The 55061-nt window shown below is 63.4% G+C and carries 39 protein-coding genes, 1 tRNA gene, 1 other RNA gene and 6 pseudogenes; 36 read left to right on the top strand and 11 right to left on the bottom strand.

The features are described 5' to 3' along the window. The first annotated feature begins 286 nt into the window (after positions 1–286). From BMIN_RS07155 to BMIN_RS07125, 7 genes are all read left to right on the top strand, one after another. Entirely contained in the window at positions 287–2989 is a 2703-nt protein-coding gene (locus tag BMIN_RS07155; RefSeq protein ID WP_420796720.1) for a DNA translocase FtsK, read from the top strand. Positions 2990–3229: 240 nt separating this feature from the next. Next, the gene (pgsA, locus tag BMIN_RS07150; RefSeq protein ID WP_022861022.1) at positions 3230–3880 is read left to right on the top strand and encodes a CDP-diacylglycerol--glycerol-3-phosphate 3-phosphatidyltransferase; all 651 of its coding nucleotides are present in this window, start codon (positions 3230–3232) and stop codon (positions 3878–3880) included. Positions 3881–3979: 99 nt separating this feature from the next. Continuing rightward, positions 3980–4519, top strand: a complete 540-nt coding sequence (locus tag BMIN_RS07145) for a CinA family protein (RefSeq protein ID WP_026647419.1) — start codon at positions 3980–3982, stop codon at positions 4517–4519. Between the two features lie 65 nt (positions 4520–4584). Next, on the top strand, positions 4585–5103 hold the full coding sequence (locus tag BMIN_RS07140) for a helix-turn-helix domain-containing protein (protein ID WP_022861020.1): 519 nt from the start codon (positions 4585–4587) through the stop codon (positions 5101–5103). A gap of 77 nt (positions 5104–5180) precedes the next feature. Then, positions 5181–5420, top strand: coding sequence for a DUF3046 domain-containing protein (locus BMIN_RS07135; RefSeq protein WP_022861019.1), 240 nt, complete (start codon positions 5181–5183; stop codon positions 5418–5420). Positions 5421–5627: 207 nt separating this feature from the next. After that, entirely contained in the window at positions 5628–6773 is a 1146-nt protein-coding gene (recA, locus tag BMIN_RS07130; protein WP_022861018.1) for a recombinase RecA, read from the top strand. Between the two features lie 86 nt (positions 6774–6859). Then, entirely contained in the window at positions 6860–7360 is a 501-nt protein-coding gene (locus BMIN_RS07125) for a regulatory protein RecX (protein WP_051126305.1), read from the top strand. Between the two features lie 43 nt (positions 7361–7403). On the opposite strand, the gene rnpB is transcribed toward BMIN_RS07125, so the two are convergent. Then, positions 7404–7758: RNase P RNA component class A (gene rnpB / locus BMIN_RS08115), an RNA gene on the bottom strand. Positions 7759–7945: 187 nt separating this feature from the next. Between rnpB and hpf the strand changes: the two are divergent. From hpf to trpD, 5 genes and pseudogenes are all read left to right on the top strand, one after another. Continuing rightward, positions 7946–8264: pseudogene (hpf, locus tag BMIN_RS09210) on the top strand (ribosome hibernation-promoting factor, HPF/YfiA family); the annotation flags it as partial. Between the two features lie 65 nt (positions 8265–8329). Then, positions 8330–8626, top strand: a pseudogene (locus tag BMIN_RS09205) (sigma 54 modulation/S30EA ribosomal C-terminal domain-containing protein); the annotation flags it as partial. A gap of 191 nt (positions 8627–8817) precedes the next feature. Further along, positions 8818–11382 (top strand): annotated as a pseudogene (gene secA / locus BMIN_RS07115) (preprotein translocase subunit SecA); the annotation flags it as partial. Positions 11383–11499: 117 nt separating this feature from the next. Next, positions 11500–11679, top strand: a pseudogene (locus tag BMIN_RS09275) (SEC-C metal-binding domain-containing protein); the annotation flags it as partial. Between the two features lie 373 nt (positions 11680–12052). Further along, positions 12053–13099, top strand: a complete 1047-nt coding sequence (gene trpD, locus BMIN_RS07110) for an anthranilate phosphoribosyltransferase (protein WP_022861014.1) — start codon at positions 12053–12055, stop codon at positions 13097–13099. 14 nt (positions 13100–13113) lie between these two features. Here trpD and BMIN_RS07105 read toward each other — a convergent pair whose 3' ends face one another. Further along, complete coding sequence (locus BMIN_RS07105; RefSeq protein ID WP_022861013.1) at positions 13114–13644, bottom strand: hypothetical protein; 531 nt, start codon at positions 13642–13644, stop codon at positions 13114–13116. Positions 13645–13701: 57 nt separating this feature from the next. On the opposite strand from BMIN_RS07105, the gene BMIN_RS07100 reads away from it, so the two are divergent. After that, entirely contained in the window at positions 13702–14403 is a 702-nt protein-coding gene (locus tag BMIN_RS07100) for a lysophospholipid acyltransferase family protein (RefSeq protein ID WP_022861012.1), read from the top strand. A gap of 26 nt (positions 14404–14429) precedes the next feature. On the opposite strand, the gene BMIN_RS07095 is transcribed toward BMIN_RS07100, so the two are convergent. Continuing rightward, complete coding sequence (locus BMIN_RS07095) at positions 14430–16634, bottom strand: Stk1 family PASTA domain-containing Ser/Thr kinase (RefSeq protein ID WP_022861011.1); 2205 nt, start codon at positions 16632–16634, stop codon at positions 14430–14432. Positions 16635–16677: 43 nt separating this feature from the next. Next, positions 16678–17778, bottom strand: a complete 1101-nt coding sequence (locus BMIN_RS07090; protein ID WP_022861010.1) for a polyprenyl synthetase family protein — start codon at positions 17776–17778, stop codon at positions 16678–16680. 246 nt (positions 17779–18024) lie between these two features. Between BMIN_RS07090 and BMIN_RS07085 the strand changes: the two genes are divergently transcribed. The 3 genes from BMIN_RS07085 (at position 18025) to BMIN_RS07075 (ending at position 22742) form a co-directional block, all read left to right on the top strand. Further along, positions 18025–18693 carry a DUF4192 family protein gene (locus BMIN_RS07085; protein ID WP_162138752.1) on the top strand — a complete coding sequence of 223 codons (669 nt, stop codon included), beginning with the start codon at positions 18025–18027 and terminating at the stop codon, positions 18691–18693. Between the two features lie 129 nt (positions 18694–18822). After that, on the top strand, positions 18823–20331 hold the full coding sequence (locus BMIN_RS07080; protein ID WP_420796719.1) for an RNA polymerase sigma factor: 1509 nt from the start codon (positions 18823–18825) through the stop codon (positions 20329–20331). Positions 20332–20438: 107 nt separating this feature from the next. Next, positions 20439–22742, top strand: a complete 2304-nt coding sequence (locus BMIN_RS07075; RefSeq protein ID WP_022861006.1) for a DNA gyrase/topoisomerase IV subunit B — start codon at positions 20439–20441, stop codon at positions 22740–22742. A 182-nt stretch (positions 22743–22924) separates the two neighbouring features. On the opposite strand, the gene BMIN_RS07070 is transcribed toward BMIN_RS07075, so the two are convergent. Both BMIN_RS07070 and BMIN_RS07065 read right to left on the bottom strand, forming a co-directional pair. Next, positions 22925–24355 carry an aspartate ammonia-lyase gene (locus tag BMIN_RS07070; RefSeq protein ID WP_026647415.1) on the bottom strand — a complete coding sequence of 477 codons (1431 nt, stop codon included), beginning with the start codon at positions 24353–24355 and terminating at the stop codon, positions 22925–22927. 239 nt (positions 24356–24594) lie between these two features. Then, entirely contained in the window at positions 24595–27249 is a 2655-nt protein-coding gene (locus BMIN_RS07065) for a DNA gyrase/topoisomerase IV subunit A (protein ID WP_022861004.1), read from the bottom strand. A 97-nt stretch (positions 27250–27346) separates the two neighbouring features. Between BMIN_RS07065 and BMIN_RS07060 the strand changes: the two genes are divergently transcribed. Next, entirely contained in the window at positions 27347–28624 is a 1278-nt protein-coding gene (locus tag BMIN_RS07060) for an alkaline phosphatase family protein (RefSeq protein ID WP_022861003.1), read from the top strand. An 81-nt stretch (positions 28625–28705) separates the two neighbouring features. Here the strand turns inward: BMIN_RS07060 and sepH are convergent, their stop codons facing one another. Continuing rightward, entirely contained in the window at positions 28706–29893 is a 1188-nt protein-coding gene (gene sepH, locus BMIN_RS07055; protein ID WP_022861002.1) for a septation protein SepH, read from the bottom strand. 184 nt (positions 29894–30077) lie between these two features. Between sepH and BMIN_RS07050 the strand changes: the two genes are divergently transcribed. The 3 genes from BMIN_RS07050 (at position 30078) to BMIN_RS07040 (ending at position 33269) form a co-directional block, all read left to right on the top strand. Then, positions 30078–30398, top strand: a complete 321-nt coding sequence (locus BMIN_RS07050) for a DUF4193 family protein (RefSeq protein ID WP_022861001.1) — start codon at positions 30078–30080, stop codon at positions 30396–30398. After that, positions 30376–30849 (top strand): dUTP diphosphatase, encoded by a 474-nt coding sequence (gene dut, locus BMIN_RS07045; RefSeq protein ID WP_022861000.1) that lies wholly within the window; start codon positions 30376–30378, stop codon positions 30847–30849. The genes BMIN_RS07050 and dut overlap by 23 nt, the downstream gene beginning before the upstream one ends. A gap of 119 nt (positions 30850–30968) precedes the next feature. Continuing rightward, complete coding sequence (locus BMIN_RS07040; protein WP_152595184.1) at positions 30969–33269, top strand: RelA/SpoT family protein; 2301 nt, start codon at positions 30969–30971, stop codon at positions 33267–33269. 255 nt (positions 33270–33524) lie between these two features. Here the strand turns inward: BMIN_RS07040 and BMIN_RS07035 are convergent, their stop codons facing one another. Together BMIN_RS07035 and BMIN_RS07030 are read right to left on the bottom strand one after the other, a co-directional pair. Continuing rightward, entirely contained in the window at positions 33525–34061 is a 537-nt protein-coding gene (locus BMIN_RS07035) for a peptidylprolyl isomerase (RefSeq protein WP_022860998.1), read from the bottom strand. 51 nt (positions 34062–34112) lie between these two features. Continuing rightward, entirely contained in the window at positions 34113–34979 is an 867-nt protein-coding gene (locus tag BMIN_RS07030; protein WP_022860997.1) for a Cof-type HAD-IIB family hydrolase, read from the bottom strand. 340 nt (positions 34980–35319) lie between these two features. Here BMIN_RS07030 and BMIN_RS07025 point away from each other — a divergent pair, with 340 nt between their 5' ends. The 15 genes and pseudogenes from BMIN_RS07025 to BMIN_RS09200 form a co-directional block, all read left to right on the top strand. After that, on the top strand, positions 35320–36270 hold the full coding sequence (locus BMIN_RS07025; protein ID WP_022860996.1) for a MetQ/NlpA family ABC transporter substrate-binding protein: 951 nt from the start codon (positions 35320–35322) through the stop codon (positions 36268–36270). 212 nt (positions 36271–36482) lie between these two features. Next, entirely contained in the window at positions 36483–37613 is a 1131-nt protein-coding gene (locus BMIN_RS07020; RefSeq protein ID WP_022860995.1) for a methionine ABC transporter ATP-binding protein, read from the top strand. Beyond that, positions 37610–38329, top strand: coding sequence for a methionine ABC transporter permease (locus BMIN_RS07015; RefSeq protein WP_022860994.1), 720 nt, complete (start codon positions 37610–37612; stop codon positions 38327–38329). Before BMIN_RS07020 ends, BMIN_RS07015 begins: the two co-directional genes overlap by 4 nt. Positions 38330–38478: 149 nt before the next feature. Next, the gene (locus BMIN_RS07010; RefSeq protein WP_022860993.1) at positions 38479–40176 is read left to right on the top strand and encodes an NAD+ synthase; all 1698 of its coding nucleotides are present in this window, start codon (positions 38479–38481) and stop codon (positions 40174–40176) included. Between the two features lie 145 nt (positions 40177–40321). Beyond that, complete coding sequence (locus BMIN_RS07005) at positions 40322–40525, top strand: hypothetical protein (RefSeq protein WP_022860991.1); 204 nt, start codon at positions 40322–40324, stop codon at positions 40523–40525. A 105-nt stretch (positions 40526–40630) separates the two neighbouring features. Then, entirely contained in the window at positions 40631–43006 is a 2376-nt protein-coding gene (gene pflB / locus BMIN_RS07000; RefSeq protein WP_022860990.1) for a formate C-acetyltransferase, read from the top strand. Positions 43007–43137: 131 nt separating this feature from the next. Continuing rightward, entirely contained in the window at positions 43138–44013 is an 876-nt protein-coding gene (gene pflA, locus BMIN_RS06995; RefSeq protein ID WP_026647412.1) for a pyruvate formate-lyase-activating protein, read from the top strand. 69 nt (positions 44014–44082) lie between these two features. Continuing rightward, positions 44083–45372, top strand: coding sequence for an HRDC domain-containing protein (locus BMIN_RS06990; protein ID WP_022860988.1), 1290 nt, complete (start codon positions 44083–44085; stop codon positions 45370–45372). Between the two features lie 52 nt (positions 45373–45424). Then, on the top strand, positions 45425–46828 hold the full coding sequence (gene tig, locus BMIN_RS06985) for a trigger factor (RefSeq protein ID WP_022860987.1): 1404 nt from the start codon (positions 45425–45427) through the stop codon (positions 46826–46828). A 441-nt stretch (positions 46829–47269) separates the two neighbouring features. Continuing rightward, positions 47270–48595: a chloride channel protein gene (locus BMIN_RS06980; RefSeq protein ID WP_022860985.1), complete on the top strand. Its 1326-nt coding sequence runs from the start codon at positions 47270–47272 to the stop codon at positions 48593–48595. Between the two features lie 83 nt (positions 48596–48678). Further along, positions 48679–49269 carry an ATP-dependent Clp protease proteolytic subunit gene (locus BMIN_RS06975; protein WP_026647411.1) on the top strand — a complete coding sequence of 197 codons (591 nt, stop codon included), beginning with the start codon at positions 48679–48681 and terminating at the stop codon, positions 49267–49269. Positions 49270–49271: 2 nt separating this feature from the next. Then, complete coding sequence (locus tag BMIN_RS06970; RefSeq protein WP_026647410.1) at positions 49272–49943, top strand: ATP-dependent Clp protease proteolytic subunit; 672 nt, start codon at positions 49272–49274, stop codon at positions 49941–49943. Between the two features lie 138 nt (positions 49944–50081). Further along, positions 50082–51422 carry an ATP-dependent Clp protease ATP-binding subunit ClpX gene (gene clpX / locus BMIN_RS06965; RefSeq protein ID WP_022860982.1) on the top strand — a complete coding sequence of 447 codons (1341 nt, stop codon included), beginning with the start codon at positions 50082–50084 and terminating at the stop codon, positions 51420–51422. 110 nt (positions 51423–51532) lie between these two features. Then, positions 51533–51606: transfer RNA gene (locus BMIN_RS06960), tRNA-Arg, on the top strand. Positions 51607–52605: 999 nt separating this feature from the next. Continuing rightward, positions 52606–52827, top strand: a pseudogene (locus BMIN_RS09200) (hypothetical protein); the annotation flags it as partial. Between the two features lie 18 nt (positions 52828–52845). On the opposite strand, the gene BMIN_RS06950 reads toward BMIN_RS09200, so the two are convergent. Together BMIN_RS06950 and BMIN_RS06940 are read right to left on the bottom strand one after the other, a co-directional pair. Beyond that, positions 52846–53208, bottom strand: coding sequence for a TIGR02328 family protein (locus BMIN_RS06950; RefSeq protein WP_026647408.1), 363 nt, complete (start codon positions 53206–53208; stop codon positions 52846–52848). A gap of 291 nt (positions 53209–53499) precedes the next feature. Then, positions 53500–54688 (bottom strand): annotated as a pseudogene (locus BMIN_RS06940) (IS256 family transposase). A gap of 165 nt (positions 54689–54853) precedes the next feature. Here BMIN_RS06940 and BMIN_RS06935 point away from each other — a divergent pair. Next, positions 54854–55061, top strand: a 208-nt coding sequence (locus tag BMIN_RS06935) for a hypothetical protein (RefSeq protein ID WP_034886331.1), incomplete at its 3' end; no start/stop codon positions are given.

The raw sequence follows: 55061 nt of genomic DNA, 5'->3' as shown, positions 1-55061 counted from the left end.
CGTACCGGGCGACCCGCGTGCCGGGACCCGCGTACCGGGCGACCCGCGTACCGGGACCCGCGTACCGGGCGACCCGCGTGCCGGGACCTGCGCACTGATGGAAGGGCCTGACCGTGGTCCACGACGGGCGTCCGGTCGGGGCTCGGTAGTCCCCCTGCGTAGAATCGATTCCGTTATGGCACGACAGACATCTTCCTCGAAAAAAGGGTCATCCTCGACGCGGTCCGATTCGCGTCATGGCGGTGACCGGTCCTCCGACGCCCGGACCGGTGCCGGGCAGGAGCCAATGTGGCGGCGTGCGCTTCTGGCGCTTCCTCGTGCGATCGGGACGCTGGTGAGGTCGGTCAGCGGCGTCGGCGACGAGTTCGACCCCGCCTACCGCCGCGATGGGCTGTGCCTTCTGCTTCTGGTCCTTGCCGTTCTGTTCGTCGCATCCGAATGGTTCCGTGTCAGCGGGGTGCTCGGCCGCCTTCTCCATTCGCTCGCGTCCGGGGCCCTGGGGCTGATGAGCGTGGTGCTGCCGGTTCTTCTCGTCATACTGGCCATCCGGTTGATGCGCCATGCGGGGAAGGGCTCCGAGAATCCACGCGTGATCAGCGGATGGTTCCTGCTTCTGTGGTCCGTGTGCTCCATCATCGACATAGTGGTCCTGTCCGATGCCAAGGGGTTCTCGTTCTCGCAGGTGCAGCGGGCCGGCGGCCTTCTGGGATTCGTTCTGGGATCGCCGCTGTCATGGGGTCTGTCCGGCGTCTTCGCCGTCATCGTATTCGTTCTGGTGGGGCTGTTCTCGCTGCTGATGATCGCCGGCCGGACGATGACGGATGTGGCGGAGGCGATTCGTGGCGTATTCGCGCATGGGGATCGGGCCGCGTCCACGGAGGGGGACGACGGGCAGTTTCCCGACGAGGTGCGGGTGGGCGGGGACGTCATTCCCGTCGCCGCGGGCGTGCCCTCGCATGATGGGAACGGCGGGGATGGGGGAGAGACGTCCGCCCCTGCGCGCCATTCCCGCCTGAAGGCGTGGTGGGGTGCATTTACGCATCGTGACGGGCGCGGCGACGATGACCGCCTTGACCGGTACGCCGGTGACGATGCCTTCGTCTCGCCGACGGGTCCGCGTTCGACGGATCCGCGGGCGGACTCCGACGGTGACACCACGACCATGGAGACCATGCCGTCCCATCCGACACGTCAGGTCGTTTCGTCCGCGGGAACCGGAGGCTGGCAGCCCCCCGTGCGGAGTGTCGGCGAACCCGATGCGGGCGACGATGGCGTGTCGGCGTCTCGGAGCGGACGGGCATCGGCCGGGGACGATCCCTGGGCCATGACGGTACCGGTCGGCACGATGTCCTCCGGCGTCGGGGACGGCTCGGCGGCGGATGCCGGTCGGATGCAGCCCGCCGGCCAGCAGGGCGATGCGGCGCGGTCCGAGGGTGCGCCGGCGGCGCCTCCGATCGGCGGGGATTCCCCGTACCATCTGCCGGATCTCGAGCTTCTCACCCGTGGCAAACCCCATGCGGCACGCACCGCGGCCAATGATGCCGTCATCGCGTCGCTGGTCTCCACCTTCCAGCAGTTCAACGTCGACGCCAGGGTAGTCGGATTCCTTCGGGGCCCTTCGGTCACGCAGTACGAGGTCGAGCTCGGCCCCGGCGTGAAGGTCGAGAAGGTCACCAACCTGCAGCGCAACATCGCCTATGCGGTCGCAAGCTCCGATGTGAGGATCCTGTCGCCCATCCCCGGCAAATCCGCCATCGGCATCGAGATCCCGAACGTGGACAGGGAGATCGTCCATCTGGGTGATGTGCTGAGGTCCGACAAGGCCCTGTCCGACCCCAATCCCATGCTCGCCGGTGTGGGCAAGGACGTCGAGGGGCATTTCGTCACCGCCGATCTGACCAAGATGCCCCATCTTCTCGTCGCCGGCGCGACGGGATCGGGCAAGTCCAGCTTCATCAATTCGATGCTGACGTCGATAATCATGCGTGCCCATCCCGAGCAGGTCCGGCTCATCCTGGTCGATCCCAAGCGGGTCGAGTTGTCCGCGTATGCGGGCATACCGCATCTTCTCACGCCCATCATCACCGATCCCAAGAAGGCCTCCCAGGCTCTTGAGTGGGTCGTCAAGGAGATGGACGCCCGCTACGACGACCTGCAGTTCTTCGGATTCCGCCACGTCAAGGACTTCAATGCCGCCGTCCGTGCGGGGAAGGTCCACGCCCCGGCGGGATCGAACCGCAAGGTTGCTCCCTATCCCTATCTTCTCGTCGTCGTCGATGAGATGGCGGATCTTATGATGGTCGCCAAGAACGACGTCGAGAGCTCCATCCAGCGCATCACCCAGCTTGCCCGGGCGGCGGGGGTCCATCTGGTCCTCGCGACGCAGAGGCCCTCCGTCGATGTGGTCACGGGACTGATCAAGGCGAACATCCCCTCGCGGCTTGCGTTCGCCACCTCATCGGCCACCGATTCGCGGGTCATCCTCGACACGGTCGGCGCCGAGGCCCTGATCGGGCAAGGCGATGCCCTGTTCCTTCCGATGGGTTCGGCCAAGCCCATCCGCGTGCAGGGATCCTGGGTCAGCGAGTCGGAGATACGCAAGGCCGTCGACTTCGTGCGCACTCAGCGCAAGCCCCGCTATCGGGAGGACATCGAGCAGATGGCGAAGGACGAGGATCGCAAGGCCATCGAGCCCGATGAGGACATCGGCGACGATATGGATGTCCTTCTGCAGGCGGCGGAACTCGTGGTGACCACGCAGTTCGGATCCACGTCGATGCTCCAGCGGAAGCTGCGGGTGGGATTCGCGAAGGCGGGGCGTCTGATGGATCTGTTGGAGTCACGCGGCGTGGTCGGGCCATCGGAAGGATCGAAGGCCCGCGAGGTCCTCGTCCAGCCGCAGGATCTGACCCAGGTTCTGGCGTTCATCCGGGGGGAGACGGACGGTCTCACGCCGTCGCCGTCTCCCGCCGAGGCCGAGGAGGATTAGCGCCTTACGTGGTGGGCGTGCGGTTGGTGGGCCTGTGGTTGCTGGGCGTGACGGTGGGCCGCGTGGTAAGGGCCATGTGACGGGCTTAATAGGCCTGCGATGGACCCGTGATCGGCTCCGTGTCGGACGTGGACGGGCTGCGGCGGGGGCACCTGCCCGACTGCGGCGGGGACTCGCGCGGGGGGTCCGCACCGCGGTTCGCGCAACGGCGTTCGGCGCACGCGCGCTATGGTAGATGTCATGCGGAAACGTCAGAACACGGTATCCAGCCTTCTTGATGGGTGGAACAGCCCGCCGAATCTGGTCACCTACACGAGGATCGCTCTGGTCATCGCCTTCGTCGTCATCGATGTCATGGCGGGCCCTTGGGGAGCGAACAGCGTGACGATGAGATGGGTGGCCGCCGTCCTTTTCATCGTGGCCGCGTCGACGGACAAGCTGGACGGGTGGATGGCCCGCACGTACGACCAGGTGACGGAACTGGGCAAGCTGATGGATCCCATCGCCGACAAGCTTCTCATCGGAGCGACCCTGGTGGTGGCCTCGGCGTTCGGCGAGGTGTACTGGTGGGTCACCATCCTCATGCTCGTGCGTGAGATAGGCATCACCGTGATGAGGTTCTTCGTCATCGACACGGGCGGGCGGGTCATCGCGGCGTCCAGGGCCGGGAAGTACAAGACGCTGGCTCAGTGCGTCGGACTGGGGCTGCTTCTGTTCCCGGTATGGTCGCTGAGTCCCTCGTCCGCGGGAACGCCCATGTGGATCAACGTCTATTATGTCGTGACGTTCACGGTCATCTATCTGTCGCTGATCCTGTGCCTCTATTCCGGCGGCCTGTATCTGTATCGCGTGTGGAGGCCCGCGTCGTCGGATGCCGCCACGAAGGCGTGAACGGTTATGGAGACGGGTGGCTTCGCCTCGGATTCCCCGAGTGGTGCCGTCGATCGGAGGGACGACGGGCGCGGATGTGATGGTCTTTCCGTCGAGGACATGGACGCGGCCGGCGTGAGGCTCGCGTCGGAGGTGATGGATCGCTGCCGTGTCGGTGGCGTGCGCGTCGCGGTTGCCGAGTCCCTCACTGGTGGATTGCTGGCGGATGCGTTCGTGAGCGTGCCGGGGGCCTCGAGCGTTTTCCTTGGATCCGCCGTCACATATGACGTCAAGGCCAAGGCATCGCTGCTGCGTGTGGACGCGCGTCTGCTTCGGGATCAGGGAGCGGTCCATCCCGCGGTGGCCGCCCAGATGGCCGAGGGCGTCGCGCGTCTGTTCGATCAGCCGCAGTATGCGGGAAGGGTTCTGGGGCTGTCCACCACGGGTGTGGCGGGTCCGGGCCCTGACGAGAGAGGCAGGGCGGAGGGGCTCGCCTATGTTGGCGTCAGCATTCCCTGCGAAGTGGCCGGTTCCGCGGGGAACCGACGGGGAATGGTGATGGAGATTCGCGCCAGCGGGGGCAGGGAGCGGATTCGCCGCTATGTCGTTGTTGGCCTTCTGCGATATGTGATGCAGCTCACAGGGGGCGGATGGGAATAATCCCACGATTCGACGTGTTGTATATGGCGTACGTAATAACGTGACCAGCAGGAACGGAGTGCGCAATGGAAGCCATGACACGAGAGTCCGAGCGTCGTGATCAGGATGTCGTGAGGGTCGGCGCGGTCGCCGCCACGGCAGCGAGGAAAAGGGATCTCACCCCGGCGCAGCGCAGAGCGGTCATGTTCGCCCAGCAGCAGGTCATCATGGCGCGTGCGGCCAAAAAGGCGAAGGATGATCGTCAGGCGGCGCTCAGCCGTATGTGGCTTGAGGAGGATGCCGAGCATGAGAAGACCGCCCGTGCGTCGGCCCGCCGTCGCGGAGAGGGGGATAGGGCTCTCCACGACGTGTCCCTGAGGGAGGCCATCGGCCATGTCCTGCGGGATCTGAGGACCCGCGACCGCAAAACCCTTCGCGAGGTGAGCGAGAAGGCTGGCGTCTCCCTGGGATATCTGTCCGAGGTCGAGCGTGGGCAGAAGGAGGCGAGCTCCGAGCTGCTCAGTTCCATTTCGGAGGCCTTGGGGGTCAGCACGGCGCAGATGCTGCGCATGGTGGCCCACTATCTGGATTCCCTTGAGGTCTGACCGTTGTCGCCGTACCGCCTCGGTTCATCTCTCCGCGCCTGCGCCGCATATGCGCGCGGCTTGCCTATGATGTTTTTGTGAGAGAACGTGAGTTTTGGCAGCTGATGGATGAGGTTTTCGGTCGTGCGTACGGCCGCAGCCTCGCGCGCGATCTGTGTCTGACTGCGTTGGACGGCGGAACGGTTGTCGAGGCGCTGGCCGACGGCGTCGAGCCGCGCGTCGTCTGGAACGTTCTGTGCGATCAGATGGGCGTCCCCGATTCGCGACGGTGGGGGAAGGATCATAACGCGCCACCCCTTCCCGGTGCTCGCAGATGAGCTTCTGAAGCGTCTCGCGGACCCTGTGTCCGGTCGTTTGGGCGTGGCGGCCTGACTCGCCATTCGAACAGATGTTCGCATGATGGTATATTCTGGGGACGTTGATGGAGCCGTGGCGTTTGACCACCGTGTCGTTGGTCGGTCTCACCCCGAGGGTGCGGGCGTCTAGTGTGATCGTCATCTGGAAGCCGCGAAAAAGGAGAATCGATGGCGCAGCAAACAAAGTCCTCCGGCAAGGCCTCGGCGGGCAGGTCGGATGCCCGTGCATCCGACGCACATGGAATCGATCCAAGGCGCCAGGCGGCGTTGAACACCGCGCTTGAGCAGGTCGAACGCAATTTCGGCAAGGGATCGGCCATGCGTCTGGGGGACAAGCCGGAACAGGACGTCGAGGTCATACCGACGGGATCGCTGGCCTTGGATATGGCCTTGGGAATCGGCGGTCTGCCACGTGGACGGATCGTGGAGATCTATGGACCGGAATCCTCCGGGAAGACGACCCTGGCCCTTCATGTGGTGGCCAACGCCCAGAAGAAGGGCGGTGTGGCCGCCTTCATCGATGCGGAGCACGCGTTGGATCCCGTCTATGCCCGGCATCTTGGGGTGGATACCGACTCCCTTGTGGTCTCGCAGCCGGATAACGGCGAGCAGGCTCTGGAGATCGCGGATATGCTGATCCGCTCCGGGGCGTTGGACGTGATCGTCATTGACTCGGTGGCGGCCCTTGTGCCCAAGGCGGAGATCGAGGGAGAGATGGGCGACAGCCATGTGGGTCTGCAGGCGAGGCTGATGAGTCAGGCCCTGAGGAAGATGACGGGAGCTCTGTCGCAGGCGGGCACGACCGCGATTTTCATCAATCAGCTTCGCGAGAAGATCGGGGTCTTCTTCGGGAACCCCGAGACGACGACCGGCGGCAAGGCGCTGAAGTTCTATTCGTCGGTTCGTCTCGACATCCGAAGGATCCAGACCCTGAAGAACGGCGATGAGGCCGTCGGCAGCCGTACTCGTGTCAAGGTCGTCAAGAACAAGATGGCTCCGCCCTTCAAATCCGCGGAGTTCGACGTTCTCTACGGCGAGGGGATATCGAGGGAGGGGTCAGTCCTCGATATGGCGCTTCAAAGCAATGTCGTCAAGAAGTCCGGATCGTGGTTCACCTATGGAGGGGACCAATTGGGGCAGGGGCGGGAGAACGTCCGTAAATTCCTCAAGGACAACCCCTCCCTCACGGAGGAGATCGAGAAGAAGGTCAAAATCGAGTTTGGACTTCTCCCGTCCCCCGATGGGGAGAATCCCGATTCGTCCGACGGGTCCGCATCCGGCGACGGGTCCGCGGCGGCCTCGTCTGCGGCATGATCGACGCGGAGAGATTCCTGGACGCGTCTTTCGCCGCGTCGTGTTCCGCCATCCATCGCGATGACGGAACACGCCAGGGCGGATGCATGGGGCGCTCCGATGGTCGTGCCGCTTCCAGCCGTCGCGACGGTGATCTCGACGATTGCCGGGAAGCGGCATTGAGGCTTCTGGATGCCGCTCCACGGTCGTCGGGGGCGTTGCGCGATCGTCTCAGGGACAAGGGATACGAGGCGGATGTCATTGATGATGTGGTGACGCGACTGGTCCGAGTCGGGCTTGTTGATGACGTGGAGTACGCCCGCATGCTACTGCGGCACTGCGCCGCCCGCGGCCTTGGCGCGCGTGGGGTGGCCGCGGAGTTCTCGCGTCGCAGGGTCGATCGCGCTCTGGGGGAGAGCCTCATCGACGACGCGCGTGAGAACGGGGTGTTCAGGGAATCGGCGTTGCGAATGGCCAGCGCGGTCGAGTCGCGGACCCGCGGGCTGGATCAGCGTACTCGTCTTCGAAGGCTTTGGGCCGCGGCGGGGCGTAAGGGGCATGATTCCGACGACGTCAGAAGCGCCGTGCTGACGCTTTTCGGGGAATGAGCGGGCGAGCCGAAATGGAACGAGCCGAGCATGGAATGAGTATGGTGCGAGACTTCCATACCCCGGGTTCTGTCACATGTCTCCATGCGGATGGCCATCCATCTCGACCTGACGTTGCCGTCAGGCTCTAGCAGCCTACCCGAAGGCTCGGGCGAGCAGCCCTTGACGCCTTCTGCTTGGCCTTGCTCCCGATGAGGCTTGCCATGCGGCCGTTGTCACCAACGACCCGGTGGTCTCTTACACCGCCGTTTCACCCTTACCATGCCGGAGCATGGCGGTCTGTTCTCTGCTGCGCTGTCTCTCAGGTCACCCTGGGCGGACGTTATCCGCCATCGTGCTCTTTGGAGCCCGGAAGTTCCTCAGCCCCGAAACGGGGCCGCGGCCATCGGAAAGTCTCGCGAAGTTCATCATAACAGCGTTCGGCCCATGTGACTTGATATTCCCCGACCAAGTCCATAATTCGCTGGTGTGGCGCGATAAGGGGAGTGTCGCAATGAGGTCGGCTACAATGGACGTACCAGCGGCAAGGCAGCCGTTGGAGCCCAGATGGCGGCCAATCACCGCCTGATTGTCAAGGAGGTCCACATGGAGATCGTCGTAACCGGACGCCACACGCAGATCAAGCAGAAGTTCCGTGACGTCGTCGAAAGCAAGATGAATCGTGTGACCGCCATAGCGCCTGATGCCCAGCGCGCGCAGGTCGTGCTGACCCACGAGGGGAACCCGCGTCAGGCCGATACCGCGCGGCGGGTGGAGATCACGGTGGTTGCGGGAAGGACCGTCGTCAGAGCGGAGGCGTCCAGCGCCGATGAGCTCAGTGCGCTCGATATGGCGCTTGATAAGCTCACGTTGCGTCTGCGCCGTGCCCGCGACCGGCGTAAGGATCATCGTCGTGGGTATGTTCCGATGCATCAGCTTGAGGGCATGGTCGAGTCGCCCGAAACGGACTCCGATGATGGCGTGGATGGCGAGCCCGTCACTAGTCCGGAGGCCGCGGTCGCGTCGGATCTGGGACCTGGTGAATCCGTCGAGGTTCAGGTGGGGGACACCCCCATCGTCATCAGGCGCAAGCTTCACATCGCCGAGCCCATGAGCATCGATGAGGCGCTTTACGAGATGGAGCTGATCGGCCATGATTTCTTCCTGTTCGTGAACAAGGCCACCGGGCGGCCATCGGTTGTGTACCACCGCCACGGATGGAGCTACGGCGTGTTCGAAATCGACACGCCCGAGAATATGGCGCAGATCAAGGAATCCGGCAAGTAGCGGACATCGCGAGGGGCCCATGCGGAGGTTCGTGTGGGCCCCTCACCGTGCTCGGCCCGTGCCCCGAGTCGCGGTATCGCATAACGCGGGGTGTTATCGGCGTATTCGCGTACACTTAGTCGAGGTTTGTGCCCGGGTGCATGGTTTTCGGGATATGCTCGTTGATGACATAAGAACGAGGGAGCAGGAACGTGGTGGATATCGTCGACAAAGCCCTACGCATGGGCGAAGGTCACCAGATCAAGAAGCTTGAGGCCGTGGCCAAGGCCGTGAACGCGTTGGAGGACGAGATCTCCTCGCTCAGCGACGATGAGCTCAAGTCCCAGACGGACAAGTTCCGTCAGCGTCTTGAGAATGGCGAGGAGCTGGACAAGATCATGCCGGAGGCCTTCGCCACCGTGCGTGAGGTGTCCAAAAGAACCCTCGGCCAGCGTCATTTCGATGTTCAGCTGATGGGCGGCGCGGCCCTTCACTGGGGGAACATCGCCGAGATGAAAACCGGCGAAGGCAAAACCCTCGTCGCCACTCTCCCCAGCTACCTGAACGCGCTTGAGGGCAAGGGCGTCCATGTCGTCACGGTGAACGACTACCTCGCCAGCTACCAGAGCGAGCTCATGGGACGCATCTTCCGCTTTCTGGGGATGAGCGTCGGCTGCATCATCACCAACCAGAAGCCGGCCGAGCGGCGCAAGCAGTATGAGGCCGACATCACCTACGGCACCAACAACGAGTTCGGATTCGATTATCTGCGTGACAACATGGCCTGGGACAAAAGCGATCTCGTCCAGCGCGGCCATCATTTCGCGATCGTCGACGAGGTTGATTCGATTCTCATCGATGAGGCCCGTACCCCGTTGATCATCTCCGGACCGGCCGAGGGGGACGTCACCCGCTGGTACCGTCAGTTCGCCCGATTGGTTACCAAGCTTTCGCGCGACGAGGACTACGAGGTCGACGAGAAGAAGAAGACCGTGGGCATCCTTGACCCCGGAATCACCAAGGTCGAGGATTTTCTGGGCATCGACAATCTCTATGAGCCCAATAACACCGCGTTGATCGGATACCTCAACAACGCCATCAAGGCCAAGGAGCTGTTCCTCAGGGACCGCGATTATGTGGTGACCAAGGGCGAGGTGCTTATCGTCGACGAGCACACGGGCCGCATCCTTCCGGGCAGGCGCTACAACGAGGGTCTTCATCAGGCTATCGAGGCCAAGGAGGGTGTTGAGGTCAAGGCCGAGAACCAGACCTTCGCCACCATCACCCTGCAGAACTACTTCCGCATGTATGACAAGTTGGCGGGCATGACGGGAACCGCCGAGACCGAGGCGGCGGAGTTCATGGGGACGTACAAGCTCGGCGTCCTGCCCATCCCCACGAACAAGCCGATGATCCGTGAGGATAAGGACGATCTGATATTCCGCACGAAGAAGGAGAAACTGACGGCCATCATCAAGGACGTCGCCAAGCGCCATTCGGCGGGGCAGCCGGTTCTTCTCGGAACCGCCAGCGTCGAAAGCTCGGAGGTCGTCTCCTCGCTGCTGGATGTGGCCAACATTCCCCATCAGGTCCTCAACGCGAAGCACCATGCCCAGGAAGCCGCCGTGGTGGCGGTCGCCGGACGCAAGGGCGCGGTGACCGTCGCCACCAATATGGCCGGGCGAGGAACCGATATCATGCTCGGAGGGAACGTCGAGTTCCTGGCCGATCAGAAGCTCAAGGCCGAAGGGTATTCGCCCGAGGACACCCCGGAGGAATACGAGAAGCGCTGGCCGGGCACGTTGGCCGAGGCGAAGCTGCAGGCCAAGGATGAGCATGAGGAGGTCGTCGATCTGGGCGGTCTGTACGTTCTGGGAACAGAGCGTCATGAGTCGCGGCGTATCGACAATCAGCTGCGCGGACGTTCGGGGCGTCAGGGCGATCCAGGCGAGTCGCGCTTCTACCTGAGCCTTGAGGACGACCTCATGCGCCTGTTCAACACGCAGCTCGTCGCACGAGTCATGTCCAAGGGCCTTCCCGAGGGTGAGCCGATCGAGTCGAAAAGCGTGTCAAGGGGAGTGCGCAACGCGCAGAAGGCCGTGGAGTCGCGGAACTTCGAGATCCGTAAGAACGTTCTCAAGTACGACGACGTCATGAACAAGCAGCGCAAGGTCGTCTATGCCGAACGACAGGCCGTCCTCAAGGGGGCGGACATCCATGACGATGTGCTGAGGTTCATCGACGATACCGTCTCCAGCTATATCCGTGGCGCCATGAAGGGTAAGGACAAGCCGAAGGACTGGGATTGGAAGGGTCTGTTCACGGCGCTCGAATCGGTGTTCCCCATCAGCGTCGATCCCGATGAGACCCGAGAGGCCGTCGTGGGGCTCAAGCGCTCCAATGCCGAGGAGGAACTAAGGCGCATCATCGTCGAGGACGCCAGGAACCAGTACTCGCAGATGGAGGACGAGGTTCCCGAGGAGGCCATACGGCAGCTTGAGAGGCGCGTTGTTCTGGCGGTGCTGGATCGTAAGTGGCGTGAGCATCTTTACGAGATGGATTATCTCAAGGATGGGATCGGCCTGCGCGGCATGGGTCAGCGCGATCCTCTCGTCGAATACCAGCGTGAGGGATATCAGATGTACAACTCCATGATCGAGGCGATCAAGGAGGAGACCGTCCAGCTTCTGTTCCACGTCGACATCCAGCAGGTGGCGGCCAATGAAGATGAAAGCTCCGAGCAGGACGAGGACGTGGCCGTCGAGCAGGCCGAAACCGATATGGGGATTCCTTCCGCGCATGACGTGGACTCCGATCGGAAGATTGAGGCGTCGGCGGACGACGCCGATTCCGAGAATTCGGACGATGGGTCCGAACGCCCTGAAGGGCTGACAGGTCCGCAGCCGCTCAGCCATGCGGATGCCGAGGTTCCCGTCTCCAAAAGGCCGAAGAGCGAGGAGACACACTCGCCGTGGGCCGATGGCCGGACGTTCCCCGGGACGTCCAAGAACGCGCCCTGCCCTTGCGGGTCGGGCAGGAAGTACAAGATGTGCCATGGACAGAACGAACACTGATCCTTTCACCGTCCGGACGTGAATCCGGGCCGTTTCGGATCGTCGGCGTCGGGGACTGGGCGTGACGGGTACGGATGCTCCGGCGTCCGTACCCGCTTTCGTATCACCGTCTTTCCGTCTTTTCCATGTTCTCTCTGCGTGGGGATCGACGGCCGCATGAGGCCGCATCGCAGGACGGCGCCTTGTCCGGTTTCCGGTCTTCGGTTTCCGGCTCGTGGCTTCGGCCCCCGTGGTTTCCGAGCACAGGACGACAAGGCCGACAAGAATGTGGACACGCGCGTCCACAAGGCGATTGCGGTCACTAGAATGCGGCATGAGCATCATCATGCTTCGCATCGAAACACGTTGCCCAAGCGCGCCCTAGGGAGGGAACATGGCCGAGATCACATGGAAGTCGATCCTCAGCAGACTCATCACCGGAAACCATCTCAGCGCCGAGGAGTCCGAGTGGTTCGTGAACGATCTGATGGACGGCAACGCTGATCCGGCCGCTGTGGGTGCCGTCCTCGCGACGCAGCAGCAGCTGGGACTGACCAGCGAGGAGGTTTTCGGAGCGGCCAAGGCCATGGTCGCCCACGCCGTCCCGCTCCACGTATCGGGTGAGACGACCGATATCGTCGGAACCGGTGGGGATGGCGCCTCGACGGTGAATCTGTCGACCATGGCCTCGGTTGTCGCGGCATCGACGGGAGTGATCGTCGTCAAGCATGGGAACCGCGCGGCATCCAGCAAATGCGGTGCGGCCGATTGTCTGGAGGCCCTGGGCCTTCCCCTCGACCTTGATCCGGATCGCGTCGGGCGCATCGCCGATGAGGTCGGAATCACGTTCGCCTTCGCGAAGACGTTCCATCCGGCCATGCGCTTTGTCGGCCCCGTGCGGTCGGCGTTGGGGATACCGTGCGTGTTCAACGTTCTTGGGCCGTTGACCAATCCCGCGAACCCCGATCATGTCGCCATCGGCTGCGCCGACAGGCGTCTGAGCCCCATTATGGCCGAGGTGTACGCGCGGCGCGGACAGACCGGAATGGTCTATACGTCCTCCGAGGGACTTGACGAGATGGCGCCCACGGGTCCCGTCTCGATATGGGAGATCCGGGATGGCAGGGTCACCGAAACGGAGTTCGATCCGGCTTCCGAGCTGGGACTGGATAGGGTCAGCGTCGAGGATCTTCGTGGTGGGGAGCCGGCGTACAACGCGCAGCGAATGAGGGATTTCCTCGCGGGGGAGGACGTTCCCTTCAGAACGACGGCATTGCTGAACGCGGCGTCGGCGATCGTCGCCGACGGACACGGTCTGTCCGACCCATCGGCGTCACTTTCCGAAAGATTCGCCCAGGCCTATCGCCGCGCCGAAGAGGCGGTTGATTCCTCACGCGCGGCCAAGCTGCTCGATCATTGGATCGCCGTCGCGAATTCCTGAATTCCGGCGGTTCCTCACACTCGCGCGCCGTCATCCCCATGCCGGCGTCCGGGAGCGTGGGGGCGGTGCGCCCCGATAAGTCCCGCGGCTCCGATGACGGCCGCGACCCCGCCGATGGTCGCGAGCGATCCGGTCAAAGCGGGGAGAAACACCGAGGCGACCACGGCCGTCACTCCGACGACGAACAGAAGCGCGAAAACGGCGACGCTTGCCGTGGGATGCCCATGATGCGGGTCAGGCGGGATGAAATCATCATCCGGAGCGTCCAGAATGCTGGAATGGGTGAAATCCCGCGGTCCATGTGATGGAATGTCATCGGTGAAGGCGCCGTTGTCGAGGTCATCGACGGATATGAGGGCCTTCTTCCGCTGTCTTTCGATGTGGCGCTCGAATCTTTTGGCGCTACGCGACGCGGCCACGTCACGAAGCTCGTCGGCATGCTCGCGTTCAAACTCGCTCCAATCCGCATCAGAGGACGATCCGCTCCCGTTGGCGTCTGAATGCGGGTCCGGGGCGGAGCCGTTGGTATCCTTGAAGTCGGTCATACCCCTCACTCTAATGGTGCGGGATGTCAAGTGTGGAACAGACAGGGAGGGCACCGAGTGCTCTATTGGTTTTTCGTTCATGTGTTGGGGCCGTTGGCGCGGCATCGGATGCATCCGACGGCGCAGGGCGTGGACAACATTCCGGCCACGGGGGGCGGGATCATCGCGGCGAACCATCTTGCCGTCATCGATGACGCTCTTCTTCCGCTGACGTGCCCGCGGATGATCCATTTCATGGGCAAGGCCGAATACTTCGAGGGCAGGGGCATCAAAGGGCGGTTCATCGCCTGGTGGTTCTCGTCCGTCGGGGTCTTCCCCGTCGACCGCTCCGGAGGATCGAAATCATTGGGGGCTCTTCGGCACGCACGGACGATCATCGAGGAGGGGCACCTTTTCGGAATCCACATCGAGGGAACCCGAAGCCCCGACGGACGTTTGTACCGGGGACATACGGGTGTGGCGCGTCTGGCGTACGAGACAGGTTGCCCCGTCATTCCGGCGGCCATCATCGGCAGCCGGGACATACAGAAGCCGGGCCAGACCATTCCCTCGAAGGGGCGGACGACGGTGGTCTATGGCAGGCCCATCAGAGTCGCCAGACTTTCCGCCGATGAGGTGAGCCATGAGGAACTGCGTGAGCTGACCGATCGCATCGTGGCGGAAATCGGCAGGATGAGCGGTCAGGAGTATGTCGACGAGTATGCCCAGACGGTCAAGAAGAGGCTGGCGGCCTCGAAGGCGGCGACGACCCGGGCGTAGATCACAGCACGGCGGTCACAGCACGGTCACACCACGGTCAAGGTGACCACGGTCGCCTTGCCGTCGGTGTCGCGTAGTCTCGTGGCGCCCTTCGCGCTCTGCTGCTGGACCAGGCCGAGGATGTTCAGTCCCTGGGTCTTGACGCTGAAGCCGAGGCCTTCGAGGGTGTTCGTCGCATCGGAGGCGGATTTGCCCACAAGCGAGGGGATGACGGCCGTCTCCGGGCCCTTCGAGACGACGGCCTCAACCGAGTCGCCCCAGTGGAGTTCAACCCCGGCCGCCTGGGACGTCGAGATGATGACGCCCTTTTTGACGCTGTCGCTGTACTCCTTGGTGTAGGTGACGGTGAGTTTGGCATCGTCGAACTCGGACTGCGCCTGATCCTGCGTCTTTCCCACAACGTCGGGCATGTTCACGGGCATCGGGCCCTTCGAGAGAATCACCGTGACGGGATCCGAGTGCTTGACGGTCTCGCCCGGATCAAGACTGATGCTCACGACCGCTCCCTTGGGGACGGTCGTGGACCAGGAGTCCCCGTCATCATGGTGCGTGATGTTCGTGAATCCCGCCTTCTTCAGCGCGGCGAGGGGATCCTTTCCGTTGGCCGTCGTCGTGTCGAGGATGTCCTTCGGAACGGTGGAGAGCCTGACGCCCTTGGACACCACGACCGATAGCGTGTCTCCGCCGCGCCGGTTCAGATGAGCGCCGACGGTGGCGGGGGACGTTGAGATGATGCGTCCCTCGGAAACGTCGTCGCTGAACTTCCGCGTGACGGAATAGGGGATTCCCGCGACCTTGATCGATTTCTCATAGGACGCCCATGAGACGTCCCTAATGGTGCATTCACGGTTCTGCACGCAGGAAAGGCCTGCTGGCTGGGGGATGGTCCAGTAGCTTCCGGGACCCTGCAGATACCACCATGCGGCGGTTCCCCCCGCGATGGCGAGAAGCGCCGAGGCGATGACGACCGTGATGATGATGGGATGGCGGAGAACGGCGCGTACGCGTGCGCCCATGGGGGATGCGGTCCGGGGCTCCTCCCGTGGCGGGTCGTCATCCGTTATGGACGCCAGGGACATGGGATCGTCCGGTGATTCCACAACGATCGTCGCCTGCTGGCCCGACGCGTCCGGCGACTGTTCCGGTGCCGGTGCGACGGGTACGGTCGGATTGCTCCCCGTGGGATGGATCGTGGACTGGACCGCGGACGTCACCGATGGGACATCGTTGGAATGAACGTCCGGCGGCGTGGGAGGGCCTCCCTGTGCGGTCTCCTCCGTCATGTCCGCCATGTCGACCGGCCGTGGTTTGAGGATGGCGCCATCGGCGTCGCCGTCGGACGACTGGTCGGGGGCAAGGCGGTAGTTCCACGCGTCGGAGGGTAGTCGCGGAATCAGCTCGCGTATGAGGGAGAACGCCTCGACCGCGTCACGGGCGCGTTTCTGCGGATCACGTGCGGTCAGATGGCCGATGAACTCCGCGATGGCGGGGTGAATGCCGTCGCACGCGGTGGTGATGGACGGCACATCCTCATGGACATGGCGGAACACGAGCGTGACGGGGTTGTCGGAGATGAAGGGAAGACGTCCGGCGAGCATCTCCCAGGTCATCATCCCCACGGAATAGAGATCCCCCTGCGTGGTGGAGATGTTGCTTTCGATGAGTTCCGGCGCCAGATACGAAGCCGTGCCCAGAAGCATGCCCGTGGACGAGAGCGTGGATTGCGATGCGGCCTTCGCCAGACCGAAATCCGTGATCTGCACACGCCCGCGGTCGTTGATGAGGATGTTCTCCGGTTTGATGTCCCGGTGGACGACCCCCGCCTGATGCGCGGACGCGAGGCCATCCAGCGTTTCGACGAGGATGCGTATCGCCGACCGGACGTCGAAGGTCACGCGCCGTGACATCTCCTCCCGGAGATTCACGCCGTGGACGTATTCCATGACGAGGTATTCGCGGTCGTCGTACTCGCCGGTGTCATAGACCTGGACGATGTGCGGATTGGCTATCGACGCGGCGGATTTGGCCTCGCGATGGAATCTTTCGACGAACTGATCGCGATGAGGACCATTCGCCAGTTGGGCATGCATCACCTTGATGGCCACATTCCGGTCGAGGCGTTGGTCGAGCGCGAGGAACACGGTGGCCATGCCCCCCGACGCGATGCGCCGGACGATCCGGTACCGCCCCTCGATGACGGTCCCCTCCGCCTGTGTGATGGAATCGCCCATGGTGCCCTGTCGACCCCCCGTGACGTGAATGGAATAATGCCTTTTAGTCTAATGGCTGTTGCGGGTCGTTTTTGGCGTCCATCATCATCGGCATGAAGTCCATGCACGACTTCCTCATAAGATCGCGCTTCGATCCTTCCAGACCAAGCGCATCCAGTTCTCTGACGGCGTGCGACCACAGAGCGGATATGCGCCGACGCGAACGATCCAGCGCCCCCGTGTCGTGGAACAGCCGGATGGTCGTCTCCACATCGTCGTCGGTTCGCGCGTCCTTGTCGAACATGCCGATGAGGGTGGCCCTGTCGGACGGCGTCGCGGCATCGATGGCATCCGCCAGAAGAACCGTCCTCTTCCCCTCGCGGATGTCCCCGCCAACCGGTTTCCCGGTGGCCGAGCTTGTTCCGACGACGTCCAGAAGATCGTCCTCGAGTTGGAACGCCACGCCCAGCGGCTCCCCGATCGCATGGGCGGCGCGCGCGCACGATGCCGGGTCAAGCGAGCCCGAGGCGAGAAACCCGAGTTCCAAAGGGGCGATCGTCGTATAGCTGGCCGTCTTCCAGCGGAACACGTTAAGGGATGCCTGCGCAAGCCTATCGGGCTCGGACAGGGGCGCGAGCTCGACGGCAAGATCGAGGACCTGCCCCATGCCGACATCGCGCTGCATGGCGAGGAAGGATGAGACTATCTCCTGGCCGTTGGGCAGCGATCGCGACGCGTCCGCGGCCACGTCGATGCTGCATGTGGCGAGGACGTCCCCCATCATCAGACCCAGCCCGCGGCCGATGCGGGGATCGCCCAGCTCGTCGCCAAGGGCTTTGTGCGCGCTCGGACGACCACGTCTGAGGTCGGAGTCGTCGATGATGTCGTCGTGGATGAGCGCCGCGGTCTGGAATATCTCGATCGCGCAGGCCAGATCCAGCATGGCCGATGAGGTGCCGCTTCCCAGAGCCGAATGCGCGGCGAGCGCGAGGCGCGCGCGTAGCCTTTTCCCCCCGATGGTGGAGGCGCTCGCCTGCGACTCCACCGCGGCGAGCACACGGGAGCAGACGTCACTGTGGCCCCCATACGGACGTGCCGGCGTGTGGCGCCTGATGAGTTCGATGGAATGGCGCTCGATATCGGATCTATCGGGGATGCTGCTCATGCCATCGAGACTATCCACACCGTTCTACCGCGTCCATGGCGTTCGACGTGGATGCACGTCGGATCGGCGGCGCTCTCCATGCATGGTCCGTGGCATAGTCCATGGCGTTTTCCGTGTTCGCGATCGATCGCGTCGGGGCGTTCGACCACAACGATGCGCAGACCACCCGTGCCATCAGCGTCTGCGGAAGAGTCGATGACGTCGAGCGCGATGAGGATGCGCGCCCATGATGAAGGGATCGATGGGATGATGCGGACAAGGACGGAACACGACACGGAACCGGGACGCGATGAGGATCCCGCGTGGGCGGCCGGACGACTTGCGGCGAGGTCGCAGGAGCTTGGGTGCCTCTGCCGTGATCGCGGACGGATCATGGCGGTGCGGGACTACGTCACGGCCCCCATCTCCCACTGGGTCGATGCCGTCTCGCGGGACATGCCGTTGGGCCGTGACGACATGGAGGCGCTTATCGTGGCGCTCGCGCATTTCGTGTCGGTGCGGGACGCGCTTATCGTGTCGACCGTGTGCGGTGTGGACGATGCCGATGTTCTGATGGGATTCGTCACGCGTCCGCATGATCCTGACAGCGTGGCGTTGATGTCGTCGCTTCTTTCGAGAGCCTTCGAGGATCCGCAGGTGGCTCCCGACATGGAACGGCAGGGGCGGGCCATGAGGCTGATCGATGATATGACCATGCTGGCGGCGGGACGGTTCGTCGTCCAACTCCATGCCATGGCGGCGTATGTGCTGTGGTGGGAGGGCGACGGATCCGCACGGGGACGCGCGGAGCTCGCGCGGCGGGAGGACCCGGAATGCACCCTCGCCGAAATAGTCCTGTCGGCGCTGGACAGGGGGATATGGCCCGTGTGGCACGCCGACGAGCCAAGGGAGAATATTTCTTCCGCAGAGGAATAGGGGAATTTCGTCCTGTGTCGGTGGTTAACTCCAATGGTTGACAATTTGCCCTTGCCTGAGCTATGCCCGAATGGGCGGCGAGGACAGAGTGCGGGAGGAAAAAGCTTGGCCACCAAGGAATCAGCGACGATAAACGAGCAGATCGATCCGGAGAAACAAACGGGTGAGGATGCTGCCATGACGGGTCACAAGACCACGAAACGCTCGCGATCCGCAAAACCCAGGAAGGCCGGATCCTCCACGAGGGGTTCGTCCCGGACGACGGAGAAGACGGAGCCGGCAACGGCGGAATCGGCCGCGAAAGCACCCCGATCTTCCCGATCCCGGTCGGCGGCCTCCGCCGGTCCGGGAAGGACGGGAGGGAAGAGCGGCTCCTCATCCGACGTGCATGATGACGAGAACTCCGATGTCGAGATTGCGGCCGATGCCGACGAGGAGGATTTCGTTCTGGAGGGCGAGACGTCCTCCGATGAGGACGATGACAGCGATGACGTCGAGGATTCCGACGGTGGCGATGCCGATTCGGAGGATTCGGACGACGTGGACGATTCGGACGATGATGGAGACGGTGACGACGGCGACGGCGATGACGACGCGGACGCCGCCGACAAGGACGCCGAGGAGACGCCCCGGGCCAAAGGCGCCTTCGTGGTGAGGGACGACGATGAGGACGAGCCGCATGTGAAGGTGGGCAATCCGCGACGTCGGGTCGTGTCGACCGGAGCCACCGCGGATCCCGTGAAGGACTACCTCAAGCAGATCGGCAGGGTCAGCCTTCTGAATGCGGAGCAGGAGGTCGACCTGTCGGAGCGCATCGAGGCCGGACTCTACGCGCAGCATCTTCTGGATGAGGGCTCGCAGTCCATGACGTTCCAGCGTCGCCGTGATCTTCAGTGGGCGGCCGCCGATGGCAAGAAGGCGAAGGACCATTTGCTTGAGGCGAACCTCAGGCTCGTCGTCTCGCTGGCCAAGCGCTATACGGGACGCGGCATGCTGTTCCTCGACCTCATCCAGGAGGGCAACCTCGGCCTGATCCGCGCGGTCGAGAAATTCGACTGGAAGAAGGGCTTCAAGTTCTCCACCTATGCGACGTGGTGGATACGGCAGGCGATCACGCGCGCGATGGCCGACCAGGCCCGCACCATACGCGTGCCGGTCCATATGGTCGAGGTGATCAACAAACTCTCCAGGGTGCAGCGGCAGATGCTTCAGGACCTTGGCCGGGAGCCCACGCCCGATGAGATAGCCCGCGAGCTCGACATGCCTGTGGAGAAGGTCCAGGAAGTCCAGAAGTACGGGCGCGAGCCCATCTCTCTTCACACTCCTCTGGGAGAGGACGGCGACTCCGAGTTTGGCGATCTGATCGAGGACACGGATGCGATCGCGCCTTCGGACGCGGTGGCGTTCTCGTTGCTTCAGGAGCAGTTCAAGCAGGTTCTGGAGACGCTGTCGCCCCGGGAGGCCGGGGTCATCAAGATGCGCTACGGCTTGGAGGACGGCCAGCCCAAGACCCTTGATGACATCGGCAGGGTCTATGGCGTGACGCGCGAGAGGATCAGGCAGATAGAGTCCAAGACCATGTCGAAGCTTCGGCACCCTTCGAGATCGCAAACGCTGCGCGACTTCCTGGATCAGTGAGTCGATGGTCGCCCCGTGACGTGTCCGGGCGGCCGTGGAGGATGTGACGGTTGATCGTCGATCCGGGTGGGTCGACGACATGGGATGGTCGTGGTCGGAGGACATGCATGGCTGAAAGATACAGTGCCAAGGACCTGTCGGTGCTGGAGGGACTTGACGCGGTCCGCAAGCGTCCCGGTATGTATATCGGGACGACGGACAGTCAGGGGCTGATGCACTGTCTGTGGGAGATCCTCGACAATTCCGTGGACGAGGCGCTGGCGGGGGCGTGCACGCGCATAGTCGTCACCCTTCATCGGGATGGTTCCATCGAGGTCGCCGACAACGGACGGGGCATACCCGTCGACGTCGAGCCCAAGACGGGACTGACCGGTGTGGAGGTCGTCCTCACCAAGCTCCATGCCGGGGCGAAGTTCGGCAACGCCTCGTACAACGCGGCGGGCGGGCTTCATGGCGTGGGATCGTCGGTCGTCAACGCCCTGAGCTCACGTCTTGACGTCGAGGTGGACCGCGACGGCGTCACCCATCACATGGCCTTCCATCAGGGCCATCCGGGATCCTATGACGATTCGGACCCCACCCGTCCCTCTCCGGATTCGCCCTTTCACAGGACGCGGAAGAACAGGCCCACGCCCTTGGATGTTCTGGGGAAGGTGGGCCGCCGGACGACGGGGACGCGCATCAGATACTGGGCGGATCCGGAGATATTCAACGAGACGGCGCGATTCAGCTATCAGCAGCTGATCGACCGGGTGCGTCAGACCACGTTTCTGGTTCCCGGACTGACCATCGTCGTCATCGACGAGCAGATACAGGAAACCGGGGACGATTCCCTTGACGAGATGAGGGAGGTCGATTCCTCGGATGATCCGGTGACGGAGCGTGACGACGGCGACGTGGAAGACGGGGGGAAAACCTCACCGGATGACTCCGACGACGACGAGAGGCCACGATCTGACGATGATGCGGATCCACGGGATTCCCGAACCGACGCAGCGCCTGCCGCCGCGAGGACCGCCGACCATCGCCGCGTCGAGACCTTCCAGCACACCGGCGGGGTCAGGGACTTCGTTGATTTCCTGTCCACCGGGGAGCCGGTCAGCGACATCTGGCATATCAGCGGCCGGGACACCTATCGTGAGGAAACCCAATCGGTGGGGAGCAACGGCGAGCTCACTGCGCAGGAGGTCACCCGGGAATGCGGCGTCGACATCGCCATGCGATGGACCAACGGATACGACACCACGATCCGCAGCTTCGTCAACGTGGTGGAGACCCCCGGTGGCGGCATGCACGTCGATGGGTTCCTCCAGGCGGTGGCGCGGCAGGTGCGTAAGGCGGTGGAGGCCAACGCCCGTCGGCTGAAGGTCAACCTCAGGGATTCGGCGGTTCGCGTCGAGCGCGATGACATTCTCGCCGGACTGGTCGCCGTCGTCACCGTGAGAATCGCCGAGCCTCAGTTCCAGGGGCAGACCAAGGACGTACTGGGGACGGCGCCCGTCAGACCCATCGTCTCGGCCATCACCGACCAGCAGTTCGGTGAGATGATCTTCGGTTCCCGCCGCGGTTACAAGGAGCAGTCGGCACGCGTTCTCGACAAAATCGTCGGGGAGATGCACGCCAGAATACAGGCGCGCAGAACCAAGGAGGTCACCAGACGCAAGAACGCCTTGGAATCCGCGTCGATGCCCTCGAAGCTTTCGGATTGCCAGCCGGGCAACGACGACATAGCCGAGCTGTTCATCGTCGAGGGGGATTCCGCGTTGGGAACGGCCAAGGCCGCCCGCAATTCGCGGTTCCAGGCGCTGCTGCCGATCCGAGGGAAGATCCTCAATGTGCAGAAGGCCAGCGTCTCCCAGATGCTGTCCAACAAGGAGTGCTCCGCGATCATCCAGGTCGTGGGCGCGGGATCGGGGCCGGGATTCGACATCGATCAGGCCCGATACCACAAGATCATCATGATGACCGACGCCGATGTGGACGGTGCCCATATCCGCATCCTTCTGCTGACGCTTTTCTACCGGTACATGCGTGGGCTCATCGAGGACGGCCGGGTCTATGCCGCGGTGCCGCCGCTGCATCGCATCGCGCTGTCGGGAAAGAGGAAAGGCGAGTTCCTGTACACCTATTCCGATGACGAGCTCGCGGGGAAGCTGACCGACCTGCGCTCCCGCGGCATCGACTTCAATGATGACATCCAGCGGTACAAGGGCCTGGGCGAGATGGACGCCGATCAGCTGGCGGACACCACCATGGATCCACGCACCCGCATGCTGCGGCGGATACGCATGGAGGACGCCCGCGCGGCCAGCGGCGTGTTCGACCTTCTGATGGGTGACAACGTTCCGCCCCGGAAACAGTTCATCATCGACAACGCCGACGATTTCGACAGATCGAACATCGACACCTGACCGGGAGCGTCCGTGTCCGACCGGGCGCGCCGGCCTGATTTCCGCGTGGCCGTCTCGATCCCGCCCCGTCCCGTTTCATCCGTCCGGCGTCGCATCGAGACGAGGCCGAAACGGGAACGACGGGAACGAGGTCGAGATGGGAACGTGGCACAGGTCGTCGTGGCGTTCAGGCGCAGCGGCGTTCAGTCGTCGTGGTGCTCCCGGCAGGTCTGTCCGAGTCTGCGCGAGAGCGTGAGGGGATCCAGCAGATCGTTGAGTTCGTCCGCGGGAATGTCCGTCATGTCCGCCGCCACGTCACGCACCTGACGTCCGGAGTCCGTGGCCTGCGCGGCGATGGCCAGCGAGGCCTCATATCCGATGACAGGGTTCAACGCAGTGGACAGGGCCGGCGAGGACAGGGCGTGCCGGCGCCCGCCCTCCACGTTCACGGTGATCCCATCCACGCAGAGCGTGCGGAACATGGCCATGGCGTTGGTGAGCAGATGCATGGACGAGAGGATCGCATGGATGATCACGGGCTCGAACGCGTTGAGCTGCAGCTGTCCCGATCCCGCAGCCGCGCAGACCGTCGCGTCCATGCCCAGGACGGTGAAGCAGCACTGATCGATGCTCTCGGGGATCACGGGGTTGATCTTCCCCGGCATGATGCTGCTTCCCGCCTGCCGTGCGGGGACGTCGAGATCATTGAGGCCCGCGCGGGGACCGGAGTTGAGCAGACGCAGATCGTCCGCGGCCTTCTTGAGATGTATGGCCAGATTGCGTATGGAGCTTGACGCGGTGACGAAATCGGACATGTCCGTGATGGCCGCGACGGGATCCGGCGCCGCGGCGATGGGCAGACCGCTGATCGTGCGCAGATCCCGGATCGCCGATTCACGGAAGCGCGCATCCGCGCATATCCCGGTTCCGACGGCGGTCGCGCCGAGGTTGACGACGCACAGCGACGAGATCTGCGCGGCCAGAGTTCGGGCGTCGGATTTGAGGAAACTCGCGAACGCGTGGAACTCCTGACCGAACGTCATGGGGACGGCGTCCTGCAGCTGCGTCCGTCCCATGGTGACGTCGTTGATGTGCTTGTCGGCGAGGTCATGGAAGGACAGCGCGAGGCGGGTGGTCTCCTTGATCAGCGGAGTGAGCGCGGTGACGATGGCGATGCGGCAGGCCGCGGGATAGGTGTCGTTCGTGGACTGCGACATGTTGACATGGTCGTTGGGATGGATGAACCGATATTCGCCGCGCCTGTGCCCGGAGATCTCCAGGGCACGGTTGGCGATGACCTCGTTGACGTTCATGTTCGTGGACGTCCCCGCGCCACCCTGCAGAACGTCCACGGGGAACTGGTCCCGCAGCCTCCCTTCCTCGAGTTCGCGGCAGGCCGCCATGATGGCGTCCGCGGTGCCCTTGTCGAGAAGACCCAGATCGGAGTTCGCCTGCGCGCAGGCGTGCTTGACGGTGGCGTAGGCGGTGATGAGCTCGGGATGGTCGCTGACCCGCGCCGATCCCAGAGGGAAGTTCGATATGGCGCGATACGTGTGTATTCCCCAGTACGCCTGCGAGGGAATCATCATGGTGCCGAGGCAGTCGTGCTCCTGACGCGCGTCGGGGCCGTCCATGATCGGGGGATGGGTGTCGGTGGCGGAGGTGCGGACCTCATCCTTCGCCATGGTGCTGTCGTTGGTTGCCGATGCTTCGATCATGGAACTGCGTGAATTCCCGTTCACCGATACCTCCATCGAGGAAATGCGGAAGATGTGGTTGCCGATGCCGGAATCGATGGTCCTGCACCGACATCGTCAGATGCTAGTCCATGTTTGTATCCCCGGATCACGCTCCGGTATGGCGCGTGATCCGGTCAGTCGACCGTCGCCAGAGGGGCCGACAGCTCCGTCCCCGAGGCGTCTCGGCGCATGACGGGTTTGGGCAGCTGGACCTCGGATCCCGTGGCCGTCGCTCCTCGTAGCGGGTATGGTCCGACCGCGGCCAGGGTCAGGATGTTCTGTCCCTTGAGGAACCGTTGCACACGGACTCCGCGCGTGGCCCTGCCTTTGGTGGGATACATCGACAGCGGCGTCAGCTTGCAGGATCCGGATTCCGTGCCCGGCAGCGATTGGGAGTCGCCGGCGACGGTGAGGACCACCGCGCCGGAGGCGTTGGACAGGCCTTCGTCGTTCTCGTCATAGGTCCATCGCACGTCGCGTTGGGGCGCCACGGCGAAGGCGATGGCGTGGGCGCCTTCGGACAGTGTGATTCCGGCCATCCCCGAGGCCGTCCGTCCCTGGGGGCGGACGAGCCGTGCCTCATAGGTGAGAAGTGAGGCGTCCGTCGTGATGAACACCAGATGGTCGTCGTCATCCGCAACGGATGCTCCGATGACCTCGTCGCCGTCCTTGAGATCGATGACGCTCCATGAGTCCATGGTCGTCGGCGATTCCCCGTTCCAGCGCTTGACGATGCCGTTGCGTGTTCCCAGAGCCAGAATCGTGGGCGTGTCGTCGATAGGGATGAGGGACACCACCTTCTCGCCCATGGAATGATCGGTGTCCGTGGTGGTCGTGATCAGTCCTTCGGACGACACTCCCGCGGAGGCGTCGGGCAAGGGGGAGGAGCTGGATGGAAGGTCGCCGACATTGGCCAGAACGAGCCTTCCCGCTGAGGTTATGAGGGCATAGCGTGACAACGCGGTGCTGGGGATCATGCTGATGGTCTGCTGGGCCATACTGGTCAGTGGCTGCCGAGAGCCGCGCGCCTCGATCCAGGACCGCGGACCACGGATGACGCTTCCGTTCGCCGCGAGCATCACGGCGCAGGGATCATCCGACAGCTGCATTCCCGATGCGGGGGAGTCCGCCGTGGCCATGAGGGACATGGCGGACGATCCGGTCGCATGTGCCGATGCCGATACCGATGCCGATGCCGTCGCCATCGCGGAACCCACGGTCTGCGGCGTCTCGGAATCCGAGGCCTCCGAGACGGGTACCGGCGTGATCGTTCCGTCCTCGTCCCTATCCAGAAGGACGGTGCGGCGGGGCGTTCCCCACGTCGCTGCGGCCTGATCCATCTCGTCGATGACGACATGGTCGAGGGTCTCGTCCGAGGAGAGGATCCGCATCAGCTCGTCGATTCTGGACTGGAGATCGTCGCGTTCCGATTCGAGCTCGAGTCGGCTCATGCGGGTCAGACGGCGTAGCCGGAGATCGAGGATGTAGGTCGCCTGGATGTCGTCGAGATCGAAAACCGACATCAGCCGTCCCCGGGCGGTGTCCGCGTCGTCCGAGCTGCGGATGACCTGGATGACCTCGTCGATGTCCACAAGTGCCAGAAGGAGTCCCTCGACGAGATGGAGCCTGTCGCGCGCCTTGTCGAGACGGAACTGGCTGCGGCGCTTGACGACCGCGCGGCGGTGTCCGATCCACACGTCCAGCATCTCGCGAAGGCCAAGCGTATGCGGCCGGCCATCGACCAGAGCGACGTTGTTGATCGTGAAGCCGTCCTCCAGCGGGGTGTGCCTGTACAGCTGGGCGAGGACCGCGCTCGGATCGAATCCTGTTTTGATCTCGATGACGAGCCGGGTGCCGTTGTGCCGGTCGGTCAGATCGATGGCCCCCGATATGCCTTCGAGCTTGTGGTTGCGCACCCCTTCTGAAATGCGTTCCAGAACGCGTTCAGGGCCGACGAGGAAGGGCAGTTGCGTGACCACTATCGCCTTCTTGCGCGCCGTCACGTTCTCGACATGGGTGACGGCACGGGTGGTGAAGGCCCCGCGTCCCGTCTCATAGGCCTGCCGTATGCCGTCCCGGCCGATGATGACGCCTCCGGACGGCCAGTCGGGACCCGGCACGAACCGCATGAGCTCCTCCAGCGTCGCATCGGGATGGGTCATCAGATGCCGCGCGGCGCCTATCACCTCGATGAGGTTGTGCGTGGGCATGTTGGTCGCCATGCCCACCGCGATTCCGGAGGCGCCGTTGACGAGGAGATTGGGGATCGCCGACGGGAGGACTTCTGGCTCCTGGAGCTTGTTGTCGTAATTGGGCGTGAAGTCGACCGTGTCCTCCGCGATATCGGCGTTCATGCCCAGAGCCGCCGGGGCCAGCCGGGCCTCGGTATAGCGCGAGGCGGCGGGTCCGTCATCAAGTGATCCGAAGTTTCCGTGGCCGTCGACGAGGGGAAGTCGCATGGCGAAGGGCTGGGCCAGTCTGACCATCGCCTCGTATATGGCCGAATCGCCATGGGGGTGGAGCTTCCCCATGACCTCTCCCACCACGCGGGCCGACTTCATGTAGGGCCGGTCCGGAGCGAGGTTCATCTGGCCCATCTGATAGATGATGCGCCGCTGAACGGGCTTGAGCCCATCGCGGGCGTCGGGGAGTGCGCGTGCGTAGATCACGGAATAGGCGTATTCGAGGAACGAGCGGCTCATCTCCTCGTTCAACGGCGTCTCGACGATGCGCTCCTCGACGGTGCGCGGGTCGAAGGACGAATGCCGTGGTGTGCGGCGTGAAGCCATTGCTGCGAACCCCCTGATGGACGACGACAATCCGATTCATGATACTCCACGGCCGGCCGTGCGGCGGTTTTCTCCGGGCGGTGCTTGAATGAGGCGTATGAGTGTGAGCACGCCGGATGAGCATGAGTTGGTGGCCATGGTTCCCGGTGTCCCATACGGCGACGGCATCGTCGATGGCGGTTCTCAGGAGACGGACGCGGTCGGGGGCAGGCCCCCGCGTCATCAGGCCGCGCTGCATCTGTCCTCGGTTCTCCCCGCGTTGTCGAGCGCCATCGGACATCCGATTCCCACGCGCGTCCACGACGATCCGGCGGGGCTTCGGTCCGCCCTGGGCCTTCCCGAGGTCCGCAGCGCGATCGTGGTCCTTGTCGATGGTCTGGGCTTCTGGAACCTCGTCTCGCGTGCCGGGCACGCCCGGTATCTGCGCTCGCTTCTGAACGATTCGGCGAACCAACGGCCCCTGTCGACCTGCGTTCCGAGCACCACGGTCGCGGCGATGGGGGTTTTCGGAACCGGGACGTGTCCGGGATTGACCGGCATGACGGGGTACACGCAGAGGAACACGGACAACGGGCGGATCTGTCAGCTCATCCAGTTCCGCGACGCCCCCGATCCTTTGGATCTTCAGCGCGTCCCCACGGTGTTCGAGGGGCTGGCCGATGAGGGCGTTCGGGTGACGAGCTGCGGGATGCCCCGCTTCGAGCATTCGGCTCTGACCAGAGCGGCTTTGCGTGGCGCCGACTACCGGTGCGGAACGACGGCCCATGACCGGTTGTCCGCCGCCTGCGAGAGCGCGCGTACCCCCGGGCTGACGTACGTGTACATCCGTGACGTCGACAAGACGGGGCACGCGCAGGGGTGGGAGTCGCGCGATTGGGCCGCGACCGTGGAAAGGGTCGATTCCCAGATCGCCTATCTGCGGCGGTGCGCGCCGGCGGGAACCCTGCTGGTGATCGTCGCCGATCATGGAATGGTTTCGGCACGGGAGGAGGACCGCATCGACATGGCTTCCCGTCCTCGGCTCGACGAGGGCGTCGCCATGATGGGGGGCGAGCCGCGTGCCCCCATGCTGTATCTGCATGAGGATGCGGATCCCGCCGACGTCATCGGCAGATGGAAGGCCGAATTGGGGGATCGGATCGAGATGATGACGAGGGAGCAGGCCATTTCCCGGGGGCTGTACGGGCCGGTCGACCCTCGTGTGGCTCCGATGATCGGCGATGTCGTGGCATGGTCGTGCGGTCACACCACGATCGTCGACTCGCGCGAGCAGACCGATCTGGCGACAAGACTCCCCGGCGTCCACGGGTCGCGGACCATGATCGAAACGGACGTTCCCTGTCTGATCGACGTTGTTCCCCGACGCTCGCGCTGAAGTGTTCACGCCTCCGTCGGGCGCCGGTCCTCAGTCGGTCCTCAGGCCCCGAATCGGATGCCGGTTGCGAATCCGACGTCGTCAGTCCCCGAAGAGAATCTCGTCCCAGCTGGGGACCGCGGAGCGCCCCGAGCGGCGACGGTTCCCCTTGGCCTGTTCCGGCGCCGTCGTCGAGGCAGGGGCAGTGCTCTCATCCTGTTGCGCCTTCCCCTGTTGTTGCGCCTTCCCCTGTTGTTGCGTCTTCCCGCGTCCTTCGGCGGATGCGGGGGAGTCCGAACCGTTCCGAGATACCTGCCGAGGTGTCGACTGCGACCTCCTTTGGGATGATGCCGGCGTGGCGGCGTCGGAGGATTCGGATTCGGCGTCGACGTCGGCGACGCTGGCGAGGCTTTCGGAGAGCGATGGACGGGTTTCGGATGAGGCCCCCGTGATCGCGGCCACGGGTTCCAGAGATGTGGGACGACGGGTCGGCTGCACGGACGGTGCGGATTTCCTCGCGGGGGTCTCCCTGGAGGGGGACTCCGGCTGGGCCCATGAGGACACGGCCCGTTCGATGCGTGCCGATCGGATCGAGCTTCCGGGGATGTCGTCGTGGTGCCCCCGTGTGGAGTGTGACGACGAGACGGGGAACGGGGTGGGAAGAGGACGGTCGAGATCGTCCTGGGATGAGGGATGCTCATCGTCCGGCGTGTGCAGTCCAAGGAGCCGACGCGCGTTCTCGTTGATGCAGGCGACCGAATTGTCATGCATGTTCCACGACCATTCGGCCTTCATCGACCGCGACGATACGGTGAACCGAGCGGTGATCCTCCATGGTTCGAGGCCTCGGCGCGTGGCTCTCCACGACACGCCCTCCATGCCCGTCCCGACGGCGTCCAGACTGCGTTCGATGATCTCGCCAAGCGAATGCGCCCTGCTGTCCTTGGGCGCGGCGACGCTGAGGAACTGCTCGATGGCGTACTGCTTCTCGGTTTCCACGGCGGAGGAGAACCGCCGCACCAGAGCCTCGCTGAGACCGTAGTGTTCGGCGACCTTCGTCGGATTGGCCCCGGCCCGGATAAGCGATTGGATCTGTGAGATCGGGACGCGGGCGGTCGCGGCGGCGGAGGTTTTCCGTGATTCGGCGGCGACCTGACGCGCCTCGAGCATCGCATTGTTCAGCGTCTCATCCACGGGCACGGAGAACGACCGCGTGCCCGTGGTGAAAATCAGCTCTCCCGTCGGCCCCACATGGTCGAAATGAGCCTTCGCTGGCGAATTGTCAGGCATGCGCGCATCACTTTCCTCGGATCGGGTGTCTCTCCGATATATGCCGTCGGGTAAACCGGAACTATCTCCATTGTGCCCCAACTCTTGAATTTTAAGATCATTTCATGCGACACCCCCGCCGAAACGGGTGTCGATTCATGTATTCTATGCGCAGCGCGTGTCTCTCACAGGAAAGGAGTGGGGTATGGCTCAGGACTATGATTCCCCCCGCAACAAGGACGACGACGATTCGCTGGAGGAACTGGGCAAGGGGACCCGTCCTTCGGCGGCGGACCTTGAGGAGGACGACGACGAGAACGCCGTCGCCAGCTCCTATGACGTCTATTCGGGGGCGGACGTCAACAGCGAGGATTCATCCATAACCGTCACTCCGACCCAAAGCGACGAGTTCCTCTGCTACGGCTGCTTCCTCATCAAGCACCGCAGCCAGCTGGCCCGGACGGATGCCACTGGACACGACTATTGCAAGGAGTGCGTCGACGGTGACGGTGGATACGTCCTATAACGAGCCGGAGAACACCGAGATCCTTCTCAAGGTGGTGGGTGACGGGGAGGGGCTCGAGCTTCCCTCGTACGCTCATGCGGGTGACGCGGGGGCCGATCTGAGGGCTACCCGTGACGTCACGCTCGGTCCGTTCCAGCGTGATCTTGTTCCCACGGGCGTGGCGATCGCGCTTCCGGCGGGATACGTGGGTCTCGTCCATCCCCGCTCGGGACTCGCCGTCCGTCAGGGGGTGACCGTCCTTAATGCCCCGGGAACCATCGATGCCGGGTATCGTGGCGAGATCAAGATCCCTCTTATCAATATGGATCCCGAGAGAACCGCGGTCCTTCACCGTGGGGATCGCATAGCCCAGCTGGTCATCCAGCGCTACGTCGAGCCGGTGTTCGTCCAGGCCCGGGTGCTGCCCGGTTCGGACAGGGCGGAGCGCGGCTTCGGCTCATCCGGATCATGATCGTCCCATAGATGGTTCCGAAGGTTCGTGGCCTTCGCCGGACTGGGTAGGATGGGGTAGTCAGATCTGAGGAAGGTGGGACGGTGGCGGAGTCGGATGATCAGAGGCGCTTGGCGCGCATGCTGGGGTGTGAGATCAGCGATGATCCACTCGATCCTCTACGCCCCATCGTGCGCGTATGCGCGTCCCATTATCCGGACGAGGACCTTGACGTCCTTGAGCGGGCGTACCGACGGGCGTTGGCCCAGCATTCCTCGCAGTGGCGCAAATCCGGGGAGCCCTACATCATCCACCCGCTCGCGGTGTCGCAGATACTCGCCGATCTGGGTATGGGCCCGCTCGTCGTCGCCGCGGGTCTGCTTCATGACACGGTCGAGGACACCGACTACACGCTGGAGGAATGCCGGGCCGAGTTCGGTCCGACGGTGACGGGTCTCGTCGACGGCGTGACGAAGATATCCCGAATGGATTACGGCGACTCCGCCCCCGCCGAAACCATCCGCAAGATGGTCGTCGCGATGAGCCGTGACGTTAGGGTTCTTGTGGTCAAGCTCGCCGATCGGGTCCACAATGCGCGCACCTGGCGCTACGTCAAGGCATCCAGCGCACAGCGCAAGGCACGCGAGACGCTGGATGTGTACGCGCCGCTGGCCAACCGGCTGGGAATGAACGCCATCAAGACGGAGCTCGAGGAGCTGAGCTTCAAAACCCTGTATCCCAAGATCTACAACGAGATCGTCGTTCTCGTCTCGCGGCGTGCCGGTCAGCGCGAGGTCTATCTGGAGCAGATCATCGATGAGATCAGCGGGGATCTCAAGGCCCAGAACATCAGGGCCTCGGTGGGAGGCCGGCCGAAGGACTACTTCTCCATCTATCAGAAGATGGTCGTCCGCGGTCACGACTTCTCGAACATCTATGATCTTGTGGGGGTGCGGATCATCGTCGATTCGATTCCCGACTGCTATGCCGCGCTGGGGGCGGTCCATGCGCGGTGGAATCCGGTTCCGGGCCGGTTCAAGGACTACATCGCGATGCCGAAGCTCAACATGTATCAGAGTCTGCACACCACTGTCGTCGGCCCGGGCGGGAAGCCCGTGGAGATTCAGATCCGCACGTGGGAGATGCACCGGCGTGCCGAGTTCGGAATCGCCGCCCATTGGAAGTACAAGGAGAACGGACAGGCGGGACGGGTGCTGAGCGCCCCCGACAGCGTCGACCGACGTCGCGAGTCGGAGAATCCGCAGGAGCTCAGCGAGGCCGACAACCTCAAGTGGATACAGCAGCTGGCCGACTGGACGAGCGAGACCCCGGATTCGGACGAGTTCCTCGGCTCGCTCAAGGAGGATCTCGGCGGATCCGAGCTGTACGTGTTCACTCCCAAAGGGGCGATCGTGTCCCTCCCCGCGCACGCGACCCCGGTCGATTTCGCGTACGCCGTGCATACCGAGGTCGGACACCGCACCATGGGGGCGAGGGTCAACGGGCGCCTCGTCCCGCTTGACACCGCACTGGAGAACGGCGACACGGTCGAGATACTGACGTCCAAATCGGATACCGCGGGGCCATCGCGGGACTGGCTGACGTTCGTCAAAAGCCCGAAGGCCCGCAACAAGATCCGCCAATGGTTCAGCAAGGAGCGTCGCTCCGAGGCCATCGAGGAGGGGCGTGACGAGCTCACCCGCGCCATGCGCAAGAGGAACCTCCCCACAACCGTCCTCATGACGAACGAGGCCATGATCGGCTTGGCCGAGGAGCTGAACTTCGCCGGCCCCGATGCGGTTTTCGCCGCCATCGGCGACGGGCAGATCTCCACGCAGAACGTGATCTCGCATCTGGTCAAGGACGCGGGGTCCGACGAGGTCGCCGAGGAGGTCGAGCAGGAGGCGCTGCCCCTCCGCAAGCATTCACGCAGCAAGACCACGAGCTCCATGGGCGTGTCGGTCAAGGGCGTGGGCGACGTATGGGTCAAGCTCGCCCGATGCTGCACCCCCGTTCCCGGCGATTCGATCATCGGCTTCATCACCCGCAACGATGGGGTGTCCGTCCATCGCACGGATTGCCAGAACATGATCGATCTTCAGAAGCATCAGCCCGAGCGCGTGATCGACGTCCAGTGGACGAGCACCAAGGGGCTGTTCATGGTCAAGATCCAGGTCGAGGCGCTTGACCGTCCGCACCTGTTGTCGGACGTCACGCGGGTGCTGTCGGATCATGGGGTCAACATCATATCGGGATCCATCTCGACCGGTTCGGACCGGGTCGCGACCAGCCAGTTCTCCTTCGAGATGGCCGATCCGCAGCATCTGACGACGGTTCTGGCCGCCGTGCGTAAGATCGACGGCGTCTTCGACGTCTACAGGATCACGGGCGCGAAGGATTCCGCGCAGCCGCGTCTCCGCAGGATGCGGGACCGCGGATAGAACGGGCAGACGGGCAGAACGGATCGCGCGGACGGGCGGACGATCATGAATGACGACGAGGCATGAACGACGACGAGGGCGGGGCGACGGTCGTGGGATCGTCGCCCCGCCCTCAATCGGTGATTCGCGGATCTGCTGGCGTGGACTCGGATCTCGAATGTCCCGGAATCAGCGAGTCCCGGATCCTCGAATCACCGAGTCAGTGGATTGCTGAGTCAGTGGATTGCTGAATCGCGGAATCAGCGGGCGTCATGGTCAGAGGACGTCGATGCCGAGGATGCCCACCGGTTCGAGCGGACGATCCGAACGGTCGGTGGGGACGGCGTCGATGCGCGCGACGACGGCCTTGGACTCGTCGTCCTTCACTTCGCCGAAGATGGTGTGGTGGCCGTTGAGCCACGGGGTCGCCACGGTCGTGATGAAGAACTGCGATCCGTTGGTTCCGTGCGGCTGCCCGTCACGTCCCCGACGCAGGCCCGCGTTCGCCATGGCCAGAAGATAGGGACGGTCGAAGGTGAGATCGGTGGAGATCTCGTCGTCGAAGTCGTAGCCCGGGCCACCGGTTCCGGTTCCCAGAGGGCATCCGCCCTGGATCATGAAGTCCTTGATGACCCGGTGGAAGATCAGACCGTCGTAGAAGGGCTCGGAGGACGTCTCGCCCGTCGCGGGATCCGTCCACTCCTTGGATCCATCGGCCAGACCGAGGAAGTTCGCGACCGTGTTGGGGGCCTTGTCGTCGAAGAGGTCGATGGTGACGTCGCCTTCGGACGTATGCATGATGATGGTTGTCATGTGGTCAATCGTCTCATATCCGTGGGACCCGTTGCCCCCGCTGCGCCGAGCCTAGAGGATGGAGAAATGCGTGAGCGCGTTCATGATGCCATCGTGGTCGACGTCGTCCGTGACGTAGTCGGCGGCGGCCTTGGCGTCCTCGGTGGCGTTTCCCATCGCCACGCCGATTCCCGCGTATCGCAGCATCGTCGCGTCGTTGCCGCCGTCCCCGAAGGCGATCGTCTCCTTCTGCGTGAAGCCGTAGCGGTCCCCGAAGCGCTTGATTCCGCGTGGTTTGCCTCCGTCGGAGGGGATGAGGTCGGTGAACGAGGGATGCCAGCGCACCCCCGTGGTGTGGGCGCACAGGGAGGTGAGCTCCCGTTCGGCGGCGGGCGGGATGTAGGGGCTGATCTGGTAGGTCCTGTGGATCGGCGTCCGGACGTGCGGATCGTCGATGTGGACGGCGGGAGCGGTTTTGCCCAGCTGCCTCCACGTGGCGCGCATGGTGTCCGTCACCTGGTTGAAGTACACGTAGTCGCTTTCGCAGAAGTTGGCGACGACGTCGGGATGGCCGTCCAGCCATCGGTTGATGACGTCCACGTCGTGGGGGTCGAGGGATTCGGTCTCGAGGAATCCGGATTCGTCGAAGCAGTACTGGCCGTTCATGGCGACTATTCCGTCGAAGTCCACGGGCATCGTGTCGAGCACCACGGACATGTGCGACGGGGCCCGTCCGGAGCATATGTAGATGCGGATCCCGCGGTCCTGAAGGGAGTGCAGCGCCCTGACCGTCGATGCGGGGATCTCGTGCGTGGCGAAGCTGGTGAGGGTGCCGTCGATGTCGAAGAACGCCGCCCTGATGTCGGGCGAGGCGCCTTTGGGTGCGGTGTCATGTGGTGGGGTGCCGTTGGACCCGGCGCGTGAGGGAAGGCGTGTCATGGTTCTCCTATCCGTTCCGTGTCCAGTCTACGGGTGACGGCCGAAGAACGGCGGATGCCTATGAACTCGCCATATTCGCACCGGATATAGCGAATATGAATAGCCAATCATGCGAAATTCGCACCTTGTCGTCCCGGGCCGCATTATGGTGATGGATTGTCGACAGGTGATGGATTGTCGACATGCCGGGCCGCATGCGTCGTGCGAGGAGAAACACGACGGGTTGCGATGGCGTTCGGACGAGAAGAGAGAAAACGAAGGAAGAGGGAGAGTCGTCATGACGGAACCAAGCAGCAGTACGAACGGTGACGGGCCGAAGCCTGACGGAATTCGCACTCCGATGCCGTCCGACCCGCAGGAGCCGGTAAGGGTCAACCACACGGGGCGCAACATAGTGATCGTCGTCATCGTCGCGGCGCTTGTGGTGCTCGCCGTGTTCTTCGGGGTGCGGTTCTACAAGAACGCGCATGCGACCGCCGAGAAGGGGTCGGAGTCGAACCCCGTGAAAATCGGTGTGATCGGCGCGACCGACCCCCAGTGGGTGGAGTTCTCGAAGAAGGCGCAGAACGCGGGCATCCATGTGAAGCTCGTCGATTTTCAGGACTACACCTCCGAGAATCCCGCGCTCGACTCGGGCGACCTCGATCTCAACGAGTTCCAGCATCTTCTGTATCTGGCGAACTACAACGTGACGAACGACAAGGATCTCCAGCCCATCGGCGGCACCGCCATCTTCCCCCTGGGCGTGTACTCCAGCAAGGTCACCGACGTCAAGGACATCGCGAAGGGGCAGACGGTGGCCATCCCGAACGATGAGACGAACCAGGCGCGCGCCATCGGCGTTCTCAAAGCCGCCGGACTCGTCAGGCTCAAGGGGGATTGGACCGCGTTCACGACGCCGTCCGATATCGACACGTCGAACTCCAAGGTCAAGGTCACCGCCCTGAAGGCCGAGCAAGTCGCAAACGCGCTGAAGGATCCCAAGGTCGCGGCGGGCGTCATCAACAACGACTACGTGGCCGACGCCGGCCTCAAGCTCACCGATTCGATCTATCAGGACGATGCGGAAAGCAAGGAGGCCCGGCCCTACATCAACGTCTTCGTGGCCCGCAAGGCCGACGCCGACAATCCCACCTATCTCAAGCTGGTGAAGATCGCGCAGTCGAAGAGCGTGTTCACGAAGCTCAATGCCCAGTCCAACGGGACGGCGGTGTCGGCCTCCGACTTCACCGCGAAGGAGCTGCAGACATACCTTGCACAGATCGAGAAGCAGGTTCGGGCCGAGTCCTGACCGGCGCGGGTTCCTCCCGCCGGTCGCGAGCGGCTGACGAAGGAACCAGTGGCTGCCGAGAGGAACCGGTGGCCATGGGAGGTCTTGAGCATCGGGTATATCAGGCTCTGTCCGTTCGTGCGGCTTCGCGCCGATCGTGAGAGTTCGAGGGACGGGGTGCCCGCGGATCGCGTGCATTCCCCATCCGCCCGGCACAGTGGGAGAGGTGGCGCATGTCAGAGTCGATCATCACCTTCGATCATGTGGTCAAGGAGTATCGTCGGCGTTCCAGAGGCGGCGGCGCCATCCGCGCCGTCGATGACGTGAGTCTGGAGATCAACCGAGGCGACGTCTTCGGCGTCATCGGATACTCCGGAGCGGGCAAGTCGACGCTTGTGCGCATGATCAACGCCCTGGAACGGCCGACATCCGGATCCGTCACCGTGCTGGGAACGCGCGTCGACCGTCTGGGAGAATCGAAGCTCCGCCCGATACGCATGAAGATCGGCATGATATTCCAGCAGTTCAACCTGTTTTCCACGAAGACGGTGTCGCAGAACATCGCCTATCCGCTGCAGCTCGATCACTGGCGCAAGGACTATCAGACCAGACGCGTCGACGAGCTTCTCGAATTCGTCGGGCTGTCGGACCATGCGGACGGCTACCCCTCCCAGCTGTCCGGGGGACAGAAGCAGCGTGTCGGAATCGCGCGGGCGCTCGCCACCAATCCCCAGATTCTTCTGGCCGACGAGGCCACGAGCGCTCTGGACCCGGAGACCACGTCCGAGGTGCTCGATCTGCTGGCGCGGGTGAATGAGCAGCTGGGAATCACCATCGTGCTGATCACCCACCAGATGAACGTCGTGCAGCGCATCGCCGACAGGGTGGCCGTGATGAGCGAGGGGAAGGTGGTCGAGACCGGTGACGTCTACGACGTCTTCGCCGCGCCGCGGCAGGACGTCACGAGGCGTTTCATCGCCACTGCGATATCCGGCCTTCCCGATGAGGATCGGGTGTCGCGGCTGCGTGGCGAATGGACGGGGAGGATCGTCAGCGTCCTCGTCAGGCAGCGCGATGTCCCGGCACGGGGGGGCTCCCCGGCGGTGAGGGCTTCCGGACAGAACGTGTCGACCCTGATATCCCGGTACGGCATCGACAGCGGGCTGGTGTACGGCGGCATGGACACCGTGGGCGGTTCGGCCATAGGCGCGATCACCTATGAGTTCGATGACGCGAATCCGCGGTTCGGTGAGTTCATGGCGGCGTTGCGCAACGACAGCGATGTGGTGGACTTCGGCACCGCGGCCAGGCCCGTGGCCTACGATGCCGCTCTTGCCGCGTCATCGAGGGGAGGCGTGCGATGAGGCTCGTGGATTCCGTTGATTCATGGACGGGTGCGACGGCGGTGGCCGGAAGATCCGATTGGACGGTTCTTCGGCCCCTGCTGGCCGAATCCGTGGCGCAGACGCTGGAGATGGTCCTCGTCACGCTGCTGATCGGCGGCTTCCTCGGTCTCGTCCTCGGCGTGGTGCTGTACGGGACGCGGCCGGGAAGCCTGTTCGAGAATCCGATCGTGTACCGCATCCTGGATGTGCTGGTGAACGTGATCCGACCGATTCCGTTCATCATCTTCCTCGCCGCCATGCAGCCCCTGACCATCAAGGTCGTCGGAACGTCGATAGGCACCGCGGCCGCCATATTCCCGATGTCCGTCATGTGCACGGTGGTCACGTCGCGGCTGGTCGAGCAGAATCTCGTTCCGGTCGACACCGGGGTCATCGAGGCGGCGCGGTCGATGGGCGCGTCGACGCTGACGATCATCCGCACGGTGCTGATACCCGAGGCGCTGGGGCCGCTGATACTCGCCTACGCCTTCCTGTTCATCGGAGTGCTCGACATGTCCGCGATGGCTGGCTACATCGGCGGTGGCGGTCTGGGAAACTTCGCCATCGCCTACGGGTACCAGAAGTTCGATCAGACGGTCACCTGGTCGGCCGTGGTGATCATGATCGTCCTCGTGCAGGCGGTGCAGGCGATCGCCAATGCCTTCGCGAAGCACGTGCTCAGGCGTCAGCGGTAGGGTCGTCCGATCCGACGCGGTGTCCTCCCGCCCGCCCGGCTTTTTTCCCTCCGTCCGTCCGGCGCTCGTCCGCGATGATCGTGACGTTCGGAACATGGTGACCGGAACATGGTGGCAGGAATTAGCCCACCGGAACTAGACTGGGGGCCATGACTCAGCTTCGTTGCGCGCTTGCCCAGATCGACACCTGCGTGGGGGATCTGTCGGGCAATGCCGACAAGGTTCTTGACTACTGCCGCCGGGCGCGGGTGAACGACGCGCGGATCGTCGTGTTCCCCGAGATGACGCTGACGGGATATCCGATCGAGGATCTGGCCTTCCGGTCCACCTTCCGCCGCGCGGCGTGGGACAAGGCCAACGAGCTGGCCGCGGCCTTGGAGGATGGGGGACTGGGCGACCTCTACGTCATCGTCGGTACCGTGGGAACGGACCACGCCAATGACAAGCCGCGCAACCGTCTGGTGGTGCTTCACCGCGGAATCGTCTGGGCGGGCTATGACAAGCATTTTCTTCCCAATTACGGCGTGTTCGACGAGTTCCGGATATTCTCGTCCGGCGATCGGTGTCTGGTTCTTGACGTCGATGGCGTCAGGATCGGCGTGGCCATCTGCGAGGACATCTGGCAGGATGGCGGCCCGGTCTCCGAACTGGCCGAGAAGGGCGTCGATCTTCTCGTCACCATCAACGGATCCCCCTACGAGGAGGGAAAGACGCACACCCGTCTTGACATCGCGCGTCGGCGCGGAGCCGAGGTGGGGGCTCCCGTCATATACGTCAATCAGGTCGGGGGACAGGACGATCTGGTCTTCGACGGCGCGAGCTTCGTCATCGATGCGGCGGGGACGGTGGTGCAGCGCTCGCCGATGTTCGTCGAGGATCTTTCCTACGTCACGGTCGATCCGGTGGCGGGCGTCGTGGCGGGCGACCGCGTCGACGCCGGTCTAGACCCCGACGAGGAGGTCTACACCGCCTGCGTTCTGGGTCTGCGCGACTATATGCGCAAGAACCGTTTCCATGGGGTGTGTCTGGGCCTGTCGGGCGGGATCGACTCGGCCCTGGTCGCGGCGATGGCCGCCGACGCGTGCGGCGGCGAGAACGTGCAGGGGATATCGATGCCCAGCAGATACTCGTCGGACGGGTCCCGTGGCGATGCCGCCGTTCTGGCGGACCTCCTTGGGGCGTCGCTGGACGTGCAGCCGATAGAGCCGCTGGTCGAGGCGTACCAGAGGCAGCTGCATCTTGAGGGGGTCGCCGCGGAGAACCTCCAGGCGCGCGTCCGCGGGGTGATCGTAATGGCCTATTCGAACGCACGGGGTCTTCTCGCGCTTGCCACGGGCAACAAGTCGGAACTGGCGTGCGGGTATTCGACCATCTACGGGGATGCGGTGGGCGGCTACGCGCCCATCAAGGACCTTCTCAAAACCCGGGTGTGGGAGCTCTCCCGTTGGCGCAACAAGGCCGCGTCCCGGGGAGTGGGTCCCGGCGGCATCCGCGTGGTGGGGTTCGATGGGGCGTCGCCGCGACCGGTGGATCCTTCTGGCCGCATCATTCCCGAGAGCTCGATCGTCAAGGAGCCCAGCGCCGAGCTGCGCCCGGGTCAGAAGGATTCGGATTCGCTGCCCGACTATGCCGTGCTGGACAAGGTCCTTGCGGCCTACATCGAGCATGCCCATGGGCGCGAGGATCTTCTCGCCGACGGATTCGACGACGCCACGGTCGATACCGTGATGCGTCTGGTTGACAGGGCCGAATGGAAGCGTCGGCAGTACCCCGTGGGACCGAAGGTCACGGCGCTGGCGTTCGGACGGGACCGGCGCCTTCCCATCACCAGCTCGTTCCGGGAATGACGGGCCGAGGAGAATGACGGGCCGAGGAGAACGACGGGCCTATGAGAACGACAAAGGGGCGTCCGATCCCAGTGGCTGTCGACGTGAACGTGGTTGTCGACGTGAACGAGGTTGTGGGCGTGAACGAGCGGAAGGCGGAGATGTCATGAGCGACACGCGATGGTATTTCAATACGGTCACCGAGCAGCCTGAGCGGGGGCCGTTGTCGCCCGCGTCCCACCGTATGGGACCCTATGCCTCCCGGGAGGAGGCTCTGGACGCTTGGAAAATAGTCCGAGAGCGCAATCTCACCTGGGATCAGCAGGATGCCCAGTGGAAGGACTGGGGTGCGGGCGGTCATGGGAGGTAGTGTGACGTATATCACGTTGCATAACGGGCTCGCTTCCATATACGTTGGCTAGACTTGGTGGCATGACGGCGTAAGGAAGCGTCGCCGTGTACGCAAGGAGTGATTATGACCGCTGCTGACGTAGCCGCCCCCACCACAGAGGAACTGCAGGCCCAGGCCTGGAAGGGTTTCTCCGAAGGCCATTGGCAAAAAGACATCGATGTTCGTGACTTCATCCAGAAGAATTACACGCCCTATGACGGCGATGAGTCCTTCCTGGCCGGTGCCACGGAGAAGACGAAGCATCTGTGGAAGTATCTGGATGACAACTATCTGGCCGTGGAGCGCAAACAGCGCGTGTATGATGTGGACACCCACACCCCCGCCGGGATCGACGCGTTCCCCGCGGGATACATCGATAGCCCCGAGGTCGACAACGTCATCGTCGGACTGCAGACCGACGTGCCGTGCAAGCGCGCGATGATGCCCAACGGCGGCTGGCGCATGGTCGAGCAGGCGATCATCGAGGCGGGCAAGCAGCCTGACCCCGAGATCAAGAAGATCTTCACCAAGTACCGCAAAACGCACAACGACGGCGTGTTCGGCGTCTACACCAAGCGCATCAAGGTCGCTCGCCACAACAAGATTCTGACCGGCCTTCCCGATGCATACGGCCGCGGCCGCATCATCGGCGACTATCGCCGCGTGGCGCTGTACGGAGTCAACACTCTTATCGCCATCAAGAAGCGCGACAAGGACTCCGTCCCGTACCGCAACGATTTCACCGAGCCCGAAATCGAGCACTGGATCCGCTTCCGTGAGGAGCATGACGAGCAGATCAAGGCGCTCAAGCAGCTCATCACCCTGGGCAAGGAGTATGGTCTCGACCTGTCCCGTCCGGCGCGCACCGCTCAGGAGGCCGTGCAGTGGACGTACATGGGCTATCTCGCCTCGGTCAAGAGCCAGGACGGCGCGGCCATGTCAATCGGTCGTCTGTCGGCGTTCTTCGACTGCTATTTCGAGCGTGACCTCAAAAGCGGTCTGATCGACGAGACGGACGCGCAGGAGATCATCGACAACATCGTCATGAAGCTGCGCATCGTCCGGTTCCTTCGCACCAAGGACTACGACAACATCTTCTCCGGCGACCCCTACTGGGCGACCTGGTCGGACGCGGGCTTCGGCGACGATGGACGCTCGATGGTCACCAAGACGTCCTTCCGCCTGCTCAACACCCTCACCCTTGAGCATCTGGGACCGGGACCCGAGCCGAACATCACCATCTTCTGGGATCCGAAGCTTCCCGAGGGATACAAGCGCTTCTGCGCGCGCATCTCGATCGACACGTCGGCGATCCAGTACGAGTCCGACAAGGACATCCGCGCCCACTGGGGCGACGACGCCGCCATCGCGTGCTGCGTCTCGCCCATGCGCGTCGGCAAGCAGATGCAGTTCTTCGCGGCTCGCGTCAACTCCGCCAAGGCGCTGCTCTACGCGATCAACGGCGGTCGTGACGAGATGACCGGCATGCAGGTCATCGATCCCGGCGTCATCGATCCCGTCGCCCCCGAGGCCGATGGGACCCTGGACTACGAGAAGGTCAAGACCAACTACGAGAAGGCCCTTGAATGGCTGTCCGAGACCTACGTCGAGGCGCTGAACATCATCCATTACATGCATGACAAGTACGCGTACGAGTCGATCGAGATGGCTCTGCACGACAAGGAGGTCTACCGCACTCTGGGTTGCGGAATGTCCGGACTCTCCATCGCCGCGGACTCCCTGGCCGCTCTCAAGTACGCCAAGGTGTACCCGATCTGCAACAAGGACGCCAAGACGATGCCCGGCCATGAGAACGAGTACGTCGAGGGAGCCGATGACAACCTCATCGTCGGATACCGCACCGAGGGCGAGTTCCCGGTGTACGGCAACGACGACGACCGCGCCGACGATCTGGCCAAGTGGGTCGTCAGCACCGTCATGGGACAGGTCAAGAGGCTTCCGGTCTACCGGGGGGCCGTCCCGACCCAGTCGATCCTCACCATCACCTCGAACGTCGAGTACGGCAAGAACACCGGGTCCTTCCCCAGCGGGCACAAGAAGGGCACCCCGTATGCTCCGGGCGCGAACCCGGAGAACGGAATGGACTCCCATGGGATGCTCCCCTCGATGTTCTCCGTCGGCAAGATCGACTACAACGACGCGTTGGACGGCATCTCGCTGACCAACACCATCACGCCCGATGGGCTGGGCCGCGATGAGGACGAGCGCATCAACAACCTCGTCGGCATCCTCGACGCGGGCAATGGCCATGGCCTCTACCACGCCAACATCAACGTGCTCCGCAAGGAGCAGCTGGAAGACGCGGTGGACCATCCCGAGAAGTATCCGCACCTGACGGTGAGGGTTTCGGGATACGCGGTGAACTTCGTCAAGCTGACCCGTGAGCAGCAGCTGGACGTCATTTCCCGCACGTTCCATCAGGGAGCCGTCACCAACTGACGACGGCATAAGCCCTTCAGCGCGGCCGTCATCGGAACATCCGGTGGCGGCCGCACTGGCTCGCAGACCGTTGCAGGCGCGATCGTCACACGCATTGCCGACGCGCACAAGTCCATGATCGGGAGGTCCACATGGCGGCAGTGTTCAGAACCACCACACCACATATGCTGCGCGATTCCCAGCAGCTGGGAAGTCGCACGCTGATGGGCGGATTGTCGGGATTCGAGTCCCCCGTGGGCATGGACCGCCGCGACAGGCTCGACGCCCTGCGCACCGGAGACATCGGTTTCGTCCATTCATGGGACATCAACACCTCCGTCGACGGTCCGGGGACGAGGATGACGGTGTTCATGAGCGGATGCCCGCTGCGGTGCCAGTACTGTCAGAACCCCGACACCTGGAGGATGCGCGACGGCAGCCCGGTCTATCTGGACGCTATGGTCGCGAAGGTCGAACGCTACAAGGATCTCTTCGCCTCAACGGGCGGTGGGATCACGTTCTCCGGCGGCGAGTCCATGATGCAGCCGGCCTTCGTGTCGCGCGTCTTCAGGGCCGCCAAGGAGATGGGCGTCCACACGTGTCTGGACACCTCCGGCTTCCTCAATCAGAACTACACGGATGAGATGATCGACGACATCGATCTGTGCCTTCTGGACGTCAAATCCGGGGACGAGGAGACCTACCGGAAGGTCACGGGGGGCACGCTGGCTCCGACGATAACCTTCGGGAAAAGGCTTGCCGCCCGCGGCAAGAAGATATGGGTCCGTTTCGTGCTTGTTCCGGGGCTGACGGATTCCGTGGAGAACGTCGAACGCGTCGCGCGCATCTGCGAGGAATTCGATGGAGCCGTCGAGCACGTCGACGTCCTCGGGTTCCACCAGCTGGGCCGCCCGAAATGGCACCAGCTGCGGATACCGTATCCGCTGGAGGACTGCAAGGGGCCGTCCAAGGAGCTTCGAGAGCGTGTGGCGGCCCAATTCCGCGACCACGGGCTTGTCGTCTACTGACCATACGTCGAGGCCGGCCTTAGCCTAGAAGACATGTCACAGTTGCGATCACGGACGCGGGGAGCCTCGATGGACGTCGAGCCACGGTTGCTGCGGGAGCCGCGCGAAGGGGTCCCCGACGTCATCGACGACATAGCCGCCTACGAGGACGCCTGCGAGCGGTTGGCCGGCGGCTCCGGACCGCTGGCCGTCGACGCCGAGAGGGCCTCGGGCTTTCGCTATGGGCATGAGGACTGGCTGGTCCAGTTCAAACGCGAGGGCGCCGGCATCATTCTGCTTGACCCGATCGCGCTCGGTGACGCGAACGTCAGGTGGAAGGACTTCTCCGATGCCGTCGGGGACGTCGAGTGGATACTTCATGACGCCAAGCAGGACATACCCGGTTTCGCGGATCTGGGACTTGTGCCGGGAAGCCTGTTCGACACCGAGGTCGCCGCCCGGCTTCTTGGCGTCAAACGCTTCGGCCTGTCGTCGGTGACCGAACGCTTTCTGGGGATCATCCTGGCCAAGGAGCATTCGGCCGCCGATTGGTCGTATCGTCCCATCCCTCGTGACTGGCGCAACTACGCGGCGCTGGATGTGGAGCTGCTCGCCGATCTGGAAGGCGTTCTGGGCGCCGAGCTCAGATCGCAGGGCAAGGATGAGTGGGCCCGTCAGGAGTTCGATCACGTTCTGAGATCATCGCTGTCGCCCGCGCCCTCGCATAAGGTGCCATGGATGCATATCTCGGGCTTCACGGCCCTGGGGCGCGACAGACAGGGTCAGGCCGTGGCCAGATCCCTGTGGGAGGCCCGTGACGAGCTCGCCCGCGAGCATGACATAGCGCCGTCTCTGCTGCTCCCCGATCACGCCATCATCGAGGCGGCGCGGCGCAAGCCCCACAACGGGAAGGAGTTCCGCGCCATACGATCGTTGAACGAGCGGGTGAGGATACACACCGGCGATGAGAGGGAGCGCATGTTCGCGCGTTACGCCCCGATCCAGCGTCAGGTGCGTCCCAGCGTGTGGCGCAATGCCATCGACAAGGCCCTCGCGCTGCCCGAAAGCGAGTGGCCGTCGGCTCCGGCATCCACGGAGACGGAGTCGGTCAACGCCCCCAGATCGATGAGGATGTGGGAGCGGCATCCACGACGTCTGGAAAGGCTCACGCGGGCGCGCGAGAGCGTCTCCCGCATCGCGCGTGACACGCGCACGCCCGGCGAGGTCATCATCAAGCCGCAGATCATCCGCAACCTCTGCTGGTCGGACGAGCCGATGGCGGAGGACGACGGAGCCGTCGAGGAGTTCCTCTCGCGGGAGGGGGCGCGCCCTTGGCAGGTGGCCCTTGTCGGCGAGTCCGTGCGACGCGCTATCATGTAACGGTTGCCTTAGGGCAGAGTCAGCATATTAATCAGTCTTCAGGAGCGCCAGAGTGAAAATCAGCGTCAGGAATCTTGAGCCCACCAAGGTGAGGCTTACCGTCACGGTCGACCCCGAGGAGTTCGATCCCTATCTGGATCAGGCCCGAAAGGACATCGCGTCCCAGATCACCGTCCCCGGTTTCCGCAAGGGCCACGTGCCCGGCAAGATCGTCGACCAGCGTCTGGGCTTCGCCACCGTCGCGGGAGAGGCCGTGAACAAGGCCGTGCCGGAGCTGTATTCCAAGGCGCTGGAGACCAAGAAGGTCCGTCCCATGGGCGAGCCCGAACTGGATGTTCAGGAGGTTCCCGAGGCCGCGGCGAGCGAGACCAAGCTCAAGTTCGTGGCCACCGTCGAGCGTCGGCCCGACATCGAGATCCCGGATCTTTCGGGTATGGCGATCGATGTGCCGAAGGCCGAGATCACGGATGAGGACATCAACCGTCGTCTCGAGGCCCTTCGTCAGCGCTTCGGGACACTTGTCGGCGTCGACCGTCCCATCGAGAAGGGCGATTTCGCCAACATCGACCTCACCGCCACCGTTGACGGCGAAACGGCCGATTCCCAGGAGGGCGTCAGCTATCAGCTGGGCTCCGGCACCATGCTTGACGGTCTTGACGAGGCTCTGGACGGACTGTCCGCAGGCGAGGAGACGACCTTCGAGGGCACTCTTGAGGCCGGCGACCACGAGGGGCAGAAGGCACAGATCGCGGTCAAGGTCAACTCCGTCAAAACCGAGGAGCTTCCCGAGCTTGACGACGACTTCGCGCAGGAGGCCTCCGAATTCGACACGCTCGAGGAGCTCAAGGCCGATATTCGCAAGGCCGCGGCGCGTGACGCCGAGGGCCGTCAGGCGACCGACGCACGCGACGCCTTCATCGCCAAGCTCGAGGAGGGACAGGAGATCCCGGTTCCCAAGGGCGCGCGCAAGAACGCGGTCGACGAGCATCTCAAGGGCGTGACTCCTGATCCTGAGAAGGCCACGGACGAGCAGAAGAAGGAGGCGGAGGAATCCGCCGACAAGGAGCTGCGCGACCAGATGGTCCTCGACGCGCTCGCCGAGAAGATGGAGATCACCGTCAGCCAGGCCGAGGTCACGAACTTCCTCGCGTCCATCGCCCAGCAGTACGGCATGGATCCCAGCCAGTTCATCAACGCGATCGTCCGCAACGGCCAGCTTGGATCGGCCGTTCAGGAGGTCGGACGTTCGAAGGGGCTGCTCGCCGGAATGCGCGCCGTCTCCTTCACCTCCGGGGGGGAGGCTCTGGACCTCTCCGCGTTCCTCGGAGATGCCGCCGAGGAGGAGGAATCCGAAAGCGTGGAGGCCGCATCGGCGGCCGCGCAGGTGGCCGATGAGCTGTCCGCTCAGGATGACGCCCCGGTGACGGATGACGCCGCCGAGAAGGATGCCGAGTAGCCGTCGTGACGATGATCGCAGTGACCGTGCAGTGTGGCTGTGCGGTATGACTGTGCAGTGATCGTGCGGTGTGATCGTGCGGTGTGATCGTGCGGTCACCGTGGGCACGTCCCACTACTGAAATGGAGGAAGGCCCGGGACTTCGGTTCCGGGCCTTCCTCCATGCCGACCGTGTCCATGCCGACCGTGTCCATGCCGACCGTGTCCATGCCGACCGTGTCCATGCCGACCGTGTCCATGCCGACCGTGTCCATGCCGACCGTGTCCATGCCGACCCTGTTCTATGCTGACCATGGGAAAGAGACGGCCACATGGGAAAGAGGAGGTCCTCGTCCGAACGGCGGTTGTCCGGAACGGTCTCGGCCCGGATGACCTCCCGTCCGGGCCGAGGGCGTATCCACGCCGGCCCTGATGTCCGTGTCCAGGTAAGGAGCGCCACGCATGTCCACCGAGTCCGCCACGGATGATCCCGAATCGTTGTCGCCGCGGCGCTTCGCCATGTATCTGTGCGTCGTGGTCGTTCTCGGTGCCGTGGTCGGCGTCGGCGCGGGCCTGCTGTCGCTTCTTCTGTATGGCATCGAGAAGCTCGCTTTGGGATTCGTCGAGACTTCGACGCAGCCGGGGCCGTTCGAGACGGATCCCGTCCGACGCATCCTTTCGGTCGTCGTCGGATCGGTTATCGCTGCCATCGTCTGGTGGCTTCTGAGGACACGGTCGCGGCCGGTTCCCTCCGTCTCGAAGGCGGTGTCCGGAACGCCGATGCCATGGTGGCAGACGATCGTCCACGTCCTTCTGCAGATCATGATCGTCGGATGCGGTTCGTCCATCGGCCGTGAGGTGGCGCCGCGCGAACTGGGCGCTCTGATGGGGCAGTGGTTCGGTCGCGTGGTCCCCGTGTCGGAGCATGACCGGCGGATCATCGTCGCGGTCGCCGCCGCGGCGGGACTCGCCGGCGTGTATGACGCGCCGCTGGCCGGGCTGTTCTTCGTCACCGAGATACTGGTCGTCGGCGCGTCCGTCACCACCGCTGCGGTGGCTCTGGGGGCCTCGGTGGTGGCGGCCTTCGTCGCGTCCCTCATCAAGGGACGGCATGTGTTCTACGACGTGGCGGGTCTGTCGACGGCATACACGCCGACCATACTCATCTTCTCCCTCGTGGCCGGGATGGTCTTCGGGCTGGCGGGGGCGCTTTTCCGCAGGGCGTCGGCGATCGCCACGGGCAACAGGCCCACCGGGTCGGACATCCTGTGGATGATGCCCGCCGCCGCCGTGGTGACGGGTCTTGTGGCGCTGGTCGTCCCGCAGGTCATGGGCAACGGCAGGGCCTCCGCCCAGCTGACGCTGTCGCTGACGTCGATGACCTCGCCCGTGGGGGTCGTGGCGGCGACCGCCGCGCTGACGTTTCTGGCCAAGGCCGTGGTGACGCTGCTCACGCTTCGCTCGGGCGCGTCGGGCGGCGTCCTCCAACCCGGCATCGCGTTGGGCATGGCCCTGGGGACGCTGCTGGGGTGCGGCTGGATCATGGTGATGCCCGGGGACTCGCTCGCCGCCTGCGCCGTCATGGGGGGTGCCGCACTGCTCGCGGCCTCCCAGAAGGCCCCGCTGATGGCCATGTGTCTGGTGTTCGAGCTGGTCAATGCGCCGATGTCGCTGGTGGTGCCGGTGGGTCTTGCGGTGGCCGTGTCGTCCATGGTCGCGCACTGCGTGGAGCCCCGGCTGTTGCGCATTGAGCGCAACGGGACGGCTGCGGTCTCTTCGGAGCGGTAATGTTCAAGGAAACGACATATCGATAAGGAGACATGGTGGCAGATATTCTGACATCCACACCGTCCCGGGCGTCCCGGCCAGTGATGGCCGAGGGCGAGGGACCGGCGCCGGCCGATCCCATCTTCACGCGGCTGCTCAGGGAGCGCATCATCTGGCTGGGCTCCGAAGTCAAGGACGACAACGCCAACGTCATCTGCGCGCAGATGCTTATGCTTGCGGCCGAGGATCCCACGAAGGACATCTGGCTGTACATCAACTCGCCGGGAGGCTCCATCACCGCGGGCATGGCCATATACGACACCATGCAGCTGATCGAGCCCGACGTGGCGACGGTCGCCGTGGGCATGGCGGCGTCCATGGGACAGTTCCTGCTGAGCTCCGGCACGCCGGGCAAGCGCTTCATCACGTCCCACGCCCGCGTGCTCATGCACCAGCCCTCCGGCGGGGTCGGGGGAACGGCCACCGACGTGCGCATCAACGCCGAGCTGATCATGGACATGAAGAAGACGTTGTCGGAGCTTACAGCCCAGCAGACCGGACACACGGTCGAGGAGATCTACCGCGACAACGAGTACGATCACTGGTTCACCGCCCAGCAGGCGTTGGAGTACGGTTTCGTGGATCGCATCGTGACGACGCCGGAGACGATGGGCACCAGGAAGCAGGGGGAGTGAGCATGGCAAGTGAGGAAGCGCGTTTCGTGGCCCGTGCCCAGCGGCTGGCCGGACCATCGTGGAGATCGGGCGTCCAGGCCCAGAACAGGTACGTTCTGCCGCAGTTCGCCGAGAAGACGCCCTACGGCATGAAGACGCAGGACCCGTACACGAAGCTGTTCGAGGACCGCATCATCTTCATGGGGGTCCAGGTGGACGACACGTCCGCCGACGACATCATGGCGCAGCTGCTGGTTCTGGAAAGCCAGGATCCCGACCGCGACGTGATGATGTACATCAATTCGCCCGGCGGTTCCATGACCGCGATGACCGCGATCTACGACACGATGCAGTACATCAAGCCCGACGTGCAGACGGTCTGCCTGGGTCAGGCCGCGTCGGCGGCAGCCGTCGTGCTCGCCGCGGGGGCCGAGGGCAAGAGGCTGATCCTCCCCAACGCCAGGGTGCTGATCCACCAGCCGGCCATCGACCAGGGATTCGGCAAGGCCACCGAGATCGAGCTCCAGGCCAGGGAGATGCTGAGGATGCGCGAATGGCTGGAGGACACTCTGGCCAAGCACACCGGGCAGGACGTCGAGCGCGTTCGCAAGGACATCGAGGTCGACACCTTCCTCACCGCCCCGCAGGCCAAGGAGTACGGCATCGTCGACGAGGTGCTGGGGCCGCGCAAGTAGTCCCGCGCGTCCATCGATCCCGCATCGGTGTCGTCGCGCTCCATGCCCCCGGCGCATAACCGGGGGCATCGTCGCCGGGGGTGTCGTCATAGGTGATGGGCCGATCATGCGAAAGGACCATATGCGAAAGGACCATTCATGGGTGAAGTGGTGAGTTACAACGAGGATTCCCCACGGTGCACCTTCTGCGGCAAATCCGAGCATCAGGTCCGCAAGCTGGTCACGGGGCCGAGCGCCGCGATCTGCGACGAGTGCATCAACCTGTGCGTCGAGATCATCTCGGAGGAGGCCCGCAAGGACGCGGCGGGAGGCATCGTGCCTCTTCCGTCCCCTGCAACCGTCAAAAGGCATCTCGACCGATACGTCGTCGGTCAGGACGCCGCCAAAAGGACTCTGGCCGTCGCGGTGCGCAACCATTACAAGCGCGTCAACATGGACATGATGGACGCCGCGTCGACACTGCATGTCCGCTCGCGCGGGCGGGGTCAGGACGCCGGGAATCCGGCGGGCGATGAGACCATGGCGCACGTGCGGGTGGACAAGTCCAACATCCTCATGATGGGTCCCACGGGCGTGGGCAAGACGTATCTGGCCAAAACGCTCGCATCGGCGATGGACGTGCCCTTCGCCATGACGGACGCCACGACGCTCACGGAGGCGGGATACGTCGGCGACGACGTCGAGACGGTGCTTCAGAGGCTTGTGCAGGCGGCTGACGGCGACGTGGAGATGGCCCAGCACGGCATCATCTACATCGACGAGATCGACAAGATCGCCCGCAAAAGCGGCGAGAACACGTCCATAACCCGCGATGTGAGCGGCGAGGGGGTGCAGCAGGCGCTACTCAAGATCATCGAGGGCACCACGGCCAGCGTTCCCGTGGAGGGCACGCGCAAGCACCGCGAGCAGGAGACGGTGAAAATCGACACTTCCGGGATCCTCTTCATCTGCGGAGGCGCGTTCGTGGGCCTCGCCGACATCATCGAACGGCGTCTGGGAGCCCATACCAGTGGCTTTACGTCGACGTGGAGAAACGACCCCCTTGACGAGCATGACCTTCTCTCGCATGCGAGGGCGGATGATCTCGCCGATTTCGGGCTGCTTCCCGAGTTCATCGGGCGTCTTCCCGTCATCACCACGCTTCACGATCTTGACGAGGACGACTTGGTGCGGGTGCTTACGGAACCCGTCGACGCCCTCACCAAGCAGTACGAGAGGCTCGTCGCGATGGACGGGGCGGAGCTCGTCTTCACGCCCGAGGCGCTGCGGGCCATCGCCCATTCGGCGGTGGATTCGGGCACGGGGGCGCGCGGGCTGAGGGCGATTATCGAGCATGTCCTGGAGGGGACGATGTTCGATCTTCCCCAGCGCGACGACGTGGCGAAGGTCGTCGTGGGGGAGGAGTGCGTCAGGCAGGGGGCGGATCCCACGCTGATTCTCGCCTCGGAACGGCAGCAGCGCGGTCGACGTCTCGCCTAGATGCTTCGTCGCGCGCCAACGACACGCCAGTTTGCGTGGTCGTGAACCGCGCGGTATTCTGTTCAAGTTGCCGAAAACGATGGCCTTGCGGCCGTCGGAGTAAGCGACATGCGCCAGTAGCCCAATGGATTAGAGCAGCTGACTACGGATCAGCAGGTTGCAGGTTCGAATCCTGTCTGGCGCACCTGTGAAGCCCCGGAATTTCAGCGATTCCGGGGCTTTTGTTTCTCTCCGTAATTACCCTTCTGTACATGATTGGACATGATGGCTGCAGACCTCGCGGCGTCCGGTCCGTCGGCGGCCTCGTCCAGGCGTTCAGGCTGCGATACGCTTGCGTGGAATGCGATGATCGTCAAGCCGTCCCATGCCCCAACTATCTGCTGGTTTTCGCGTGAGCCGTGCTGTCGATCGTGCTTTCACTGAAGATCCCGTTTGCAACACTGGCTATGCGGGCGCTCTGCTTCATCGCTGATGCGACGCTGATCGTGACGAGCGGGCTTGTAAGAGCTGGCCGCGACGATGTCGCTTCCTACCTGACTGCATGGTCGTCCTCCGGGGTGTGGCCCTCGGCGGCCGGGGCGTCTGAGGTCGGGATGCGGAAGCGCAGGATGCAGATCCGATGATTGAGAACAACGCTGAGGGTAATGCAGGTCCCAAAGGATTTTGGAAAAGGTTTTTTGGAAAATAGCGAACACTTCTGAATACGACTACTTGGGGTGTAGAGCAAGTAGAAAATTAGGTTGACGACAGAAGTCTCAGAGTGCACGAATATGGTATATGTATTTGAGCAAATATTTGTACGATCAATCAAAAAATATAGAAGGCTGTATGAGCCAGTAGCAGATGTGTGATTAGTTCATTGTCATCATGTACAGCAGTGTTGACGCAAAAACATTTTTGAATTGATATTTTCGTGCAATGAGTGATGGCGCGTCAAAAACTATTCAAACGTATTGCTTGTTGACCTGTGTAAAAGCCGGGTGCTTCCTTGATAGTTACTAGAATCCATTGTTGTAGAAATTCTCAAATCAAAAATAAAAATGAGCGAATCAATAAAATACTAGAACTATTACGTAGTAAAATTCATTAATATTTTATCAATGAAAATAGAGAGGCCGCACTGGTCCATACTCCAGAAGATTATGATTCCATAATAGATCCGCGTTTATACAGGGGTTTCTTGATGAACAAGTTTCAGATTCTAGAAGATTCAGTGCGGAATACTTTCGGTCGTGTGATGTGGTCACATAAAATTCAAGAGAAGCAAGCAGACATTCTCGCTGGTTTATCATCCCAAATAATGTGGGCCAATATTATTCTCGCTTCATTCACATCTGCGGGAGTTGTATCGACCGTCTTTCTGGACCGGTACTGGATGAAGCTTGCCTCAGCATTAGTATCTTTTTTATCGGCGGCGCCGGCATCACAACACGATGCCCTTGCCCGCCAGGTTGTCAAGGCATTCACGCAGATAACGGTCATCGTGCTCCGGATAAATCGGGGTGGAGATGTCGCAAGGGGTGAGCTCCACATACGGCTCGCAGGACGTGCCACGATACAGCGGATCGTACCAACGTTCGTTGGGCCGGTATCCCCGTGCGTGCATCTCGTCCATCACCAGGACATGGAATCGATACAGAAGATACGGCGAGTGGGTGAACACGTAATTGACGGTCGCGTGGCGACGTCCCCACCCATTGCCGCGCAAGGCGGCGATCTCGCGGTGCTGGCCCAGCAACTGGGCCCGGGGCAACCGCGGGATCAACGATTCATGCCATAGTCTCATGACCATCTCCAACCTTTGGCGTTATCGCGCGGAGCCATCTCATGACACCCTCACACAACGCCATCATCGCCACGCATCATCGCCACGTATCAGATCATCACGTCATCACGTCATCACGCAAGACGTCACGCAGCACCATCACGCACCACGCGCACCGCCTATGTTCGGATCCGGTGTGCAGCGATTTCACGATGTTCATGGTACCCCGTTACCGTATGCGGCTTGAGAGGGGCATATAAGGGTAGTGCCCGAGTTCTTGCGCACTTTGGGTTTTGTCTCCTGTGTGCGTTTTCAGTTCGCTTCCTGTATGGTGTCGCCGAGTCGGGACATGTCCAGGCAGCGGCGGGTGGACCAGTCGTTGCCGGTGACGTAGCGGATCCTGGCGGTGACGGGCATCAACGCGCTCCCACCATCGGGGAAAGCGCCCACGACGCGGGTTCGACGTCGGATCTCCCGGTTCAACCGTCCGAATCATGTCGGTGGTGCGGATACGCCGACGATGCTCGACGGGATAGTCGTCCGGCAGGTACGTGGTGGTTTCGTTGATGCCTTCGCGCAGGCACCTGGCGGCTTGCCTGAGTTTCCGCTCCTCCATCTCGGAGGCGACCTGTTCGGCCTTGGCCAACGCCGATTCGCGTGACTCCATGGCGAGGATCGCTTTGAGCGCGTCGGCGGCCCATCGGGTGTGCCGTGGGCCGGCCCTGGCGAGCACGCCCGCGCATGAAATGCACCATGCACCGCTGGTAGCGGGCCTGTGGCAGGAGTTCACTGACGGTGTTCACCAGTCCGGCGCACCGGTCTCCGGTCACCAGGCGCACGCCGGTAAGCCCACGAGAGATGAGCGAGGAGACGAAGCTGTTCCAGCTGGTCGAATCCTCCTTCATGCCCTCGGCCACGCCGATCACCTCCCGGTGCCCGTCCGACCCGATGCCGATCGCGACCAGTATGCTCACGTTCTCCACGGCGCCACCCCACGAACGCTTGTGCCACACCCCGTCCATGAACACATACGGGTAGGCCTGGGACAGCGGGCGTTCACGCCAGGCGTCGATGTCCCCGTAGACCTTCCTGAGCTTGTCCGACAGGGTCTGCGACGGCATCCGCGCTCCCCACAGCGCCTGGGAGATGTCGTCGACGCGGCGGGTGGACACGCCCGCCAGGTACATGTCGATCAGGGCTTCCTCGACCGACTCCTCCCGGCGTCGGTAGCGTTCGATGACCGCCGACTCGAAGACCGCCCCCTTGAGCTTGGGTACCCTCACGGTCATTTTCCCGGCCTTGACGGTCGGATTTCGCCCGTAATGACCGGCCCGATACGCCTTCCTGGAACCGGAGCGCTCGTAGCGTGCGGCACCGGTGATCTCGTCGGCCTGAAGCGTCCGGCATCCGGCCCAAGGATCTCGTTGACCTTCTGGGTGACCATGCGATCCAATTGGGTCTCGAACATGGGTTGGTTGACTTGTATGATCGTATCGGGCATGGTTCTGTCGCCTGCTTTTCTAGAGCGGTTAATGTTCTGGCGACTGAAATCGTACACAGGTGACAAGCCATGCTCCACCACCTCAACAAGCACCAACCAATTTGCGCAAAAAACCTGACGTTAGGGGCTGCGGACGTTTTCTTGGAGATTGAACGAGAGGATTCTATGTTCAGTCAAGAGGAGCGTGGTCGTGCCGTGGAGTTGTATTTCTCCACTGATATGACGACCCAGCAGGTCGCGGAGCATCTGGGTTATCCCACCCGTCAGTGTTTGGAACGTTGGCTGCATGAGGATCCGCGGTATGCCGATGCCATTGCCAAGCCGATCATCCCGTTCTCCAAGCGGGTGAGAGCCGTACGCCTKCCAGTCGCGG

This window comes from Bifidobacterium minimum, assembly GCF_000741645.1.
GTDB lineage: Bacteria > Actinomycetota > Actinomycetes > Actinomycetales > Bifidobacteriaceae > Bifidobacterium > Bifidobacterium minimum.
Note: the sequence above shows the minus strand (reverse complement) of the source record. Positions and strands in the feature narration are given on the sequence as shown.

What these genes read in the sequence shown, in the direction of transcription:
- BMIN_RS07085 (WP_162138752.1), top strand. Translation starts at nt 18,025, where the DNA reads ATGATGCGGACAAGGACGGAACACGACACGGAACCGGGACGCGATGAG.
- BMIN_RS07050 (WP_022861001.1), top strand. Translation starts at nt 30,078, where the DNA reads ATGGCTCAGGACTATGATTCCCCCCGCAACAAGGACGACGACGATTCG.
- trpD (WP_022861014.1), top strand. Translation starts at nt 12,053, where the DNA reads ATGGCCGAGATCACATGGAAGTCGATCCTCAGCAGACTCATCACCGGA.
- BMIN_RS07075 (WP_022861006.1), top strand. Translation starts at nt 20,439, where the DNA reads ATGGCTGAAAGATACAGTGCCAAGGACCTGTCGGTGCTGGAGGGACTT.
- BMIN_RS07125 (WP_051126305.1), top strand. Translation starts at nt 6,860, where the DNA reads ATGGGGCGCTCCGATGGTCGTGCCGCTTCCAGCCGTCGCGACGGTGAT.
- recA (WP_022861018.1), top strand. Translation starts at nt 5,628, where the DNA reads ATGGCGCAGCAAACAAAGTCCTCCGGCAAGGCCTCGGCGGGCAGGTCG.
- BMIN_RS07015 (WP_022860994.1), top strand. Translation starts at nt 37,610, where the DNA reads ATGAGGCTCGTGGATTCCGTTGATTCATGGACGGGTGCGACGGCGGTG.
- BMIN_RS07060 (WP_022861003.1), top strand. Translation starts at nt 27,347, where the DNA reads ATGAGTGTGAGCACGCCGGATGAGCATGAGTTGGTGGCCATGGTTCCC.
- BMIN_RS07070 (WP_026647415.1), bottom strand. Translation starts at nt 24,355, where the DNA reads ATGGACGGCCCCGACGCGCGTCAGGAGCACGACTGCCTCGGCACCATG.
- BMIN_RS06990 (WP_022860988.1), top strand. Translation starts at nt 44,083, where the DNA reads ATGGACGTCGAGCCACGGTTGCTGCGGGAGCCGCGCGAAGGGGTCCCC.
- BMIN_RS06980 (WP_022860985.1), top strand. Translation starts at nt 47,270, where the DNA reads ATGTCCACCGAGTCCGCCACGGATGATCCCGAATCGTTGTCGCCGCGG.
- BMIN_RS06950 (WP_026647408.1), bottom strand. Translation starts at nt 53,208, where the DNA reads ATGAGACTATGGCATGAATCGTTGATCCCGCGGTTGCCCCGGGCCCAG.
- BMIN_RS07020 (WP_022860995.1), top strand. Translation starts at nt 36,483, where the DNA reads ATGTCAGAGTCGATCATCACCTTCGATCATGTGGTCAAGGAGTATCGT.
- BMIN_RS06970 (WP_026647410.1), top strand. Translation starts at nt 49,272, where the DNA reads ATGGCAAGTGAGGAAGCGCGTTTCGTGGCCCGTGCCCAGCGGCTGGCC.
- pgsA (WP_022861022.1), top strand. Translation starts at nt 3,230, where the DNA reads ATGCGGAAACGTCAGAACACGGTATCCAGCCTTCTTGATGGGTGGAAC.
- clpX (WP_022860982.1), top strand. Translation starts at nt 50,082, where the DNA reads ATGGGTGAAGTGGTGAGTTACAACGAGGATTCCCCACGGTGCACCTTC.
- pflA (WP_026647412.1), top strand. Translation starts at nt 43,138, where the DNA reads ATGGCGGCAGTGTTCAGAACCACCACACCACATATGCTGCGCGATTCC.
- BMIN_RS07025 (WP_022860996.1), top strand. Translation starts at nt 35,320, where the DNA reads ATGCCGTCCGACCCGCAGGAGCCGGTAAGGGTCAACCACACGGGGCGC.
- BMIN_RS07090 (WP_022861010.1), bottom strand. Translation starts at nt 17,778, where the DNA reads ATGAGCAGCATCCCCGATAGATCCGATATCGAGCGCCATTCCATCGAA.
- BMIN_RS07140 (WP_022861020.1), top strand. Translation starts at nt 4,585, where the DNA reads ATGGAAGCCATGACACGAGAGTCCGAGCGTCGTGATCAGGATGTCGTG.
- pflB (WP_022860990.1), top strand. Translation starts at nt 40,631, where the DNA reads ATGACCGCTGCTGACGTAGCCGCCCCCACCACAGAGGAACTGCAGGCC.
- BMIN_RS06975 (WP_026647411.1), top strand. Translation starts at nt 48,679, where the DNA reads ATGGCCGAGGGCGAGGGACCGGCGCCGGCCGATCCCATCTTCACGCGG.
- BMIN_RS07040 (WP_152595184.1), top strand. Translation starts at nt 30,969, where the DNA reads ATGCTGGGGTGTGAGATCAGCGATGATCCACTCGATCCTCTACGCCCC.
- BMIN_RS07030 (WP_022860997.1), bottom strand. Translation starts at nt 34,979, where the DNA reads ATGACACGCCTTCCCTCACGCGCCGGGTCCAACGGCACCCCACCACAT.
- BMIN_RS07005 (WP_022860991.1), top strand. Translation starts at nt 40,322, where the DNA reads ATGAGCGACACGCGATGGTATTTCAATACGGTCACCGAGCAGCCTGAG.
- BMIN_RS07145 (WP_026647419.1), top strand. Translation starts at nt 3,980, where the DNA reads ATGGACGCGGCCGGCGTGAGGCTCGCGTCGGAGGTGATGGATCGCTGC.
- BMIN_RS07095 (WP_022861011.1), bottom strand. Translation starts at nt 16,634, where the DNA reads ATGGGCGATTCCATCACACAGGCGGAGGGGACCGTCATCGAGGGGCGG.
- sepH (WP_022861002.1), bottom strand. Translation starts at nt 29,893, where the DNA reads ATGCCTGACAATTCGCCAGCGAAGGCTCATTTCGACCATGTGGGGCCG.
- BMIN_RS07105 (WP_022861013.1), bottom strand. Translation starts at nt 13,644, where the DNA reads ATGACCGACTTCAAGGATACCAACGGCTCCGCCCCGGACCCGCATTCA.
- BMIN_RS07035 (WP_022860998.1), bottom strand. Translation starts at nt 34,061, where the DNA reads ATGACAACCATCATCATGCATACGTCCGAAGGCGACGTCACCATCGAC.
- BMIN_RS07010 (WP_022860993.1), top strand. Translation starts at nt 38,479, where the DNA reads ATGACTCAGCTTCGTTGCGCGCTTGCCCAGATCGACACCTGCGTGGGG.
- BMIN_RS07155 (WP_420796720.1), top strand. Translation starts at nt 287, where the DNA reads ATGTGGCGGCGTGCGCTTCTGGCGCTTCCTCGTGCGATCGGGACGCTG.
- BMIN_RS07065 (WP_022861004.1), bottom strand. Translation starts at nt 27,249, where the DNA reads ATGGCTTCACGCCGCACACCACGGCATTCGTCCTTCGACCCGCGCACC.